The sequence below is a fragment of the Azospirillum sp. P4_B5 genome, from assembly GCF_056402275.1.
Genome location: NZ_JBFUHT010000009.1, coordinates 1 through 56,325, shown reverse-complemented (window position 1 = coordinate 56,325; position 56,325 = coordinate 1). Strand labels below are relative to the sequence as shown.

Sequence of the window (56,325 nt, the reverse complement as noted above, 5' to 3'; positions counted from 1 at the left end):
GAGGCCGTTCACCACGTAGCGGTCGCCCGTGAGGTCGTAGGTGATCTCCAGCGCCGGGGCGAAGACGGGCAGCTGGGGATAGGCGATCCCGTGCGCCTCCGCGTAGCGGACCAGATTGCCCTTGGCGTCGTAATGGTCGGCCATGACGATCTGCCAGGAATCCTCGTCCAGATAATAGGTGCGCTCCGGAAGGGCGTGGCGGAAGCCGGACTTCAGCCGCGCCTCGACGATCCACACCCGGTGCATCTCGTAGCGCAGGAACTGCGGGTTGGGATGGCCCAGCCACAGGAAATCCACCGGCGCCAGATTGGCCGTGTTCATCCGGCTGGCGTTGTAGGGCACATACATCTCCCGCCGCGTCACCAGCGCGAAGTCGAAACGGTCGAGCGGGCCGCCGAACATGTCCAGCATGTCGGCGGTGCGGATGCCGCCGCTGGCCGGGTCCGGCGTGTCGTAGACGAAGTCGGGCGCGCGGACGGGCTTGCCGGTCTCCCCCTGGCGGAACCAGGCGGCGAAACCGGACTGGATCGGGTTCAGCGTGCCGTGCAGCAGCAGGGTGGTCCCGGCTTCCGCCTTGGGCATCAGGGTGGTGCGCCGGTAGTGGAAGGGACGCCCGCCGTCGATCCCGGCGGCGTAGCTGGATTGCCAGTCCTCGCGGTAGACCGCCGCGGTGTGGATGCCGCCGGCCTCCGGCAGGACGGTGGCGCCGGTGCGGCTGAAGGACGTGCCGCGCCAGCGCAGGATGTGGTTCCACATCGCCTGCACGCCATTGGCCGGAATGGGGAAGGGCACGCCCACCCGCGCTCCGCTCAACGCCAGACCGTTCTCGCCCAGCTTGGCGCGTTTGGCGTTCTCGATCGATTCGTCGTAGACGCGCTGGGGGGCGGCGGCGCTGCGGTTGCTGGGAAAGACCGGGATCTCGAAGGACGGGTACTTGGTCAGCATCGCCTGGAGGCCGGCGGACAGGCGGACCTTGTAGCGGTCCAGATCCCCCGGGCCCACGGTGAACCAGCGCCCATCCTCGTCGTAGGGGTCGGGCAGATGGGTGCCCGGTTTCCAGCCGCCGGGGACAGCGGTCAACCCTCCCTTCCAGGGCGGGATGGCCCGCGTCCGGCTGGCGCCCCGCACCGCGCCGAAGGGGGTCAGCTCCTCTCCCAGGGCGGGAACCTTCTCCTGCGCGGCGATCGGGGCGGCGTAGGGGAGCACCGGCAGGGAGAGCAGCAGGCTTGAGAACTGGCGGCGGTTCATGCGCGTCTCGCGGCGTGGCGGGTCGCGGGGACGATACCCCAATCGCGCGCCGGTTCGAACGGACAAAGGGTGTTCAGGGGGCGTTCAAGGATCCGATGCCGTAGCGATGAAGCGTTCGACCTCCCGCATCGCCTGCTCCAGCGCCGCGGCCAGCGCGGTCACCCGCTCCCAGGGGGCGTCCTGCATCACCGCCTGCTCCAGCGCCTGCGCCGCGTCGCCGAGCGGCGTCGCCCCGGCGTTGCGGGCGCAACCCTTCAGATTGTGGGCGCCGGCGCGGATCGCCGTTCCGTTCCGCGCAGCGACGGCGTCGCCGACCTCGTCCGCGATGTGGCGGCCGATCCCGACGAAGTCGTTCAGCAGTTCGTCCATCAGCGCCCGGTCGTCGCCGCAGAGCTGGCGCAGGACATCGAGGTTGATCGGGGACAGGTCGATCGGCGGGTTCGTCGAGGATGGGGAGGAAAGGGAGGAAAGGGAGGGTGCCACTGGTTCGGCCACCGGTTCGGCCACTGGGGGCGGCAGGAAGCGGGACAGCGCGGCGTCGAGCTTCGCCAGATCCAGCGGCTTGCTCAGCGCCTCGTCCATGCCGGCCGCGCGGTAGCTCTCGATGTCCGCCGAGGCGGCGTTGGCGGTCAGGGCGACGATCGGCAGATGGGCGCCGGTGACGCGCTCCGCCGCGCGGATGCGCCGGGTCAGCTCGAACCCGTCCACCTCGGGCATCTGGATGTCGGTCAGCAGCAGGCCGTAGCGCCGCCGCCCCAGCGCGGCCAGGGCCTCCGCCCCGCCGTTGGTCAGTTCCGCCGTGTGGCCCAGCGAGGTGAGTTGCATCTGCAGGACCTTGCGGTTGATGGCGTTGTCCTCCGCCACCAGGATCAGCCGCCCGCGGGCCTCCGCCTCGGCGATGGCGCGCTCCGGACTCAGCACGGCCGGGGCGCAGGGGGCTGCGGGCGGTCGACCTTCGCAGGACGTGGCGTCCGTCAGGGTGCGCCCGGCGGCCACCGCCACGGCGCGCACCAGGGACGTGCGGCGGACAGGTCGGCTCACCGGGACCGACCCGTCGGCGAGGCGGCCGCCGACGGCGGTGGGATCCTGCAGCAGCACCGTCGGCACCTGCGCTTCCCCGATGCGGCGGCCCAGCAATTGCGGCGCCTGGGCGGCGGCGGGGGTGTGCAGCGCCTCGTCCACCACCACGACGTTCAGGGCGCCCCGTTCCGTTTGGGCCATGCGGGCCTGTTCGGCCAGCGCGTCCGGTTGTCCGGCGGCCAGCACGCGCGCTCCGGCGGCTTCCAGATAACGGGCGACGATCCGGCGCTCCTCCGTGTTCGGCAGGCCGACCAGGACGGTCAGGTCGGAGAGGTCCGGTTCGTCCACCGTCGAGGGACCGGGCGGGGGGACGGGCGGGGCGGGGTCGGCCGCGGCGCTCAGCGTCAGCTCGACCCAGAAGGTGGAACCCGCCTCCGGCGCGCTGTCCACCCCGATCGTCCCGCCCATCAGCGCGACCAGCCGCCGGCTGATCGACAGGCCCAGCCCGGTGCCGCCGAAGCGACGGGCGGTCGAGCTTTCCGCCTGGGTGAAGGGCTGGAAGAGCTGGCGGCGCGCCGTCTCGGAAATGCCGATGCCGGTGTCCGCCACCTCGATGCGCAGCCGGGTGCCGCCTTGCGTATCGTCGCCCGTCCGCGCCGCCAGGGTGGCCTGGACGATGATCCGCCCGCGCTCGGTGAACTTGATGGCGTTGCCGCACAGGTTGAAGAGGATCTGGCGCAACCGCACCGGATCGCCGATCAGGGCTGGTGGAATCGCCGGTTCCACATAGGTCAGCAGATCCAGCCCCTTGGCCCGCGCCGCCGGGGCCAGCGTGTCGGCCACACCTTCGACCAGGGCGGGGATGGAGACGGGCACCTGCTCCAGGTCCATCTTGCCGGCCTCGATCTTCGAAAAGTCGAGGATGTCGTCGATGATCCGCAGCAGCGAGGTCGCCGACTCCCGCATGGTCGCCACGGTGTCGCGCTGTCCGCCGTCCAGCGGCGTGCGCTCCAGCAGCTCCAGCATGCCCAGCACGCCGTTCATGGGCGTGCGGATCTCGTGGCTCATGGTGGCGAGGAAGGCGGATTTGGCGGTGGTCGTCTGCTCCGCCTGCTCCTTGGCGCGTTCCATCTGGCGCTCGGCCAGCTTGCGCCGCGTGATGTCGTAGACCCAGGCGAGATGGACCGGGCGGCCGTCGAGCAGCGTCGGGTCCACCGACACCAGCGCCCAGAAGGTGGAGCCGTCGGCCCGCCGCACCCGCACCTCGGCGTCGCGCAGCGAGCGGCGGAAGAAGGTCCAATGCGTCTCGTGCGCCTCGGTGTTGTCCGGCTCGATGAACAGGTCGGCGATGGAGACGCCGACCAGCCGCTCTTTCGGCACGCCCAGCAGATGGACCAGCCGGTCGTTGCACGTCACGAGCACGCCGTCGTGGGTGTAGGCGCAGACGCCGACCGGGCTCGACTCCAGGATGGCGCGCATCTGCTCGCGGCTCTGCCGCAGCTCGTGCGTGCGTTCGGCCACCTTGGTCTCGATGAAGCGGATGTGGTCGTAGGCGCGCAGCGCCGCGATCACCGCGGTGAACAGCCCCTCCGCCGACAGGTCGGCCTTCGACTTGTAGTCGTTGATGTCGCAGCCGACGATCACGTCGCGCTGCGGCGCCTGCCCGGGCTGGCCGGTGCGCAGGATGATGCGGACGTCGAGATTGCCGAGCGTGCCGCGGATCCAGCGGACCAGCGTCAGCCCGGCGTCGTCGTCCTCCATCACCACGTCCAGCAGGATGACGGCGATGTCCCGGCGGGCGCGCAGGACGGCGCGCGCCTCGGCGGCGGAGCGGCAGCCGATCAGCTCCAGCCGGCGGCCCTGGAACTCCACGTCGTCCAGCAGGAGGGCGGTCATGGAATGGACGTCGTCCTCGTCGTCCACCACCAGGATGGGCCAGGGCGGAGTCTCGTCCCTGTCCTCGCCCTCCTCGTCGGCGAACAGGATCTCGTCGTCGGTGTCGGGATCGGTGTCGGGCACGATCAGCTCGTCGGTCATGCGTCCTCCTCCGGGGCGTCGGCCATCCGGGGCGCCGTCGCGGGAATCCGCAGGAGGAAGCTGGTGCCCCTGCCTGTGGGGTGGTCGCGGGCGGAGTCGCTCGGGGCCGGGCTGTCCACCGAGATCCGGCCGCCCAGCGATTGCGTCACCAGATTGAAGACGATGTGGAGGCCGAGCCCGCTGCCTCCGGTGCCGCGCTTGGTCGTGAAGAAGGGTTCGAACACCTTGGGCAGATTGTCCGGGGCGATGCCGACCCCGTCGTCGGAGAAGCGGATGTCCAACTCGCCGTCCGGCAACTCCTCCACGCTCAGCGCCATCGTGCCCTCGCGGCCGTCGGGGAAGGCGTGGGTCAGCGCGTTGATGACCAGATTGGTGATGACCTGGCTGAGCGCGCCGGGATAGCCGTCCATGGTGATGCCGTCCGCGCAGGCGACGGTCATCTTGTGCGGGCTCTTGCGCAGGCGCGGACCCAGCGAGGTGATGATCTCGTCCAGATAGGAGCGCAGGTCGAAGCGGCGGCGCTCCTGGCTGGTCTGGTCGACGGCGACGCGCTTGAAGCTCTGGATCAGTTCCGCCGCGCGGGTCAGGTTCTGTTCGATCAGGCGCGAGGATTCGCCCGCCGCCGCCACATAGGCGGTCAGGTCGGACTTCTTCATGGTGCCCTTCGCGAAGGCCTCGGTCAGCGTCCGCGTCTTCGACGCCAGATGGGTGGAGCAGCTGTAGGCGATGCCCACCGGCGTGTTGATCTCGTGCGCGACGCCGGCCACCAGCAGGGCGAGCGAGGCCATTTTCTCCGCCTGGACAAGGCTGTTCTGGGTCTCCTTGAGGTCGGCGTAGGCGGTCTCCAGCGCCTCCATGGCGTGGAACACCTCCTCGGCGGAGCGCGCCTCCACCGTCACGTCGGTGAAGGTGCGGACGAAACCGCCTTCCGGCAGGGGGTTGGACCGCACCTCGATGATCGTGCCGTCGGGCCGCCGCCGCTTGAAGGCGAAGGGCTGGTCGGGAACCACGGCGGTCTCGTCCAACTCCAGGTCGGGGTCGATGCTGAAATCCTCGAAGGCGCCCTGGGCGCGCTGGAATTGGATGATCTCGGGAAACAGCGGGTTGCGGGCGAGGAAGGCCGCCGGCACGTCGAGAAGCTCCGCCGCGCGGCGGTTGGACATGACGACGCGCAGGTTGCGGTCCACCATGATGATGCCCTGGTCGGTGTTGTCGAGCGTGATCTGAAGGATGTTGCGCTCGCGCGCCAGATCCCGTTCGGCCTGCATGCGCTCCGTCACGTCGGACATGGTGCCGGTCAGGCGGACCGCGGTTCCCGCGCCGTCGCGCAGGGCCGTCGCCCGGTCCTCGATCCAGCTCCAGCCGCTATCCCGCCGCCGCATGCGGTAGACGATGGAATGGGCGCTGTCCTTGTCGCGCACGCGGCTGCGGGACTCCGCGATGACCCGCCGCCGCTCCTCCGGATGGATCAGCGATTCCCAGGTCCGCGCGGTCATCGCCAGTTCGGCCGGGCCGTAGCCGAGCAGGGCGGGGAACTCGTTCGACCACCAGTACTGGCCGGTCCGCAGATCGTAATCCCAGACGGAGGACCGCGTGGCGGCGATGGCCAGCCCCAGCCGTTCCTCGCTCTGCCGCAGGGCGGCCTCCTCTTCGTCGAGCCGGGTCAGCATGCCGTTGTAGGCGGCGATCACCCGCCCCAGCTCGTCGGCCGACGACCAGTGCACGGGCTGGCGCAGATGCTCCTGCTCCGCGGTGCGGATGGACGCGATCAGCCGGCCCAGCGGCACGCCGATGGTCAGCCGGTGGGCGGTCAGCGCGGTGACCAGCGTGCCGACCAGCATCAGCAGCAGGAGCCACAGCGTGTTGACCATCTCCTGACGGATCTGCTCGTCCACCGGGGCGTAGCTGAAATGGAGCGTCAGCGTGCCGAGCCGGCGGTTCTGCACCTGGATCGGACGGCGCACCGTCTCGCGCCCGGCGACGGGACGGCAATCGGCTTCCGGCCATGCGAAACGGCCGTCGGCCAGCTCGTCCGCCACCTCGATGCACAGAAGCTCGCGGTTGACGGAAATCGCCTGGATGATGTTGCGGATGGCCGGAACGTCCACGGCCCACAGGCTGGAGGACAGGGCGACGGCGTTGATCTCCGCCACCGCCTCGATCCGGTCGCGCAGGGCGCCGCGCAGGTCCTTGTACTTGCCGTAGAAGAAGATCGAGGAGAAGCCGAGCGTGGTCAGCATCAGGATGGGAATCAGGATCAGCAGGAACTTCGCCGACACCGTCGGCACCGTCTTCCACGCCTGCTCGATCACCGTCATGAAGGGGTATCCCGCTGCGGGGTCGCAAGACCGGAGCGGGGCGGCGGCACGGCTCCGCCTTCACCGGTTATGCGGTTGTACTATCAACCGGCGCCATCCGTCCACCGCGTGTGGAGCGTGAAATTTCTTCCTGTGGTCGATAAAATTGACGAAATCTATGCTTGAAGCTTGAGGGGGGATCGGCCTTGCACTACTGTTCGGGGGAGCCGCTTGCGCGGTGCAACACAAGAGGATGTCATGAATTTCCAGGTGCGCCGGTCCTCTGAAACCATCGAGGTGCTGTTGAGCGGCCGGTTGGAGTTCACCGACCATGACAGCCTTCCCGACATCGTGGAGCTGCTCGACGGCGAGGGCACGCGCCGCTTCATCCTGGACATGGACGGGCTGACCTTCATCGATTCCGCGGGGATCGGCATGCTGCTGATCCTTCAGGACGAGTCGGAGCAGCGCAACATCAAGCTGATCCTCCGCAAGCTGCAGGGCGATGTGCTGCGATCCATCGACCTCGCGCGGATCGGCGAAGTCGTCGCCATCGAGCGGTGAGCGGACGATGGACGGTTCCTCCGCCTGTCTTCCCCCCGGTCCGGCTGGCGCCGTGCGACCTTTCAGCGTGGTGCGGGACCGCGTGCCGGCGGACATCGCCGCGCGGGTCGCGGCGCGCTTCGGCCTGGGCGAGGCCGCGGGGGGCGCCGCAGACGCGGTGGATGGCCGGGCCGCGGCCGCGGTGCTGCTGGCCCAGGCCGACCGCGACATCCTGCGCGGCGCCTTCGGGCTCAACCGCTTCCTGACGGTGGAGCTGACGGAGCGGGAGGAGGGGACCGGCGCCATCGAGGCCGACTGGCTGGGCGCCCCGCCGGTGGAGCGGGGGTTCTACCTGTCGCTGACCACCGGCACGGCCTATGGCCTGCAATGCGCGGTTCTGGTCTGCGACGAACTGACCCGGCGCGGCGTGCTGACGCCGGAGCGGCGCGGCAACGTCGAGCTGTGCCTGCACGAGGCCATCGCCAACGCCATCGTCCACGGCAATCTGGGCATTCCCAGCGCGACCAAGGAGCAGCCGGAGGGCTACCGCCTGTTCAGCCGGCTGCTGCGCGAACGGCTGGGCGACGGCGCCGTGCGGCAGCGGCGGATCGACATCTTCGCGCGCTGGACCGCCGACAGCCTGTCCATCGCGGTGGTCGACCAGGGCAGCGGGTTCGACGCCGCGGCTCTGCCGCAGAACACCGACAGCGGTGCCCATTCGGGCCGCGGCTTCGTCTTCATGCGGGCGCTGGCCCGGCGCATCCACGTGACCGACGGCGGGCGCTGCACCCTGCTGCAATTCGACCTGTGACGGACGGGCGGGTCCGCGCATGCCCATTTCCCTCGCCGCCAGCCGTGTCCTGATCGTCGACGACAACGAGTTCAACAGGAAGTCGCTGGCCCTGATGATCCGCCGCGCCGGGCTGACCCAGATCGAGGTCGCCGAGAACGGCGTGGAGGGGCTGCGCAAGGTGGAGAGCTTCCGCCCCGATCTGGTGCTGCTCGACGTCAGCATGCCGGTGATGGACGGGCTGGAGATGTGCCGGCGCCTGCGCGAGCGGCTGACCCACGAGGAGCTGCCGATCCTGTTCCAGACGGCGCTGGACAGCGACGAGGAGCAGGTTCGCTGCTTCGAGGCCGGGGGCAGCGACTTCATCTCCAAGCCGATCAAGCCCGGCGAGTGCGTCGCCCGCGTCCGCCACCAGCTCGAAAAGCGCAAGCTGTTCACCGACCTCGCCAACTTCCGCGAGCGGGTCGAGCGGGAGCTGAAGCACGCCAAGGCGATGCAGCTCTCCCTGCTGCCCGAGCCGAAGGAGCTGGAGGCCGTCGCCGAGCGGTATGAGCTGGTGCTGGACGCCCATTTCGAAACCTCGTCGGAGCTGGGCGGCGATTTCTGGAACGTCTACCCGCTGGACAGCCACCGCGTCGCCTTCCTGCTGGTCGATTTCGCCGGGCACGGCATCACCGCCGCCATCAACACCTTCCGTCTGCACACGCTGATCGACCGCTTTCCCATGCAGCATGTGCCGCCCTCGGAATGGCTGGCCGGGCTGAACCGGGCGCTGAAGGAGGTGCTGCCGGTCGGGCAGTTCGCCACCGCTTTCTTCGGCATCCTCGACTTGCACACCGACACGTTGACCTACGCCTCGGCCGGGGCGCCGAATCCGGTGGTGGGGATCGCGGGGGAGCTTCGGCTGCTCGACTCGGCGGGGCTGGTGCTGGGGGCGTCGCGCCGCGCCGTCTATGCCGACCGCAGCCTGCGCCTGCCGCGTGGAAGCTGCCTGTTCCTCTACAGCGACGCGCTGATCGAATGCAGCGGTCCGGACAACGAGCCGATCGGCCAGGACGGGGTCCCCGGTCTGCTGCGCGGGGCCATGGCCGCCAACCGCGCCCGCCCGCTGGGGCCGCTTCTGGAGCGCTTCTACGCCCGCACCAGCCTGCCGCTGCGCGACGACCTGACCGCCGTGTGGATCGCCCGCCGGGCGTGAGGGCGTCCTTGAAAAGGAGAAAGGCCGCCGCGGTTGTCCGCAGCGGCCCTTTGCCTTAGTGTCGGGGGAGGGGCGCCGTTACGCCTGCGTCTCGGAGGCGGCGTAGCGGCGGCGGACCCACATCACGCTCTTCACCGCGAAGATGGTGACGCCGATGCCCAGCGCGATGAGCAGGAGGATCTTCGGGCCGTTCTCGCCGATGGCGGCGGCGGCTTCGCCGAACAGGTAGCCGGCCCCGGCGAAGCTCCAGGCCCAGATGCCGGCGGCGATGAAGTTCCAGAACAGGAACTTTCGCCAGGGCATGCGGGACGTGCCGACGGCGACCGAGGCGATGTTGCGCACCCCGTAGAGGAAGCGGAAGGCCAGGATGAAGCCGACGCCGTAGGTTTCCAGCCAATACAGCACGCGCGTCGCGCGGGCCTCCGCCGCCGGGAAGCGGGCCAGGGCCTTGCCGCCCCATTTGCGGCCGATCCAGAAATAGCACTGGTCGCCCATGAAGCTGCCGATCCAGACAGCGGCAACCAACCAGTAAAGGTTGATGATCCCCAGATGCGCGCCCATCCCGCCGAAAATCACGAAGGTCTCGCCTTCGAAAAAGGCCCATATGAAGGCCAGGGGATAGAAGGCATCGCCCCAATCCTGGAGCCAGGTCATCCAGTCCAAATCACCCTCCCCGCGGGTCGTTCCTTTTCGGCTCGGACCGCCGGCGAGGCGCCACGGAAACGCAGGCGCGGCCATTGGTCAGGCTACGGACACATCATTGCACATAAGTGCGTGTCTTGTCGCGCAATCATTCCCGAATCGGGGGGAGGCAACCGTACAAAGTTGGGGTACGAAACGATCTATTGCCGCGGGATTATTTTGTGTCGGGACACGTATTCTGTGAATCGGTCAGAGTTCGTGACTTGGTCAGCCGTCCTCGCCCGACAATTCGCCGACCGCCTGCCGGGCGGCGCGCAGCAGCAGGGGATTCGGTTCGGACGGGCCGTCCTCTCCCTCTTCCTCCTCCCAGGCCCCCGGAGCGGCGCGGCGCTTCAGCTCGCGCGCGGCTTCGATCAGCAGATGGGCCAGCTTCTGGTCGGGCAGGGCCTGGGCCAGCGCCCGCAGCTCGGCGTTGGTCAGGGCCGCCGGGTCGAAGTCGGCGCGCGGCGCCATCGGGACGGGCGGCGGCGGGACGAGGGCTAGGGTCATCGGCGGCGGCGCCGATGGTGACGGAACGTCTTCCCGCACCACGTCCACGGCCACCGGCGCCGCCACGGTGGTGGCGCGGGACCGGCGCGCCGGTTTGCGCGCCCGCTCCGTCTCGGGCAGGCTGTCGAACAGGAGAGGTTGCGTGCTCATCCGGTCACCCGCGATCCGTTCACCGCTAGTTTGCGAAGTGTTCTCTTTTCATTCTAGAGAACGAAGAACGGATGTCGAGTGGAAACTTTTTGGGCGGACCTGTGAAACGCGGAGTCAGGCGATCGCGTCCAGGAACCGTTCGGGGCGCAGGATGCGGGTGCGGCCCACTTGGCGCACCGACAGAAGCTGCCGGTCCACCGTCACCAGCCAGTCGGCGTCGGCGGCCAGCGCCACCGCCAGGAACATGTCGTCGTCGGGGTCGCGGCACAGCCGCCCCACCGGGGCGGGCTCAACCCGCCGGGCCTCCGCGGCGAAGGCGGCCAGGAAGGCGGCGCGCTCCCCCGCCGGGCGGTAGCGGTCGAAGTCCGGGCGCATCAGCACCTCCCGCAGCTCCGCCAGCGTGGCGTCGGAGACGAAGGCGGCTCCTTGCGCCCGCACCGCCTCGACGCTGCGCTGGATGGCCAGGCTGCGGCGGGGCACCTCGGCGCCCAACAGGGCGTAGCCGACGAGGATGTTGGTGTCCAGAACGGCCCGGAAAGATTGGGCGGCGTGGTGGGGGCTGGCGGTCATGCGCCCGTCGATTTCATGCCCCGCTCAGCCCTTGCGGGTCAGCAGCAGAGCGGTCAGGTCGTCGTCGATCGGGCCGACAGCGCGCAGGCGGTCCAGCAACCCGTCCAGGAAACGGCCGCCGTCGGTCTCGCCCATCCGCTCGGCGACCAGGGCGGCGAGGCCCGGCTCGTCCAGAACGTCGCTCCCGACCGGGATCTCGATGGCGCCGTCCGAATAGAGGAACAGGCGCCCGCCGGGGGGCAGGGGGAGGGAGCGCTCCTCATACTCCGCCGAGGCCAGCAGGCCGAGCGGCAGGCCGGCGCTGTCGCCCAGCAGCGGCGCCGCATCGCCGGGCGCCCAGACCATCGGGCGCGTGGACCCGGCCGAGGCGTAGACGAAGCGGTTCTCCGCCGGCTCGACCACCCCGGCCAGCATGGTGGCGAACTGCCCGTTGGGAAGCAGCGCGCACAGCCGCCGGTTGACGGTGGACAGGAACTCGGCCGGGGTCAGGCCGGACATGTCCATCTGCTGGCAGATCGCGTGCAGGCGGAAGGTGTTCAGCGCCGCCCCGACGCCATGGCCGGAGAAATCGACCATGTAGAGCATGGTCCGGCCCTGTCCCTGCACCTGTCCCTGTCCCGGCGCAATAGCGTCGTGCCGCAGGTCCCAGAAATCGCCCCCCAGCTCCGACGAGGGGGCGAAATGGGCGGCAATACCCACCCCCGCCGCGGCCTCCACCTCGGCCAGCCGCTCCGGCGACGGCATCAGCCGTTCCTGCATCTTGCGGGCGAGCGACAGTTCGCTCTCCGTCCGCTCGTGGAAGCGCTGGAGATCGTGCAGGAGGGCGCGGTTCTGCAGATGGATGCGCACGCGGGCCAGCAACTCGACCGCGTTGATCGGCTTGGTCACGTAATCGGTGGCCCCGGCGGCGAAGGCCTTGGCGCGATCCTCCGCCCGGTTCAGGCTGGACTGCACGAGAACCGGCAGGTCCTTCCAGGCGGGAATCGCGCGCAAGCGCCGGCACATCTCGAACCCGTCCAGGTTCGGCATCATCAGGTCGAGCAGGATCAGGTCGGGCCGAAAGGCGTCCAGCCGGGCCAGCGCGTCGTTGCCGTCCTCCGCCATGTCGATGCGGGTGACGCCGCCGCGTTCCAGCAGGGCCTGGAGCAGGTGGCGGTTCACCCGGTTGTCGTCCACCACCAGGACGCGGGCCGTTTCCAGCCCCGGAACCTCCGGCAGGCTGTTCATCGCGCACCCCCGTGCCCGATCCAGACCAGCGTGTGGTCATCGAGCGGCACGTCGCCCTGGGCGGCGGCGAGCGCCGCGGTGACCGCCGTGAAGGCGTCGCCGCCGCTGCCGTCGGCCATGGCGTTCCGGACGGCGGCGCTCTGCAGCAGGGCGGCGAGGCCGCCGTTGCGCCCGCCCAGCGTCTCCAGCACCGCGGTGGAGTGCAGGACCAGCACGGACTTCGGCGGGAAGGGCAGGCTGCGCTCCTCGTAGTGCGCGCCGGTGGCGATCCCCACCGGCTGGCCGTCCCCCTCGCCGAAGACCAGCGGCGAGGGGTTCGGCGGTATCAAGACCGGCGGGGCTGCCGCCGCCGCCGCGTAGGTGAAGCGTTCCGCCGCGCCGTCCACCACCCCATAGATCACCGTGGCGTGCTGCCCAAGCTCCAGCAGGCAGACGGCCCGCTCGTTCAGTTCGGTCAGGAAGGCGCCGGGCCGCTCGCCGAGATGGGGGGCCAGCTCGTGGATCAGCGTGTGCATGCGGAAGGCGTTCAGCGCCGCTGACACGCCGCGCCCGGCCATGTCCAGCAGGAACAGCCCGAACCGCCCGCCGGCCAGCGGCAGCACCCCCCAGAGGTCACCGCCGAGGTCGGAGGACAGCGCCGTGTGCGACCGCAGCGTCACCCCCGCGCTGTCCGTCAGCGTGGCGCACAGCGCCGGGGAAGGCAGCAGATGGTCGTACATGGAGCGGGCCATCGCCAGCTCCCCCTCGACCCGTGCCCGGTAGGTCTGAAGGTTGCGGATCAGCACCCGGTTCTGCAGGTGGATGCGCACGCGGGCGACCAGCTCCGTCCGGTCCAGCGGCTTGGAGATCAGGTCGGTGGTGCCGGCGGCGAAGGCGCGGTTGCGGTCGTCGCTGGACGACAGGGCGGTCTGCACCAGCACCGGCAGGTCGGCGTAGGCGTGGTCGGCGCGCAGGCGGCGGCACACCTCGAACCCGTCCATCCCCGGCATCATGATGTCGAGGATCAGCAGGTCGGGCGCCTCCGCGGCGATCTGGGCCAGCGCGTCGAAGCCGTCCTTGGCGTAGACGATGTTCTGGAAGCCGGCTTCGCTGAGCAGCGCGCCGATCAGTGTGCGGTTGAAGTCGGTGTCATCCACCACCAGGATGCGGCAGGCGGCGATGGCGTCGTCCATCAGAGGGGGAACCTCATGCGGATGCGGCGCCCGCCATCGAGAAGCTGAAGCTCCTCGACGATGGCGGCGATCAGGTCCAGCCCGCGGCCCGAGGCGCCGTAGTCGATGCGCTCCGGCCGGGCGAAGCCGGTTCCCTCGTCGGCAACCTCAACCACCGCGCAAGCGCTCTCCAGCCAGGCGGCGACCTCGATCCGGCGGTCGGCGAAGGTGGGATCGGCCATGCGCGCGGCCAGATCGTGGGAGAAGCGCTCCAGCGCCTCCACGCTCAGCCCCTTCATGCCTTCGACCTGGAGGTTGCCGTGCACCACCGCGTTGCTGATCGCTTCGTGCAGCGCCAGCTCCATGTCGTCGCGCTGGGCCTCCGGCATGGGATGCAGGGCGGCCAGCCCGTTCAGGACGCGCCCGGCGAGATGCAGGCGGTTGGCGGTCACCGTCGTCACGCAGGCGAACAGGTCGGCGCGGGCGGCGCGGTGCGCGGCCTCGACGATCTGGGCGTCGGACAGGCCGGCGATCTCGATCCAGGCCCCGAAGGGCCGCTGCCAGAACTCCGGCGCCTCCACGGCGCCGGCATCGCCCACCAGAAGCAGCACGGAGGCGCCGAACGCCTCCCCCGCCGGGGAGCCGGGCCGCCGGTGCGGAAGCCGAAGCGCCGCCGACAGCCGGTCCAGCCGGTCGGTCGGCACGCCCAGGCCTTGCAGGGCGGCGACGTGGGTGGGGGAGGGGACCAAGGGGATCAGTCCTCGATCGTGACGATCTTGTTGAGCTGGGCCACCGTCAGCACGCGCTTGACCTGCCCGGCGGCGGAGCGCAGGACGAGCTGCTTGTCCGCGTTCGCCATCTCCTCCCGCGCGATCAGAAGCATGCCGATTCCCGCCGAATCGACGAACTCCAGCGTGGAGAGGTCGAGCACCTGACGCTTGGCCTTGTTCTGCAGCATCTCCCGGATCAGGGCGCGCAGCTTGGCGTGGTCGTTGAAGGTCAGGCGACCGCGCAACCGAACCAGAGTCTCCTGCTCCTTGTCCTCAATTCCGTAGTCCATCGGTCCGGTGTTCCTGAAGGGTGTTCCTGAAGGGGCATTGGGGCGGGTGGCCTTGTGCGGACCACGCCAGAATGGGGCAAGTCAGGCCGGGGATTCCACAGAATCCCTCGGCTTCAGAAAAGTTCGATGTCGCCGCCGGAACTGTCGTCCTGGCCGGCATCGACGTCAAGGACGCCATGCTCGTCCAGCGCCGTCCCTTCCAGCAGCAGACGGCGCACGAAGCGCTGGCGCATCTCGCTCAGCTTGAAGCGGCCCAGCAGCTCGTCGAGCCATTCCTGCGGAACCTGTGGCCCCAAGGAAGCGGGCATTTCGACGCGGGTGCGGTTTTCCAGCTCGTTCAGCCCTTCCGCCATGATGGCGAGGCTGTCGTTGATGGCCTCCAGCCGCTGCTTGGTCAGGTCCTGGAACTGCATCCCGGTGACCATGCGGCTGATGGTGGCGGACATGTCCGACGACACGGTCGCCGCCGTCTCCAGCACCGCCTGGAAGTGGTTGGTCTGGTCGACCAAGCTGTCCATGGTCTTGTCCACCCGCTCCTTGGCGAGCATCTGGGGGGACATGTCGGTGTCGGCGATCTGGCGCAGGATGTCGTGGCCGTTGCGCACGCCCTTGACCACCGCGGTGACCTTGGAGCGCATGCGGTCGGCCAGCGCCCCGGTGGAGCGGGAGAGGTGGCGCACCTCCTGCGCGACCACCGCGAAGGTCCGCCCGGCCTCGCCGGCGCGGCTCGCCTCGATGGTGGCGTTCAACGCCAGGAAGTTGGTCTGGCGGTTGATGGCGTCGATGTCGCCGATCGACTTCTCCAGCTCCGCCACGTCCTTCTGCACGTCGTCCAGCAGATAGACCATGCTCATGGCGTGGCGGGACAGAATGACGATGTTGGAGATCATGTCCGCGATCATCTGCTGCATGCCGGTGACCAGCTGGTCCATCGGCACCCGCTCCCCGTCGATGGAGACGGAGCCGGCCATGCCGACGATCTCCTCCACCCGCTCCGACTGCTGCATGGCCTTCTCGGCCAGCTCGCGGAAGCGGGAGGAGAGGTCCAGCGTGGCGTCCTCGACCGTCGAGGAGGTGCGCGTCAGCTCGTTCTGCACCGCCTCCAGCGTGCGGCGCTGGATGTCGGCGTAGCCCATCCAGGTCGCCAGAAGCTCGCCGGTGACCGCGATCTTCTCGCCGATCTCGGGCAGGCTATGCACGGGAGCGCCATCGTCGGGAAGGTCCGGCTTCTCCGGTTCCGGTCCGGCTTCCAGGCGGGGCGCGCGGCCGTAGAAAGACATGGTGCTGCTCCTCAGTTCGCGCGCGTGCGGTGTTCGCCGATGGCGTCGAACGCGCGCAGCATCTCGGCCGGTATCTGCGCCAGCGGCAGTTCGACGGCGACCGCCCCGGCGTCCCGGGCGGCGCGCGGCATGCCGTAGACGACGCAGCTCGATTCCTGTTCGCCGATGGTATAGGCCCCCGCGTCGCGCATCGCCAGCATGCCCGACGCCCCGTCGCGGCCCATGCCGGACAGGATCACCCCCACCGCGTTCGCCCCCGCCGCCTTGGCGACGGAGGAGAACAGCACATCCACCGACGGGCGGTGGCCGCTGACCGCCGGGCCGTCCTGGATGTGGCAGGAATAGCCCTGGGCGTCGCGGATGATCACCAGATGCCGGTCGCCGGGGGCGATGTAGACCTTGCCCTGGACCAGCCGGGCGCCCTGGGTGGCGACCTCCACCGACGGCGGCGAGATGCGGTCGAGCCGGGCGGCGAAGCTGGGGACGTAGCTCGGTCCCATATGCTGGGTGATGACGATGGGCGGGCAGTCGGCGGGCATGACCGCCAGCACGTCGCGGATGCGCTCCACCCCGCCGGTCGAGGCGCCGATGGCGATGAAGCGGGTGCCCGACCCGGCGCGGCGCGGCGTCTGGAGGGGCGAGGCCGCGGGCTTGGGCCGCCGCATCGACAGGCGGGCGGTGGCGGCGATGCGGATCTTGCCGACCAGCTCGTGGGCCATCGCCTCGAAGCCGTGGCCCTCCGAGCCGTCGGGCTTGGCCACGCAGTCCACCGCGCCGATCTCCAGCGCGCGGATCGTCGCCTCCGATCCCTCCTGGGTCAGGGAGGAGACCATGACGACCGGCGTCGGGCGCAGCGTCATGATCTTCTCCAGGAAGGACAGCCCGTCCATCCGCGGCATCTCGACGTCCAGCGTGACAACGTCCGGGTTGGTCCGCTTGATGACGTCCCGCGCCTCGTAGGGGTCGCGGGCGACGCCGACCACCTCGATGCCGGGCTCGTCCGAGATGACGGCCTTCAGCATCTCCCGCATCAGGCTGCTGTCGTCCACGATCACGACGCGGATGGAGCGTGTCATGGCTCAGTCCTCCCCGAACAGTTCCACGTCGCCCTCGATCGGCTGGTGCCGCAGGCTGGAGCGGAAATGCAGTTCCTGGTTCGCCGTCTCCGACAGGGCTTCCGGCCGCAGCATCTTGCGCATGGCCTTGCCGGTGTGGGGAAAATAGTGGATGCGCCGGGCCGAGGCGCCGCCGAGATCCTGGCCCATCAGCTTCAGCCCCTCCCGCCGCACGTAGTCGAGCGCGAAGGCGGCGTTGCGCTGGCCGACGTCGAAGCTGGAATCGATGACGCGGGCGCCGCCGAACAGCTTGACCTCCAGCCGCCCGCGCTGGGCGCCGCGTGCCAGCAGGTCGTTGATCAGCCGTTCCATGGCGACCGAGCCGTAGCGCGCCGCCGCCCCGGTGCCGGCGTCCTCGGACTCCGGCACCTCGGGCAGCAGGAAATGGTTCATGCCGCCGATCGCCGTCGCCGGGTCGTGGACGCAGGCGGCCACGCAGGAGCCCAGCGTCGTCACCATCATCACGTCCGAGCGGTTGCTGACCAGATGATGGCCGAGAAAGACCTTCATCGTGTGGGCGCGGAACTGCGGGTGGAAGTAGCCGCCGGTCTGCCGGGCCTCCGCCGCGCGGCGGCTTGCGAATGCGGTCATGCGTCACAGCCTCCGGTAGATGGTGGGGCCGGTCTGGCGGAAGCGGTCCGACACGCCGTACAGGCTTTCCGAATGGCCGAGGAACAGGTAGCCGCCGGGTTCCAGCATGCGGGCGAAGTTGCCGATGACCTGGGTCCGCCCGACCCGGTCGAAATAGATCAGCACGTTGCGGCAGAAGATCGCGTCGAACGGCCCCTTCATGGGCCAGTGCTCCAGCAGGTTCAGCGGCTTGAAGGTGATCAGCCGCTTCAGCTCCTCCTCCATCGCCACCATCGGCTCGCCGGCCTCGCGCTGGCGCCGGGTGAAGCGGTCGCGCAGGGGGGCCGGGATGCTGTTCGCCAGATCGGCGGGATAGACGCCGCGCCGGGCGGTGTCGACCATGTGGGTGTCGATGTCGGTCGCCAGGATGCGGGCGTCCCAGCGCCGCAGCTCCGGCCCGAAGCTGGAGGCCAGGACCATGGCGATGCTGTAGGGCTCCTGCCCGGAGGAGCAGCCGGCGGACCAGATGCGCAGCCGCGGGTGGGAGGACTCCCCGGCGTGGCGGGCGCGCATCTCCGGCACCGCGGTCTTCGCCAGGAAGTCGAAATGATGCGATTCGCGGAAGAAGCTGGTCAGGTTGGTGGTCAGGGCGTTGACCAGGAAGCCGACCTCGTTCGCCCCCTCCTCGCTCTCCAGCAGGGCGCAGTAGCTGTCGAAGTCGCCCAGGCGCAGGTCGCGCAGCCGCCGGGCGAGACGGGAATAGACCATCTCGATCTTGTGCGGAGCCAGCGCGATCCCGGCGAGCTGGTAGAGCATCCGGGCAATGAAGTCGAAGTGCCGCCGCTCGAACGGGAACTCCCGCCGGCCGGAGGTCGCCGCGGGGACGGCGCCGCGGTCAGCCGCCTCTAAGGCCGCATCTGGGGAAGGGCTGGGGGCCGCGGTCATGCCGCCCGCCCGCGGGCCTGGGCCCGCGCTTCGCCGGCGAGTTTGTCCAGCAGGCCGAGCACGATGCCCGACAGCCGGTCGAGATCGGCCAGGGCCTGCGCCTCGGCGGCGGCGTCTCCCTGCTCATGGGCGCGCAGGGCGCGCTTGCCGGCCTCGTGGAAGCGGGCGTGCGGCTCGGCGATGCGGTCGAAGGACGGGCAGGAGCGCACGGCGGCGTCGGTCACCGTGTCGTACCACTTGCCCAGGCGGCAGCCGTGATGGTCGGCCAGCCGGTCCGCGGTGGCCTCCCCGTGGCCCTGGACGGTCTTCAGCACGGTGTCGCGGAAGGTCATATGGTCGATCTTGGTGTTCTCGATCAACTGGATGTGGCGGGCCAGCTCGGACGTGCCCCGGGCCCGGCCGGCGTCCAGCGAGAAGAAGGCCATCTGCTGGCGGAGCTGCCCGGCCTGCTCCTCCAGCGAGCGGGCGGCGGCGGTGCTTTCCTCCACCAGCGCGGCGTTCTTCTGGGTCATCTCGTCCATCTGGGCGACGGCGGTGTTGACCTCGTCCAGGCCGGACGCCTGCTCGGCGGTGGCGCGGGCGATCTCCGACACGAGGTCGGCGACCCGCGCGATGCCCGCCACGATGTCGGTCAGCGAGGAGCCGGCGGAGCGGACCAGCTCCACCCCGTCCTTGACCTGCGCCCCGCTGTCCAGAATCAGCGTCTTGATCTCCTTGGACGCCTGGGCGGAGCGCTGGGCGAGGTTGCGCACCTCCTGCGCCACCACGGCGAAGCCGCGCCCGGCGTCGCCGGCCCGCGCCGCCTCCACCGCCGCGTTCAGCGCCAGCAGGTTGGTCTGGAAGGCGATCTCGTCGATCACCCCGATGATGTCGGAAATCTTCTGCGACGAGCGCTCGATCCCGCGCATCGCCTCGACGGCGCTGGCGGCGACCTGACCGCCCTTCTCGGCGGCGCGCCGGGCGTCGTTGGCGAAAGCGTTGACCTGTTGGGCGTTGTCGGCGTTGGAGCGGACGGTGGCCGCCAGCTCCTCCATGCTCGCCGCCGTCTCCTCCAGCGAGGAGGCCTGCTGCTCGGTGCGCTCGGACAGGTCGAGGCTGCCGTCGGCGATCTCGCGGCTGGCCGCGGCGATGGATTCGGCGGCGCCGTTGATGCGGCGGACGATCTCCGACAGCTTTTCCGCCGTGCCGTTGAAATCGTCCTTCAGGCGCAGGAACACGCCCTCGTACGGCTTGTCGATGCGCCGCGACAGGTCGCCCTGCGACAGCGATTCCAGCATGGCGGCCAGATCCTCGGTCACGCCGGAGACGTTGGCGGCCAGCCGGTTCATGCCCTCGCTGACCAGCCGGAAGAAGCCGGTCTTGCCGTCCAGCGCGATCCGCTGGGTGAAGTCGCCGCGCACGGCGCTGTCCACCATGCCGGCGATCTCCGCCTCGATGGACAGCTCGGCGGTCAGGTCGCGCCATTCGACGACGAGGCCCAGCTTCTCGCCGTGGCGCCCGGCGACCGGGCTGGCGGTGATCTCGAAGCTGCGGCGGCCCGCCTTGACCATGCCCTTGTAGGGGCTGGCGAGGCCGGTCAGGCTGCTGCGCAGGCGCGGGGCCTCGGTGTCCAGCGCGTCGAGGGTCTGTCCGATCAGCCCGGCGGCGTCGAAGGCGGGCAGGGCCTTGCGCAGGTCGCCCTCGGCGGCCTTGAACATTGCGAGCGCGGCGGCGTTGCAATCGGTGACGGTCCCGTCCTCGCCCACCGTCATGATGCAGGACGACACGCGGTCGAGGGCGATCCCCGCCCGCACGGCGGTCACCGCGTCATCCTTGAAGGCGGCGACGGCGCGGGCCATCGCGCCCAGCTCGTCGCGCCCGTCGGTGTGGGGGACGGTCACCGACAGATGGCCGTCGCTGAGGTCGGTCATCACCTTGCGGATGCCCTGGACCGGGCCGGTGATCGAACGGGCGATGACCTGGGCGGCGCCGATGCCCAGCAGCAGCGACAGGCCGCCCAGCACCAGGGCCAGCAGGACGCTGTTCTCCACCTCCGTCTCGGCGCGGGTCTCGATCCCCTTCTGCTCGGCGTGGATGGCGGTGGCGATCGAGTCCAGCGTCGCGTTCAGGGCGGTGACGACCTTGACGACGACTTCGGCGCGCAGGCGGTCGATCTCCTTGTCGGCGGCGACGGCGTCGCGGAAGGCGGTGCGGTAGCCCGGCGCCCGCTCCGCCACCTCGCGCAGCATCGCCGCCACGCCGGGTTCGGTCAGCAGGGCCTGCGCCTCGCGCACATGCTCCAGCATTCCGTCCAGGTTCTTTTCCATCGGCCCCGCGGCGGCGGCGTCGCGCATGCCGAGCGCGCGGTTGGCGAAGAGGCGGCTCAGCACCCAGTGCTTCTCCATCTCCTCCCCGACCAGGGCGGCGTCCTTGTCGCCGGTGGCCTGGGCGCCTTCGACGATGCGCTCCAGCGTCGCGGTGATCTGGGTGCCCAGCGGGTCCATGGTCTGGCGGATGGCCGCGTCGTAGCGGTCGCGGACGACACGGATCGCCTCGAACTGGGTGTGGTATTCGGTGTGCAGCCGCGCCAGCTCGGCGAAGGCCGCCGCCTGGCTGGAGCGCTGGATGGCCGCGCCGTAGGCGGCCAGCGCCTGATCGAATTCAGTGCGCAACGCCCGCTGGCGGTTGAGCGCGGCGGGATCGCCGGAGACCAGATAGTCGCGCCCGTGGATGCGCTGGTTGGCGAGGCGGGCCGAGAGGTCCTTGGCGAAGGTGGCGAGTTCGCCGCTGGTGAGCACCGCATCGACGCTGCCGTTCAGGCTGCGGATGCTCAGCAGGCTGGCGGCGACCTGGGCGGCCAGCAGGGCGAGCAGGAGCGCGAAGGCCAGCCACAGCCGCTTCGAGATGCCCATCGACCCAACGAACGAACCGACGCCTTTCGCCATGCCATCCCCCTTGCCCGCCGTGTCGTACCGGCGTTAGCCCTTATTTGAAACAAACCCGTGTGAAAAGCCGCGACATGACGCACCCCCGTCGGCGCCTGTGCGGGCACCTCCGTGGGGCGCTGTTCAGGACGCCCGCTCCAGCGCCGGCAGGGCCCTGGTCGCCGAGTCCAGCTCGCTGTTCTCGACGGAGAACAGCTTCTCGACGCTCAGCAGCGTGACCATGCGGTCGTCGGCGGTGTAGAGGCCGCTGAGATACTCGGCGTCGACCATGCCGCCGTCCACATCGGGCGGCGGCTTGATGGCGTCGTGGCCGATCGTCAGGATGTCGGAGATGGCGTCCACCAGGATGCCGCGGGTCCGTTCGCCCACCTGGATCACCACCACGACGTGGCGCTTGGTGACCGACGTGGCGCCGCCGCCGAAGCGGGCGCGCAGGTCGAAGATGGGGATGATGATGCCGCGCAGGTTGATGACCCCGCGCACATAATCCGGCAGGTTCGGCAGGCGGCTTTCCGGCGTCCAGCCGCGGATCTCGCGGACCGACAGGATGTTGACGCCGTATTCCTCGCTGCCGACGGTGAAGGTGACGTACTGCTCCTCGGCGGCGTTGACCGCCATGACGTCGTTTCGGGCGTCGGTGCGGTTACCGCCGACGGTGGCGAGCGCGGTGGAACTGCTCATCGCTGTGGCCTCAGACCGGTTCGAGTGCGGGGGCGGGCAACGCGGCCACCGGCGGAGACGGCGGACGCGGCGCCCTGGAATCCATGTGCCGGCTCATCTCGCGCAGGCCGGCGACGTCCAGGATCAGGGCGACGCGCCCGTCGCCCAGGATGGTCGCGGCGGCCACGCCGTCGAGGCGGCGGAAGTTCGCTTCCAGGCTCTTGATGACGACCTGCTGCTGGCCCAGCACCTCGTCCACGACGAGGCCGAGGCGGGAGCCGTCCTCCGTCTCCACCAGCACGACCAGCGCGCGGGTGGGGTCGGCGACGGCGCCGGGGATGCCGAACAGCTGGTGCAGGTAGACCAGCCGCACATACTCGCCGCGGGCCATCATCACGTCGCACTTGCCGACCAGCCCGTGCAGGTCCGCCGCCTTGGGGCGCAGGCTCTCCACGATGTTGGTCAGCGGCAGGACGAAGCGCTCCTCGCCGACCGAGATCACCATGCCGTCGAGCACCGCCAGGGTCAGCGGCAGCGACAGCACGAAGCGCGAGCCCTCGCCCGGCGTGGAGTAGACGCCGATGCGCCCGCCGAGCGAGGTGATGTTCCGCCGCACCACGTCCATGCCGACGCCGCGGCCCGACAGGTTGGACACCTGATCGGCGGTGGAGAAGCCGGGCAGGAAGATCAGGTTGTCGATCTCCTCGTCCGACAGGGTGGCGCCCGGCTGGACGAGGCCCTTCTCGATGGCCTTGGACAGCACCTTGGGCCGGTTGATGCCGCGCCCGTCGTCGGTGATCTCGATGACGATGCGGCCGGAGCGGTGCTGTGCCGACAAATGCACGGTGCCGGCGCGCGGCTTGCCGACGCGCTCCCGCTCCTCCGGCCCTTCCAGCCCGTGGTCGATGGAGTTGCGGATCATGTGGGTCAGCGGATCGACGAGGTTCTCCACCACCGTCTTGTCCACCTCGGTCGTCTCGCCGCTGGTGACGAGCTGGACCTCCTTGGCTGTCGTGGCGGCGCATTCGCGGACCAGCCGCGGCATGCGGGAGAAGACGCTCGACACCGGCTGGGCGCGGATCGACATCACGCTCTCGCGCAGCTCGCGGGTGTGCTGGGCCAGCTGCTCCAGCCCTTCCAGAAGCTCCTGGAACTCGCCGGGGGGCAGCTCGCGCACATGCTCGGCGATCATCGCCTGGGTGATGACCATCTCGCCGACCATGTTGACCAGCCGGTCGATCTTGTCGAGATCGACGCGGATGGTGTGGCTGGTCAGCCCGGCGTGCTCCGCCCCGCCGCCGTTGGGGCGCGGGCGGGCGGTTTCTGCTTTCGGGGCGTCGGCCCCAGGGGCTTTGGGAGGCGGCTCGGGGACCGCGGCGACCACCGCCGGCGGGGCGGCCGTGGCGACGGGCACCGGATCGGCGGCGGCGGGCGGCGGGGCCTCCGCGGTGATGCGGATGTCGCAGTCGTCGGCCACGAACTCGAAAACGTCGTTGATCTTGTCCAGATCGACGTCCGCATCGGCGATCAGCGTGATCGTCCAGGAGAGGTGGAGAAGCTCCGCCTCCAGGTTCTGGAGGTTGGGCAGGGCGTCGGTGTGGCACTCGACGGTGGCGTCGCCCAGCCGGCGCAGCGCGCGCAGCATGAAGGCCGGCTCGTTGCCCGACATCAGCAGGTCGGACCGCGGCCGGAAGACGATGGTCCAGCGCAGCTTGCCGGGGGGAACCGGGTCCTCCTCCGCGCGGGCGGCGGCGATGGCGGCCATGGCGTCGCCGAACAGCCCGGCCTCGTCGTCCTCGTCGTCGGCGTAGGTGGGGGCGTAGACCGGCGCTGGCGCCGCAGCGGCGGAAGCGGCCGCCGGAGCCTGGACTTGCGGATTGCCGCCCGACAGATGGCGGCGCAGGGCGGCCACGGTGCCGTCGGTGGTCCCCGCCGGGGCGGGGTCGCCCTCGCGCGCGTAGGCCAGCATCTGGCCCAGCAGGTCGTTGGCGCGGATCAGCGTGTCCACCAGCTCGGTCGTGACTGGGACGGTGTTGTTGCGCACCCCGTCCATCACCGTCTCGAACTCGTGCGCGAAGGCTACCAGTTCGGTGAAGCCGAAGGCGCCGCCGCCGCCCTTGATGGAATGGACGGCGCGGAAGATGGCGTTGACCTCGTCGGAATCGACCTCGCCCGGGGTCAGCCGCAGCAGGCCGGCCTCGGCGACCTCCAGCAGCTCCGCGCTTTCGTCGAAATAGGTTTGCTTGAACCGGCTCAGGTCTTCCACGGGCGCCCCCTCACAAGCCAGGATGCGGCGTCAGCCGCACACCTTCTGCACGACGGAGATCAGCTTCTCCGGATTGAAGGGCTTCACGATCCAGCCGGTCGCCCCCACCGCACGGCCTTCGGACTTCTTCTTCTCGTCGGCCTCGGTGGTCAGCATCAGGATGGGCAGCGTGCGGTGCGCCGGGGTGGCGCGCAGGCGGCGGATCAGGGTCAGCCCGTCCATCACCGGCATGTTCAGGTCGGTGATGACGAGGTCCACCTTGTTGGCGCCGATGACGCCCAGCGCCTGCTGGCCGTCGGCGGCCTCGACCACGTCGTAGCCGGCGCCCTTCAACGTGAAGGAGACCATGTCCCGCATGGTCCGCGAATCGTCGACGGTGAGTACCTTCTTCTTCACGCTTGGCTCCATTTCTTCAACCAGCCGTCCAGCCCCAGATCCTCGCAGGCTTCCGCCAGGACCTCGGACGGCTGGGCGATGGCGAATGTGCGGTTCTGTTCGGCGGCGTGCCGGGAGGCGACGAGGAGCGCCTGGACGCAGGCGGTGCTGACCCGCTCCACCGCCGCGGCCTCGGCGATGACCGTCTCGGAGGCGGCGAAGCCGGCGCGCAGGCTGTCCAGAAGGGGCTGCGCCATGGCGAGGTCGAGATCGCTGGGCAGGCCCAGGCGCACCGTCCCCCCCTCGTCGCTCCATTTGATCAAGGTCACCGTTCGTCTCCTTGCAACCCGACCGGGCAACGCCCCGTCCGGGAGACCGATCATGTCCGGCATTTGGTAAAAAACCTGCCTGAAACACGTATAAGGATTCGTTAAGGCAACTGGACTGACCTGTGTCAACCAGGGGTGTCATCGGGCGGGGCGTCCCGATCGTTTCGTCTTCCGATTGATTCAGGGCGCCGCTTCCACTCGCGCTTCCGCCAACGGCACGGTGAAGGCGAAGGTGGAGCCGGCGCCGGGGACGCTCTCCACCCAGATGCGCCCGCCGAGATGCTCGACGATGCGCTTGCTGATGGCCAGCCCCAGCCCGGTGCCCTGCGGCTTGTCGGTCATGGTGTCGCCGACCTGCCGGAAGCGGTCGAAGACGATGGCCTGATGCTCCGCGGCGATGCCGGGGCCGCTGTCGGTGACGGACACGCGCAGATGGTCGTCCTCCGCCGCGATGGACAGCGAGGCCCGTCCGCCCGCCGGGGTGAATTTGGCGGCGTTGGACAGCAGGTTCACCGCCACCTGCACCAGCCGGTCGTGGTCGCCGCGCACCGGCGGCAAGCCTTGCGGGATGGTGACGGCCAGAGCGATGCCGCGCTCGTGGAACAGCCGGGCGGTGGCCGCCGCCGCCTGCTCCAGCGCGGCGCCGAGGTCCATCGGGCGGACCTGCCAGTCGATCTCCCCGGCCTCGATCTTCGCCATGTCGAGGACCTGGTTGATCAGGCGGGTCAGCCGCTCGCTCTCGGTGATGACGAGGCCGAGGAACTCCTGCCGCTGCTCCAGCTCGATGTCGGGGTTGTCGTGCAGCACCTCGGTCAGGGCGCGGATGGAGGTCAGCGGCGTGCGCAGCTCATGCGTCACGGTGGACAGGAACTCGTCCTTCAGCCGGTCCAGCTCCTTCAGCCGCTCGTTGGCGGCGCGGAGCGCGGCGGAGGCGCGCTGCAGCTCCGCCGTCTTGTGTTCGAGCTGGCGGCTGTACTCGATGACGTGGCTGGTCTCGTCCAGCATCCGCATCAGCTCGGGGTAGCTGACCTCGCCGCCCTCCACCGCGGAGGCCAGCGCCACCCGCGCGGAGGCGGCGCCGATCGCCCCGGCGAGCAGCCGCTCGGCGAAGCGCACCAGCTCCGCCCCGGCCCGGCGGTCCGGCTCCAGCGGCCCGTTGCGGCGGACATGCTGGGCGAAGGCGGCCTCCGCCCGCTGTGGACCGAGGAAGCGCGCGACGATGCGCTGCAGATCGCCGACCGTGGCGGTGCCGCGCCAGACGCCGGTGGGCAGGGGGGTGTCGCGGTGCTGGAACACCTCCACGAAGGCGGTGGCCTGCGCCCGCTCGCCCAGGCCGGGCCGGTCGAGCAGGGAGACCACCACGTAGAGGCCGATGTTCAGCAGCATGCTCCAGAACAGCGTGTGGGTCAGCGGGTCCATCCCGTCGAGCCCGAACAGCGCGTAGGGCCGCAGCAGGGCGACGCCCCACGGCCCCTGGTCGATGAAGGCGGCGGGCAGCCAGCCGGAGCGAGCGAAGCTGGGCAGCAGCAGCGTGTAGGCCCAGGTCAGGATGCCGGTGCCGAGGCCGGCCAGCGCGCCGCGCCGGGTCGCCCCCGCCCAATAGACTCCGCCGATCAGCGCCGGGGCGAACTGCGCCACCGCCGTGAAGGAGATCAGCCCAATGGCGCTCAGCGCGTAGGCCGAGCCGGCGATGCGGAAATACAGGTAGCCGAGCAGCAGGATCGCCACGATGGCGGCGCGCCGGATGGTCAGCAGCAGTGGCGACAGGTCGTGCAGCCGTTCCAGACGGGCGCTGCGGGCGCGCAGCAGCAGCGGCATCACGATGTCGTTGCACACCATGGTGGACAAGGCGATGGCCTCGACCACGATCATGCCGGTGGCCGCCGACAGGCCGCCGATGAAGGCGAGCAGGGCCAGCCACTCGTTCCCGGCGGCCAGGGGCAGCGCCACCACGAACATGTCCGGGTCCACCGCCCGGTCGGGGAAGCGCATCAGCCCGGCCACCGCCACCGGCAGGACGAACAGGTTGATCAGCAGCATGTAGAGCGGGAACAGCCACAAGGCGCGGGTCAGGTGCCGCTCGTCCACATTCTCGATCACCGTCACCTGGAACTGGCGGGGCAGGCACAGCACCGCCGCCATCGACAGCAGCGTCATGGTCAGCCACGAGCCGTCCGCCAGCGCCGGGGCGGAGGTGAAGAGGCCGCGGATCTCCGGATGCTCGGCGGCCGTGGCGAACAGGTCGGTGGGGCCGCCGTGCAGCCCCCAGACCACCGCCGCGCCGACTGCCAGGAAGGCGACCAGCTTGACCACCGATTCGAAGGCGATGGCCGCCACCATGCCCTCGTGATGCTCCGCCGCGTCGATGTGGCGCGTGCCGAAGATGATGGCGAAGGCCGCCATGACGACCGCCACGTAGAAGGCGTTGTCCAGGACGACGGGCAGGGACAGGCCGCCGGTGGCGCCGGACGGGTCGGTGCCCCACAGCACGTCGAAGCTGACCGCAACGGCCTTGAGCTGCAGGGCGATGTAGGGCGTCACCCCGATCACCGCGGTCAGCGCCACCAGCCCGCCCAGCCCCTGGCTGCGCCCGTAGCGCGACGCGATGAAGTCGGCGATGGAGGTGATGCGCTGCGCCTTGGCGATGCGCAGGATCTTGCGCAGCACCAGCGGCCCCAGCAGCATCAGCAGGGTGGGTCCGAGATAGATCGGCAGGAAGCCGATGCCCAGCGACGCCGCCCGCCCGACCGAGCCATAGAAGGTCCAGGTGGTGCAGTAGACCGCCAGGGAGAGCGCGTACACGTACGGCGAGGCGATGACGCTGCGCCCGGCGTCCGCCCGTCGGTCCGCCCACCAGGCGATGGCGAAGAGGAGGAGCAGGTAGGCGAAGCTGGCAGCGACGATGGCGGGCCAGGGCATGTCAACGCCCCCCGCGTTCCAGAAGCACCGCCGACAGCGCGATCACCCCGCCCCACACCCCCAAGGCGTACACGTACAGCAGCGGCAGGCCGAACAGCGTGTCCCCGGCGCCGAAGACGCGCAGCAGCGGCGGGTTGAAGGCGACCACGCCGAACAGGAACAGCGCGATCAGGCGGTCGGCGCCCGCCCGTCGCGGTGGAGGGGTTGCGGGTTGCGGGGCGGGACCCCCGGTCAAAAGGCGCGCTCCCGCGCCGCCAGCTCGACGATGATGTTGGCGCCGCGGATGGCGTCGTCGAGCGTGCGGACGTCGCGTTCCTTGAGCATCTCGACCATGCGCAGGAAGACCGCGGCGGTGACGAGGCTGTCGCCCAGCGCCGTGTGGCGGTCCACCACCTCGATCCCCAGCCGCTCGGCGATGCCGTCCAGCGTGTGGTCGCCGCCTTCGCCGAGCAGCATCCGCGACAGCAGCATGGTGTCGAGCACCGGGCTGTCGAAGCGCACGCCCGACGCCCGCTCCTTCATCTTCAGGAATTTCAGGTCGAAGGCGGCGTTGTGGGCGATCAGCACCGCGCCCGACACGAAGCCGCGGAACTGCGGCAGCACCTTGTCGATGGTCGGCTTGTCGGCCACCATCGCGTCGGTGATGCCGTGGAAGGGGATCGATTCCGGCGGGATGGTCCGCTTCGGGTTGACCAGCGTGTTGAAGGTCTCGCCGGTCAGGATGCGCCCGCCGACGACGCGCACGGCGGCGATCTGGATGATCTCGTCGCCGGTGCTGGGCGACAGGCCCGTCGTCTCGGTGTCGAAGACCACGTAATGGAGCTGGTCGAGCGGCGTGCGGCCAAGCTCGCTGGTGGCCAGCGGCTGGTGCAGCAGGTTGAAGTCGAAGAACTCCGGCCGCGCCCCGCCGCGCGCCGTCGTGTGGGCGGAGGGCGGCTTCAGCGCGGGCGGCAGCGGCACGCGCAGGCGCGACAGCAGCTCGCTCTCCGATCCCGGCCCCTTCACCGGCTCGCTCCACATCGTGCTCTTGTGGTGCTGAAGCACGTCGCCGACCGTCAGGCCGCCCAGCGCGTCGGGCAGCGGGTGGTCGAGCCAGCTGTCCACGATGCCGCTGGGCACCGACGGGCCGCGCCAGGTGATGTCCAGATAGACCCAGCTGTCCCCCGGCTCCGCCGACAGGTCGTAGGCGGGAACCCCGGTCAGCGCGTAGACGTATTCGATCAGATAGCCGAACAGGATCACGAGGCTGTAGCTGTCGCCGTGCACCCATTGCGGCAGGCCGGTCAGCGTCACGCCGTACTGCGCCTCCGGCCCGACCCGGTGGCGGATCAGGTTGATGAGGTTGGTGGAGTGGATGTCGCTCATCGGCCAGGAGCCGGTGACGACGCTGCGGTACGCGTTGGTGACGCGGGCCAGCCGCTCCGACAGGGTGTTGGACGACTCCATCAGCGCGGCCTGGAAGGCGGCGCGCTCCTCCGGCCCCAGCTCCGGCGTGTCCTCCAGCGTCTCCAGCACGGCGCGCAGGTTGGCGATGGGGGCGCAGAAGCCCTCCGTCGCCTCGCGCAGCAGGGCGTCGCGCTGGCCGAGCGCGGCCAGTTCGCTGGTCGCGTCGGACAGGGTGATGACGTAGCCCGTGATCGTCGGTGGCTCGTCCGAGCCCTCCGGCGGGTCCTGCAGAATGGCGCTCATCCGCCCGGCCAGCAGGATGCGCCCGTCGTTGGTGGCGCCGACGAACTGGGCGGTGGTGCCGTGCTCGTGGTTGACGTGCCGCCCCTCGCGCACGCGCAGGGTCAGCCGCTCCAGCGTGTGGATCACCGGCTCCGCCACCACGAAATGCAGCAGGGAGCGGCCCAGCCCGAGGTCGCCGGCCAGATGCAGGATGTCGAGCGCCGTCTGGTTGTAGAGCAGGATTTGGTGCTTGAGGTTGCAGACCAGGACGCCTTCGTGCAGGTCGCGCAGGACGGCGGCCAGCCGGGTCTTCTGCTCCTCCGCCTTGGCGGTCGACTCCGCGACGGTGCGGGCGGTGTCGCGGCGGGCGGCGGACAGCTTGTCTGACAGCTCGTTGACCGCCTTGGCCACCGGGGCGAGATCGCCGTAGCGCGCCAGCGGGATGCGGGCGCCGGTCTTGCCGTCCGCCGTGCCATGGGCGATCAGCCCGGCCTCGCGGCTCAGCGTTTCCGAGGCGCGCAGCAGCCGCCGGTCGACCAGCCCCCACAGGCCCCAGACCGCGGCGGTGACGGCGGCGGTCATGGTGACGGCGTAGGTGACGAAGGCGTTGGGGTCGCCGTTCGCGCCGAAGCCGACCGCAGCCCCCACCGACAGCAGGGGCAGGCCGACGCCGGCGGCGCGGAAGGCCAGGGGGATGATCCGGCGCGGCTCCGCCGGGGCGGTTGCCGGAGCGGCGGTTCCGGCACTTCCGGTGGTCGCCGGGGCGCTCATGGCTGAGGCTCCGCGGTTCCGCCCGGCGCGCTGTCCTGGTTGCTTTCGGGGTTCAGGTACTTGCGGACGGTGGTGACGAGGTCGCGGGTCGAGAAGGGCTTGGTGATGTAGTCGGTGGCGCCCAGCGCCATGCCCTTTTGCCGCTCCACGTCGCGGCTCTTGGCCGTCAGCATGATGATGGGCAGCGACTGGTAGGCGGGGTCGGCGCGCAGCGACTGGCAGACGTCGAACCCGTCGCGCCGCGGCATCATGGCGTCCAGCAGAATCAGGTCGGGCGTGCTTTCTGCAACCGATTCAAGGGCTTCCTCGCCATTGCGGGCGATGCGCACGGCAAAGCCCGCCTTCTGCAAGAGGACCTGCAGGGAGAGGACGATGCTGGGCTCATCGTCGGCGACCAGGATCGTCGGCTTCATACCAGGGTTTCCTCCGGTTCGCCGGTCTGATGCGCCGGCTTCTTGCGGCTGCGCTTGTTCTAATATGCGTGCCTGTTCAATCCCATGTTAGCGGCAAGGATAAGCACAGATCAAGACGAAGCCCGCCCGCAATACCGAAATTGCGGGCGGGCATTCCGAAAGGAAAGAAGCGGAATAGAGGGAAGCGACAGTTTGTCGCGGCGCCGCCGTTGCCTGCGGTCAGCGCGTCGAGACGACGATGGGCTGCGCTTCCACCTTGCCCTTCAGCGACGCGGCGGCCTGGCGGGCGGCGGCGGTGTCGGCATAGCCGCCGACGCGGACGACGTGCCAGGACCGCTGCTCGGCGTCGGTCCAGTCCAGCGCGTAGGCGTTGAAGCCGAGACCGCGCAGGCGGCGGACCAGCCCTTCCGCGTTGTCGGCCTGCTGGAAGGACCCGACCTGCACGGCGTAGCGCCCGTCCGGAGGAGCAGCGGCGGCGGTCGGCGGCGTCAGCACGCCGGACGATGGAGCCGTGGCGGGCGGCGTGGAGGCGGTCTTGGGCGCCGGCTTGATAGGCTGCGGCGCCGGGCGCGTTGCGGTGGCCGGGCGCTGGGCCGACAGCATGGCCTGAAGTTCCGCCGTTTCCGTAGCCTTGGCGGGCGCCGGTGCCTTGATGGGTTCGGCCGGGGGCGCCGTCAGGGTCGAAGCCGGCGGATGCGTCTGGGCTTTCGCGCTCTCCGCCGTTTCCACGGGGTGCGGCGCGGGGACGGGGTCGGCCGGCTTGGTGACGGCGGGAGCGGGCGACGGCGGAGCCGGTGGCTCCGGCACCTTCAGCGCCGGCGGCGGGATCTGCGGCAGCGCCATGGGCGGCGTGGCCACGGTGGGCGGCGCGACGATGGTCTGTGTCTGCATCGGCGCCTGCTGGGGCGGTGCAGGAGCGGGCGCTGCGCGGGTGATCAGCGGTTCCGGCTTTGCCGGAGTCACGGTGCCGGGCGAAGCGCCGCCGGGAGCCGGTGCGCTTGGGACGGCGGTGATGAGCGGTGSGGGGGGCGCGGACGGCGCCTCCCCGCCCTGGTCCAGCATCACGACGACCGCGCCGATGCCGATGGCGGCGGCGAGCGCCGCGGCGATCTTGCCGATGGGCAGATGCCGCTCCGCCTTCCGCCCGGCGTCCGGGGACAGGAGATCGTCCTCCTCCGCCGGGTCGGCCTTGAGGTCGTCGTTGAGGGCGCGCAGAAGGCGGGCGATGTCGTCCCGGGCCTCTCCCCCATCGTCGGCGGGGGCATCCGCCATGGGGCGCGCCTTGTGATCCGCCGTCCGACCGGCGGCCTTCATCTCATCCTTGAACGTCACGGCGGCGTGCGCACCCAGTTGAAGATCGCAAGAAGTCGGCAGTCACGGGAACGCGGCTTCGAAGGGCCGCGCCACGATCCAAAGACCTTCTACTGTATTTCGACGTTGGTTCAAACGCCGATGCGACGAATTGGCGTGAGAAAGTTGGGCCGGGAGCGCGCCCGGGACGCCCTTTCCCGGCTCAGGCCGCCGGTCGGTAGGGGTGCTCGGCCATCCAATGGCGGGCGATGTCCAGCCGGGTGGCGACCCACGCCTTGTCGTGACCCCGCACATAATCGAGGAAGCGGGCCAGCGCCGCGGCGCGCCCCGGGCGCCCGACCAGACGGCAATGCAGCCCGACCGACATCATCTTCGGCTGGTCTTCGCCTTCGGCGTAGAGCACGTCGAAGCTGTCTTTCAGATAGGTGAAGAACTGCTCGCCGGTGTTGAATCCCTGGTTGGTCGCGAAGCGCATGTCGTTGGCGTCGAGCGTGTAGGGCACGATCAGCTGCGGCCGGCCGAAGCGGTCGTCCCAATAGGGCAGGTCGTCGGCGTAGCTGTCGGCGTTGTAGAGGAAGCCCCCCTCCTCCGACACCAGCTTCCAGGTGTTGGGGCTGCACCGCCCAAGATACCAGCCGAGCGGGCGGGAGCCGGTGACGCGGGTGTGGATCTCGATGGCGCGCAGCATGTGCTCGCGCTCCACCGCCTCGGGCAGATGCTGGTAGTCGATCCATCGATAGCCGTGGGTGGCGATCTCCCACCCGGCGTCCTGCATGGCGCGGACGGCGTCGGGGTTGCGCTCCAGCGCCATGGCGACGCCGTAGACGGTCACCGGCAGGCCGCGCTCCGTGAACATCCGGTGCAGCCGCCAGAAGCCGGCGCGGGACCCGTACTCGTAGATCGACTCCATGTTCATGTGCCGCATGCCGACGATGGGCTGGGCGCCGACGATCTCCGACAGGAAGGCCTCCGACGCGGCGTCGCCGTGCAGGACGCAGTTCTCCCCGCCCTCCTCGTAGTTGATGACGAACTGCACCGCCACCCGCGCCCCGCCCGGCCAGTAGGGGTGCGGCGGACGGGACCCGTAGCCGATCAGGTCGCGCGGGTAGTCGTGTGACATGGTGGGGGCGCTCCGTCAGGGAAGAGGGGGGACGGTCAGGAGGCGGAGGTGGAGGACTTCTCGACCGGCGGCTCCTCCGGCACCTGATGGCGCAGGATCAGCGGGGCCTGGAGGGCGCTGAACAGCAGGGTCAGCGGCATGATGCCGAACACCTTGAAGTTCACCCAGGCGTCGGTGGTCATGGTGCGCCACACCACCTCGTTCAGCACGGCCAGCAGCAGGAAGAACCACGCCCAGCGGATCGCCAGCGTGCGCCAGCCGGCGTCGGACAGGTTCAGCACCGACCCCAGGACATGCTTCAGCACGTTGCGCCGCGTCAGATGCGCCGCGAACAGGACCGCGGCGAACAGCAGGTTGACCAGCGTCGGCTTGATCTTGATGAACAGATCGTCCTGAAGCCACAGGGTCAGCCCGCCGAACAGCAGGACGAAGCCCGCCCCGACCACCGGCATCACCGGGACCTTGCGTTCGAACCTCCAGGAGACCAGCACGGAGATGCTGATCGCCACCATGAAGACGGCGGTGCCGATCATGATGCCGGCCTGGGAATTGGCGATGAAGAAGGCCGCCAGCGGGCCGGCTTCGATCAGCAGTCGGGCGTATTGGTTCATGACCCTCACATAGACCGAACCGGGCTTGGGATAAAGAGGGAAGCGGGATGATCGCAGGCGAGGCGGTCAGAACCGGTAGGAGGCGCGGATCGAGCCGTAGTTGGTGTAGGATTTCTGCCCCTCGAACTCCGGCGACAGGAAATTCTGGGCGTAGGAGATGCCGAACCGGTCGTAGCGCAGCGTCACGCCGAGCTGGAAGGCGGCGATGAAGTTGTTTTTGTCCACCGACCGGCTGTCGCGGAAGCTGTTGCCATCGAGGAAGATGTTGCGGGCGACGGCGCGCCCCTCCGCCCCGGCATAGACGTACCAGGAGAAGGGCGGGCGCGGCGCCCCCGCGGCCACACTGTCCTGATAGGGGATGCTGGCGGTCGGGCGCAGGATCAGCGCGCCGACCGGCGGCGCCATGTTGCCGCCCAGCCGCATCGTGACGCCGGCCCCGCCGAAGGTCAGGACGTTGCCGACGCTGCCGGCGACGTGGGGGCTGATGTCCGCCTCGAAGGGGCCGATGCGCGTCGGGCGCTCGGCGCGCCAGACATGCTCGTAGCTGAGGATGATGCCCGGCTCGTTCTTGAGCTGGTAGTCCCAGCCCTCCGGCCAGCGGGCGCCGGGCACGATGCGGTGCACCGTCTTCTGGGTCTGCTCCGCCAGCGACGCCGGGCCGACCATGCCGAGGTCCAGGTCGATGCGGTCCACCTGCCGCGTTTCTTCCGAAATCACCGACAGGCGGCCGTACAGCCAGCCGGCGTAGGGGCGGTCGGTGGCGTCGGGGATCGGCTTGGTGATGTCGCTGGGGGTGTACATGTTCTGGCCGAAGGCGATGCCGTAGCGCCGCACCCCATGCTCCCCGATCCAGGGGACGAGGTTGGCCAGCCAGTCGATGTTGCCGTAGGTCGGGCGGTCGCCGGAGACGTAGTAGAACTGGACTCCGTTCGTGTAGTAACGGTCGGTGCCGCCGCCGAACAGGTCGTTGTCAACCCAGAAGCCGATGGACGGGCCGGACCGGGGCGTGGTTTCCGCTGGCGGTGTGGTGTCCGTGTTCGGAACGCTGTCGGTTTTCGGAACATTGTCCTGGGCCAGCACCGGTCCCGCCGCCAGCCCGAATGAAAGGGCGGCGATGACGCTCCAACCTGCACGCACGGCCATAATGGTCCAATTCCCTTCCTTGCCGAGCACCCTAAGATAAGACGCGGGCGCCCTTTGGCGCCTGCGCTTTCGGGTGAGGCAAAACGTTCTATCTTACTGGAAGGCGGCTTCGGCGAAGCTGCGCAGCTTGCGGGAATGCAGGGTTTCCATGCCGTGCTCGCGCAGAAGCTCCATGGCGAGCACGCCGATCTTCAGATGCTGGTCCACCCGCTCGCGGTAGAAGCGGTCGGCCATGCCCGGCAGCTTCAATTGCCCGTGCATCGGCTTGTCGGACACGCAGAGCAGCGTGCCGTAGGGAACGCGGAAGCGGAAGCCGTTGGCGGCGATGGTGGCGCTTTCCATGTCCAGCGCGATGGCGCGGCTCTGGCTGAAGCGCATCAGCGGCTCGCGGTGGTCGCGCAGTTCCCAGTTGCGGTTGTCGATGGTCGCCACGGTGCCGGTGCGCATGATGCTCTTCAGCGCGTAGCCGGACAGGCCGGTCACTCGCTCCACCGCCGTCTCCAGGGCGCGCTGCACCTCGGCGAGCGCCGGGACGGGCACCCAGGTCGGCAGGTCGGCGTCCAGCACATGGTCGTCGCGGACGTAACCGTGGGCCAGCACATAGTCGCCCAGCCGCTGCGTGCTGCGCAGCCCGGCGCAGTGGCCCAGCATGATCCAGGCGTGCGGGCGCAGCACGGCGATGTGGTCGGTGATGGTCTTGGCGTTGGACGGGCCGACGCCGATGTTGACCAGCGTGATGCCGTTGCCGTCCGGGCGGGTCAGGTGGTAGGCGGGCATTTGCGGCAGGCGGAGCAGCCGCGCGCCGTTCGTCGGCGCCTCGCCGGGGCCGCCACCCAGATTGGCGTTCTGAACGATGATGCCGCCGGGCTCCACGAAGCGGTCGTACTGGCTGCGGTAGGCGGCCAGTTCGGGATCGGCGGTCGGCTCCATGATCTCGCGGGCCATGCGGATGAACTCGTCCACATAGAACTGGTAGTTCGTGAACAGGACGAAGTTCTGGAAATCCTCCGGCGCCGTCGCCGTGTAGTGGCGCAGCCGGTGCAGCGAGAAATCCACCCGCGGCGCGGTGAACAGGGCCAGCGGCTTCACCGCGTCCAGTGACTCCTCGTAGGTGCCGTTGACGATGGTGTCGTCCATGCGGGCGAGGTCGGGCAGGTCGAACAGGTCGGGCAGGCCGGACAGCCGCTCCGGCGTCAGGTCGCCCTCCACATGCATGCCCTGGGGGAAGGCGAAGTGGATCGGGATGGCCTCGTCGCTGACCCCGACCTCCAGCGGAACATGGTGGTTGCGCAGCAGGAGCGAGAGCTGTTCGCGGTAATAGCGGTCGAACAGGTCGGGGCGGGTCAGCGTCGTGGAGTAGGTGCCCGGCCCCTCGACGAAGCCGTAGGCCAGCCGCGTGTCCACCGTGGCCGCCGAGGCGGTGGAGAGGCGGACATAGGGGTAATGGGCCTGCTCCCGCCGTCCGCCGTCCCCACCGCGGGTGAAGGCGGCGAAGCGGTCGCGCAGATAGGCGGTGTTGCGGTCGTAGAGGTCCTTGACGAGGGCCAGGGCGGCGTCCGCGTCGCTGAAGCGCTCGACAGGACCGGGAGGAACGGGGGAGGGGGAGGTCTTGGCAGCCGTCATGGTCTTCAGATAGGGCTTGGGCGAAGCGGCCGGAAGTCCCTTTCTCGCTCCGCCCGCCCGCCTGCCCGTGCTGGGCGTGCCGTTATTGGGACGGCAGCCCCATCAGCGACTTGGCGAACTGGTCGGCGTCGAAGGGGCGCAGGTCGTAGACGCCCTCGCCGATGCCGATGGCGTGCACCGGCAGCTTGAACCGCTCGGCCAGCGAGACCAGCACGCCGCCGCGCGCCGATCCGTCCAGCTTGGTCAGGATCAGGCCGGAGACGTTCACCATGTCGCGGAAAACCTCCACCTGATTGTGCGCGTTCTGGCCGGTGGTGGCGTCCAGCGTCAGCAGGGTGGTGTGCGGGGCGCTCTCGTCCACCTTCTTGATGACGCGGACGATCTTGCGCAGCTCCTCCATCAGGCCGGCCTTGTTCTGCAGGCGGCCCGCGGTGTCGATCAGCAGGATGTCCACGCCCTGACGCCGCGCCTCCTCCAGCGCGTCGAAGGCGAGGCCGGCGGCGTCGGCCCCGGTGTCGCGGGCGATCACCGGGCAGCCGGTGCGCTCGCCCCAGATCTTCAGCTGGCTGACCGCGGCGGCGCGGAAGGTGTCGCCGGCGGCGAGCATGACCGTCTTGCCCTCGGCGCGGAACTGGCGGGCCAACTTGCCGATGGTCGTCGTCTTGCCGGTGCCGTTGACGCCGACCACCAGGATGACGTGGGGCTTCAGCGAAGCGTCGATGACCAGCGGCTTGGCGACCGGGCCGACGATCTTCGCCACCTCGGCGGCCAGCGTGGCCTTGACCTCCTCGGGGCTGACCTCCTTGCCGAAGCGGGTGCGGGCCAGTTCCGCCGTCACCTTGGCCGCCGTGGTTGGGCCGAGATCGGCGGTGATGAGCAGCTCCTCCAACTCCTCCAGCGCTTCGTCGTCGAGCTTGCGCTTGGTGAAGATGCCGGAAATGCCCTCGGTCAGCTTGGACGAGGACTTGGACAGGCCGTCCTTCAGCCGGGCGAACCAGCCCTTCTTGGGCTTCTCCTCCTCGGCGGTCAGGGCCGCGGGGAGGTCGTCGCGGACGATCTCCGGCGCGTCCTCGCGCTCCTCCGGCTCGGACGGCGGGGCGATGGGCGGCGGGGGCGGGGTCTCGACCGCGGGCGGCGGTGGGAGTTCGGGTTCCGGCACCACCTCGGGCACCGGGGGCGGCTCCTCGGCGACCGGTTCCGGAACAGGCGGCTCCTGGACCAGCTCTTCGGCGACCGGCTCCGCGAGCGCAGGCTCGGCGGGGACCGCTTCCGGAAGCGGGGGGGTCGTCTCGTCCTTGCGGGCTTGCTCTTCGGGCTTCTTGCGGCCGAACCAACGCAGGATCATGGCGTGTCCACTGTTCTCAAAGGGGGGTGCCGGTCAGCGCGCCGCCGGCCACGCCGGTGACCGTCGCGCGCAGGACGGAGCCGGGGGGGCGGGGCGTGCCCAGGCGGATTTCGGCGAAATGCTGGGTGCGGCCGAGATCGTCCTTCTCGACCAGCACGGACACCTCGCGCCCGACCAGCGAGGCCAGGGTGCGGGCCTCCGCCTCGGCGCCGCGCGCGCGCAGACGGGCCGCGCGCTCCTTGCGGAGGCCGCCGTCGACCTGCGGCATGCGGGCGGCCGGGGTGCCGGGGCGCGGGCTGTAGGGGAAGACGTGCAGCCACGTCAGGCCGCACTCCTCGACCAGCCGCAGCGTGTTCTCGAACATCTCGTCGGTTTCCGTGGGGAAGCCGGCGATGAAATCGGCGCCGAACACCATGTCGGGGCGCAGGGAGCGCACGCGCTCGCAGAAGGCGATGGCGTCGGCGCGGCTGTGCCGGCGCTTCATGCGCTTCAGGATCATGTCGTCGCCGGCCTGGAGCGACAGGTGGAGGTGCGGCATCAGCCGCGGCTCCGTCTCGATCAGGCGCCACAGGTCGTCGTCGATCTCGATGCAGTCGAGCGAGGACAGGCGCAGCCGCGGCAGCTCCGGCACCAGCGCCAGCAGGCGGCGCACCATCTGCCCCAGCGTCGGCGTGCCCGGCAGGTCGGGGCCGAAGCTGGTGATGTCGACGCCGGACAGCACGACCTCGTTGTAGCCGGCCTTCACCAGCGCCTGCACCTGCTCCACGATCGCGCCGATGGGGACGGAGCGCGACGGGCCGCGGCCGTAGGGAATGATGCAGAAGGTGCAGCGGTGGTCGCAGCCCTGCTGGACCTGGACGAAGGCGCGCGCCCGGTCCTCGAAACCGCCGATCAGGTGGCCGGCGGTCTCCTTGACCGACATGATGTCGTTGACCAGCACCTTCTCCGCCGGGGCCAGACCCCAGCTTTCCGGCTGCAGCTTCTCCTGGTTGCCGAGCACCTGATCGACCTCCGGCATGGCGCCGTAGCGCTGCGGGTCGATCTGGGCGGCGCAGCCGGTCACCACGATGCGGGCGTTCGGGCGCTCGCGGCGCAGCTTGCGGATGGTCTGGCGGGCCTGCCGTTCCGCCTCCGAGGTCACCGCGCAGGTGTTGACGATGACGACGTCCTCCAGCCCGGCGTTGCGGGCGTGGGTGCGCATCACCTCGGATTCGTAGGTGTTCAGGCGGCAGCCGAAGGTGACGATCTCCGGCTCGTTGGTCACAGTGTCGCTCATGCTCTTTCAGCCTAACGGCGGCTATTCGTTCAGGTGGCCGCCAACTCCGCGGACAGCCGCCCGGTGTAGCTGAGGGCGACCGGGCCGGTCATCAGGACTCGGCCGTCCTCACGCCATTCGATGGTCAGGGTGCCACCGTCCAGGATCACGTCGACCTTGCGGTTGGTCAGCCCACGGCGGATCGCGGCGACCGCGGTGGCGCAGGCGCCAGTCCCGCAGGCCTGGGTGACGCCGGCCCCGCGCTCCCACACGCGCATGCGGACGCTGCCGGGGGAGAGCACCTGGACGAACTCGACGTTGGTGCGCTCGGGGAAGGCCGGGTGAGTCTCGAACACCGGGCCGACCTCGGCCAGCGGCACCGCCTCGGCGTCGTCCACGAAGAAGACGGCGTGCGGGTTGCCCATGCTGACCGCGGTGGGACCGGCGAAGCCGCCGTGCGACACCGCGTCGAGGCGCAGCGTGTCGGCCGGTTCGGCCAGCGGGATCTGCGCCCAGTCCAGATTGGCCGGCCCCATGTCCACGGTGATGCGCCCGTTGTCGGCGCGGCTTGCCCGCAGGATGCCGGCGTTGGTCTCGAAGGCGACGCGCTCCGCCCCCGCTTCCTCCATCAGCAGCCAGCCGACGCAGCGCGAGGCGTTGCCGCAAGCCGACACCTCGCCGCCGTCGGCGTTGCGGATGCGCATGAAGCCCGCCGTGCCGTCCGTTTTCGCCGGCTCGATCACGATGAACTGGTCGCAGCCCACCCCGGTCTTGCGGTCGGCGATGGCACGCACCTCGGCCTCGGCCGGCGTGTACGGCGTTTTGCGGGCGTCGATCACGACAAAGTCGTTGCCGAGCCCGTGCATCTTCAGGAATTCGCGCGTCATGACCGCCGTTATATGGCGACCGGGCCTGCGGAGTCCATGGCCGCACGGGGTGGTCGTGGCAAACAGTTCACGGGGTCACTGGGTTTCGGCCCCGCCGGTGTCTGCTGTGTCGCCATCGGGCAGGGCGGCGCCCGACGTCGGCGGGATGCCTTCCAGCAGGTCGAGCATCCGGGCGAGGGTATCGTCCGACTCGGGCCGCGGCGGCGTTCCGCCGGTCCGCTCCCACGCCTCGTAGTCCCAACCCGCGCCGCCCATCGCCATTTCCGGCAGGGTGAAATGCCCGTCCGTGGCGTGGGTCGGCGGTCCGTGCGCGCGGGACAGCCCGACCAGCAGGGCTGCGGACACGGTGACTCCAGCCACCCAGGCCCACAGCACGTCGCTGTTGTTCATGGCTCCCTCCCGGCTCCTTGCCAAGGCAGGTCGGTGTCGGGGCCATTCCCGTTGGATGCGCCCCATTCCATGGACTTCGGGTGTTTGCGGCGGCGCACAATGGGACTTCCGGCGCTATCCGGAAGGAGAGGGGTGCCTTAGGAACCCAAGGATCAGGCGTCCTTGAAGACCAGATGCTTGGAGGCGGCGAAGTTCAGCACCATGCCGGACAGCGAACCGGCGGCGACGGCCAGCACCGGATGGGCCTCGGCCAGCGGCAGGGCGGCCTCCAGCCCGACCGAGACGCCGTAGTTCACCACCCCGCCGAAGGCGTTGGCGGCCAGGAACGTCGCCCATTGACGGTAGAGCGGCGCGTCGGCGGCCCCGCGGAAGGTGAAGGCGCGGTTCAGCGCGAAGGTCGTGGTGGCGGCGGCCAGATAGGCCGGGATGCGGGCGGCGAAGAACTCCAGCCCGGCGCCGAACACCAGCGCGTAGACCACCGCCGTGTCCACCACCAGACCGACCACGCCGACGAGGCCGAACTTGCCGAACTGCACGGCCAGCCGTCCCAGCCGGCTGTCGGGAAGGGCATCGATGGGGTTGCCCATGGTCAGGATCCGGCGGCCTTGCGGACCGGATGGACGCCCGGTGCCGGGATGGACAGGTAGCGCATGCGCTTGGCCTCGCGGCGGCCCAGCGTGACCGTGTCGAGGATCAGCCCGCAGGTCAGGCTGAGGAAGCCCAGCAGCATCAGCCCGGTGGACAGCACGGCGGTCGGCAGGCGCGGCACCAGCCCGGTCTGCAGATAGGTCGTCACCACCGGCCAGGCGAGGATCATCGACGCCGCGGCCAGCGCCGCGAAGATGGCGAAAAAGAAGGGCAGCGGCCGCTCCTCCTTCACCAGATTGACGATGGTGCGCAGGATGCGGACGCCGTCGCGGATGGTGTTCAGCTTGCTGTGCGAGCCGGGCGGGCGGTCCTTGTAGGGTGCCTTGATCTCGGCGATGGGCATGTTCAGCTCCAGCGCGTGGACGGTCAGTTCCGTCTCCGTCTCGAAGCCGCTGGCCAGCGCCGGGAAGGACTTGATGAAGCGCCGCGAGAAGACGCGGTAGCCGGACAGCATGTCGCCGATGCGGTTGCCGAAGATCAGCGCGACCATGCCGGTCAACAGCATGTTGCCGAAGCGGTGGCCGGGCCGGTAGGCCTTGACGATCTCGGTGACGCGGGCGCCGTTGACCATGTCGAGCTGGTCGTCCCACAGCCGCTTGACCATCAGCGGCGCGGAGGGGGCGTGGTAGGTGTCGTCGCCGTCCACCAGCACATAGACGTCCGCCTCGATGTCGGAGAACATGCGGCGCATGACGTTGCCCTTGCCCTGCAACGGCTCGTGCCGGACCACGGCGCCGGCGGCCTTCGCCACATCCACCGTGCGGTCGGACGAGTTGTTGTCGTAGACATAGACCGTCGCGTCGGGCAGGGCCTTGCGGAAATCCTGCACGACGGCGGCGATGGCCGCCTCCTCGTTGTAGCAGGGGATGAGCACCGCCACCACCGGGGTCATTGCGGGCGCCGTGTCCGGTTCCGGCTCCGTGGTTGGGGCTGTGGACGCTGCAGGGCGGTCGATGGCGGAGACGGTCATGGCGATGCGCTTCGAAACGGTGCCGATGCAGGGTTAAACAGCACAATCGCCTGATTTAATCCACTGACCTTTCATGGTCCGCCATGCGCGTCACGGCGCAAAGGTTCAGCGGCTCGCCCAGGTTGTTGGGGATGACGCGGCAGTTGTCCTGCGCCACCCGCAGCCCCAGAAGGGCGGCGGCCTTCGCCGCGCCGGGCGTGTCGGGGATCGTGCTGAGCATCAGGAAGGGACCGCGGTGCGCCCCCACCTTGTCCTGCATCAGGGCGAGATAGCCGTTGCCGACCGAGTCCGGCTGGAGGAAGTTGGACTGGATGCGCACGAAGGGGATGCGCGGCGGGAAGGCCGGGATGACGTGGGAGATCGCCCAGTAGCCGGCCATCAGCACCATCGTGTCGTCCGGGGCCTCGATGGTCGGCACGGCGGCCTCCACCCAGCGGTCGCTCCACGGCGCGCGGCCCCAGTCGGCGGGCCGGGCGGTGGCCTGGACCAGCAGCAGGAGCGCCGCCGCCAGGACGAGCGCCGCCCGGCGCGGCACCGGCAGCAGGCCCGCCGCCATGACGATGGCCAGCGGGGCCAGCATCTCCAGCGGCACCAGATAGCGGTAGATGCAGAACATCCCGACCCACAGCGCGTAGGTCACCGCCATGGCGGTCAGCAGGTAGCGGGTGGCGGCGGTGTCGGTCAGTTCCGCCGACGGTCGGCGGAGCGCCCGCCCGAGCAGCGCCAGCGCGGCGGCCACGGGCACAAGGACGAACAGCACCAGGACGCGCAGGTCGAAGAAGGGCACCTCGCCGACCTTCAGCGGTGCGAAGGGGAAGGAGAACGGAAAGAACAGGCGCTCCAGCCGCGAGTCCGGGAAGAAGCTGACGTTGACGTAACCGGACAGCGCGGCGAAGGGCGACTTGAAGATCTGGTTCATGTGCGGGAAGACGGGATTCCCGTACTCCACCCACAAATGGGCCATCCAGAAGCCGCCGCACAGCGCCAGCCCGCCCAGCACCCCGACGCCGAAGAAGAAGGACAGCCACAGCCGCCGCCAGGGCCGCGCCGGTACAGCCAGGAAGGCGAGGCAGAGCCCGACCGCGTAGATCACCGTGGGGTTCTTCATCCCCATCGCCGCACCGGCCATCAGCCCCGCCGCGGCCACCCGCGCGAAGGCGCCGGGCGCCGGCCCGTCGATCAGTTGCGGCAGCGACCCCGCCACCACGACCAGCGCGCCGAGCACGCCCAGGCTGACCATGTTGTCGTGGAAGGTGGTGCCGAGCAGTCCCAGCGTGCCGCCCCCGAAGCCGGCCATCACCGCCAGCAGGGCGGCCAGGGCCACCCGCCGCCCCGCACCGCCGACGCGCAACGTGGCGTGGGCCAGCAGGAAGGCCAGCGCGAGGTTCAGCCCGTGCAGCGTCCCCCAGACGAAGCCCGCCGCGCGCGCCGGCAGATGGCTGGCGAGCAGATAGAAGGGCACGTCCAGCAGGGGGTTGTAGAAGCTGGGCATCTGCGCCGCCAGCATGTCCATGCCCAGCCGCCCGGTCAGCAGGGCGTAGGCGTTGTACCAATGGTAGTTCCGCAGATCCCAGTTGGCGTCCATGCCGAGCGACAGCCCGAACAGGCCGTACAGCGGCGGGGCCAGCAGCAGGAAGGAGAGCGCCGCGGTGCGCGGGCGGCGGGCGGCGGGGAGCAATGTCATGGAGATCGCGGAACCCAGGGGAGCGTCGGCCCCTTGGTAGGCGAGGGAAGGCTCCGCAGCAAGGACCGGATGCCAAGGCCGGGCATGGCGGAGGGAATTCGGGAGCAATTTCGTTGCGTCCGGCTGTGTTCCGGGATACGGAATCGCGCGCCGCGGGCGGCATTTGCGGCAAGCTTCCTCTGGCAATGGCGGGACGGGTCTGCTATTCACCGAACTCCGCATGCACACGCTTGCGCCTCTTTTGCGCGACAGGATTCTGGCGATGGAAAAGTTTACGGTTCTCACCGGTGTTGCGGCGCCGCTGCCGATGATCAACGTCGACACCGACATGATCATTCCCAAGCAATTCCTGAAGACCATCAAGCGGACCGGGCTGGGCAAGCATCTTTTCGACGAGATGCGCTACACCCCCGAGGGTGCCGAGGTCGCGGAATTCGTCCTCAACAAGCCGGCCTACCGCAGCGCCAAGATCCTCGTGTCGGGCGACAATTTCGGCTGCGGCTCCTCGCGTGAGCATGCGCCGTGGGCGCTGGCCGATTTCGGCATCCGCTGCATCATCGCGCCGAGCTTCGCGGACATCTTCTTCAACAACTGCTTCAAGAACGGCATCCTGCCGATCAAGCTGCCGAAGGAGCAGGTTGACCTGCTGCTCGACGACGCGTCGCGCGGGTCGAACGCCATCGTCTCGGTGGATCTGGAGAAACAGGAGATCACCGGGCCGGACGGCGGCAAGATCAGCTTCGAGGTCGATCCCTTCCGCAAGCATTGCCTGCTGAACGGGCTGGACGACATCGGGCTGACCATGCAGCAGGCCGCCTTCATCGACCAGTATGAAGGCAAGCAGCGCGGCGGCCAGCCCTGGCTCTGGGGCTGATCCGGGTCAACGGTATCGGGCCAATCGATACAGGCCATGACGGCCTTGCGGACCGGCGGGATGGGACCCACCTTCCGGCCTGTCGGTCCGCAGATTAGACAACACTGATAAAGTCTCCAATGGGGAGTGCGTGCGCCATGCCCGCCAACAAGAAGCTTCTGTTTTTGCCCGGCGACGGGATCGGTCCGGAGGTCATGCGCCAGGTGCGCCGGGTCATCGACTGGCTCGACCGCAAGCGCAACGTCACCTTCGACGTCACCGAGGGGCTGGTCGGCGGTGCGGCGATCGATGCCTACGGCGTTCCCCTGAAGGATGAGACGCTGGCCGACGCGCTGGCGGCGGACGCGGTGATGCTGGGCGCCGTCGGCGGCCCGAAGTGGGACAACCCCACCGACTACACCAAGCGTCCGGAAGCCGGTCTGCTGACGCTCCGCAAGGAGCTGAACCTGTTCGCCAACCTGCGCCCGGCGGTGGTGTTCGACGCCCTGGTCGACGCCTCGACCCTGAAGGCCGACGTCATCAGGGGCCTGGACATCCTGATCGTCCGCGAGCTGACCGGCGGCGTCTATTTCGGTGAGCCGCGCGGCATCACCGACATCGGCAACGGCGAGCGCCGCGGCGTCAACACCCAGGTCTACACGACCAGCGAGATCCGCCGCGTCGCCCGCGTCGCCTTCGAGCTGGCGCGCAAGCGCGGCAACAAGCTCCACTCGATGGAGAAGGCCAACGTGATGGAATCGGGCCTCCTGTGGCGCCAGGAAGTCACGAAGCTCCATCAGGAGGAATTCTCCGACGTCACGCTGGAGCATATGTACGCCGACAACGGCGCCATGCAGCTGCTGAAGAACCCGAAGCAGTTCGACGTGATCGTCACCGACAACCTGTTCGGCGACATCCTGTCGGACGAGGCGGCGATGATGACCGGCTCGCTCGGCATGCTGCCGTCGGCCTCGCTCGGCGCTCCGGACGCCAACGGCCAGCGCAAGGCGCTCTACGAGCCGGTGCACGGCTCCGCCCCGGACATCGCCGGCCGCGACCTCGCCAATCCCTGCGCGACGCTGCTGTCCTTCGCCATGTGCCTGCGCTACTCGTTCGACATGGACGCGGAGGCGAAGATGCTGGAGAAGGCCGTGCAGAACGTGCTGTCGGGCGGCATGCGCACGGCGGACATCATGGCGCCGGGCATGGCCCGCTGCTCCACGACCGTCATGGGCGACTCGATCCTGCGCGAGCTGGACAAGCTGGCCTCCTAACCGGTCGCGGGCCCCGGCCCGGCGGGCCGGAGGACGCCGACCAGAGGACGCCGAAAAGAAAGCCCCTCTCCAACGCGGAGAGGGGCTTTTTTCGTCGGTGCCGTCAGTCGCCTTCGCCCGGACGCAGGGCGGCGCCGCGTCCGCCATGGCTCGCCTGCCCGCCCTTCCGCCCGGCTTCGGCGGCCAGGGACGGGTTCTTGGAGAAGCTGCGGGAGGATGCCGGTACACTCCGGCCCCCCTTCCGCCCCGCCTCCGCGGCGAGTTCCGGGTTCTTGGAGAAGCTGCGCTTGTCGGCTGGCACGCTTTCCCCGCCCTTGCTGGCGATCTGGCGCTGCCGGTCACGATCCATCGACGCGAAGCCGCGGTTCGATGTGCGACCGTTCCCGGACTGGACTTCGCCTTGGCCGTTGTCTTTCGAGGCCATCTTCAACCTCCACCTCTGCCACATGTCGGAAAACCGATGGGGGACGACTTGGTTCCGGTGAGGTCGTGATTCCGCTTCCCTCGGCACCCGTAAGTGGCAGCGGAACGCATCGGACAGTACCGGGGGAACGCTTCGCGTCCCGATCGGTTGACCGGACGGGGGTAAGCCGAAGCGGGACCACGAAGCAGAGAGGTTCAACGATGGGAGTCGAACTCACGGGCGAACGACGGCTGTTGTCCGAGAAGGAATTCGAGCAGGTCCGCCGCAGCCATTACCCGGATCTGGAGTCCCTGCCGCCCGACGAGACCCTGACGCTCGCCCGCTGGCTGCGCGGTGAGCGCGACCGGGCGCGCGACATCATCGCCTCGCGCCGCCGCGGACGGCGGGGCAAGGCCAGCGGCACCGGCCAGCAATCGGCCGACGCCAGCGAGCGCGGCCTGTCCGCCAAGAAGCAGGTCTACGCGCGGGCGCTGAAGCGGGTGAACGGGCGGCTGGAACGGTTCCGCGCCGAGCGGCGGCGGGAGATCATCCAAGCCAACCTTCAGGACGCCCTGAAGCGCAGGGAGAACGCGGAGCCCCAGCACCCGTCCCCTGGACGCACCCCTCGCAAAGGCATGCGCCCGATCCCCAGCGGGCGCCGGACGGTCGACACCGATCCACGCGAGATCGGGCGGGTGTCGCAGTTCGTGAAGGACGCCCAGGCACGCCGCGATTCCTGAGCGTTTCCCGGTGAGCGGAGCTGCGGGCCTCAGCCCGCCGTCGCCAGCGCCCGGATCGCCTCGGCCAGCGCGACGAGGCGCCGGGCGTTCTCGACGTGCAGGTTCTCCACCAGCCGCCCATCCACCAGAACCACACCCTTCCCCTGGGCGACGGCCTCGGCGTGGGCCTGGATGATTCGGTGGGCCTGGGCGACCTCCTCCTCGCCGGGGGCGAAGGCGGCGTTGCAGGCGGCGATGGTCTTGGGGTGGATCAGCGTCTTGCCGTCGAAGCCAAGCTCCCGCCCCTGGACGCAGGACTCCGCGAAACCCGCGTCGTCGTTCAGGTCGAGATGAACCCCGTCCAGGATGGCGAGGCCGTAGGCCCGCGCCGCCAGCAGGCAAAGGCCGAGGCTGGTCAGCATCGGCAGCCGGTCGCGCGTGTGGGCCGCGTGGAGATCCTTGGCGAGGTCGGAGGTGCCCATCACCAGCCCGCCCAGCTTCGGGCTGGCCCCGGCGATTTCCTTCGCGTTCAGCATGCCGAGCGGCGTCTCCATCATGCACCAGATGGTCTGCCCGTCCGGCGAGCCGTTGGCGCGCAGCACCGCCTCCGCCTGGCGGACCATGGCGGCGCTTTCCACCTTCGGCAGAAGCACCGCGTCGGCCCCGCTGGAGGCCGCCATCACGAGGTCGTCGTAGCCCCAGGGGGTGTTCAGCCCGTTGCTGCGGACCACCAGCTCCCGCCCGCCATAGCCGCCGGCGGCGATGGACGCCTTGATGGTGGCGCGGGCCTCCGCCTTGGCGTCGGGGGCGACGGCGTCCTCCAGGTCGAGGATCAGCCCGTCGGCGGGCAGGCTGCGCCCCTTCTCCAGGGCGCGGGCGTTGGAGCCGGGCATGTAGAGCACGCTGCGGCGCGGGCGGGCGGTGGCGGCCATGGCATTCCCTCAAGCGGTCTTGTGTCGTTGCCGCAGGATTAGCCGCAGGAGCGCGGACTGTCCATGCGGTGCGTAGGGCTGGTCTGCATGGAAACATCCCCAGCGTGTGGCGCGGACGGTTTAGGATGCGCCCCCAACCTTTCGGATCGTCCGCCCATGAAGACCGTCATTTCGATCCAGTCCCACGTCGCGTACGGCTATGTCGGCAACCGGGCCGCGGTGTTCCCGCTGCAACGGCTGGGCTGCGACGCCATCGCGGTGAACACGGTGCAGTTCTCCAACCACACCGGCTACGGCGAATGGACCGGACAGGTCTTCACGGCGGAGCATGTGGCCGACCTGATGGACGGCGTCGCCGCGCGCGGCGTCCTGCCCACCTGCGACGCGCTGCTCTCCGGCTACATGGGCGACGTCGGGCTGGGACAGGTGATCGTCGAGACGGCGGCCCGGCTGAAGGCCGCCAACCCGCGCGCCGTCTACGCCTGCGACCCGGTGATGGGCGACGTCGGGCGTGGCTTCTTCGTGCGCCCCGGCCTGCCGGAGTTCATCCGCGACCACGCCGTGCCCGCCGCCGACCTGATGACGCCCAACCAGTTCGAGCTGGAGTATCTGACCGGCCGGACGGTGGAGACGCTGGACGACGCGCTGGCCGCCACCGCCGCCCTGCGGGAGCGCGGTCCGCGTCTGGTCCTGGTGACCAGCCTGACCCGCAAGGACGCCGACCCCGGCCACATCGAGATGTTGGCCGACGACCGGGACGGCGCGTGGCTGGTCTCCACCCCGCGCCTGCCGCTGGACCCGCCGCCCAACGGGTCGGGCGACGCGGTGGCCGCCCTGTTCCTGGCCCATTATCTGAAGGCCTTCGATCCGGCCGAGGCGCTGGAGCAGGCGGCGGCGGCCATCTACGCCATCTTCCAGACCACCCGCCGGATGGGCACGCGGGAGCTGCAACTGATCGCGGCGCAGGACGAGTTCGTGAACCCCAGCCAGCGCTTCACGGTCACCCGCGTCCGGTAAGCCACCTGTTACGACACGCGTCCGAGAGAGGGCGCGCACAGAGGAACGACATGCGGATTTGCGTCTATGCCGGGTCCAACCCCGGCACCAACCCGGCCTATGGCGAGGCCGCGGAACAGCTTGGCCACCAGATGGCGGAGCGTGGCATCGGCCTCGTCTACGGCGGCGGGCGGACCGGCCTGATGGGCCGGATCGCCGACTCGGTCCTGGCCGCGGGCGGCACGGTCACCGGCATCATCCCGCAATTCCTGATGGACAAGGAGGTCGGCCATCAGGGCCTTCAGGAGCTGCGGATCGTCGCCACCATGCACGAGCGCAAGGCCCTGATGGCCGAGCTGTCGGACGGCTTCATCGCGCTGCCCGGCGGAATCGGCACGCTGGAGGAGCTGTTCGAGGTGTGGACCTGGGCGCAGCTCGGCCGCCACGACAAGCCCTGCGGCCTGCTCAACGCCTCCGGCTTCTACGATGGGCTGGCCGGCTTCCTCGACCATGTGGCGGGGGAGCGTTTCATGCAGCCCAAGCACCGCGACATGCTGATCGTCCGCGACACGGCGGCGGGCATCCTGGACGCCTTCGCGGCCTACGAGCCGCCCGCGGTGAGGAAATGGCTGGACGAAGCCCGCACCTGAGGGTCTCAAGGCTCAAGCAGCTTCTTCATCAGGGCGTTCCAGTCGCGCTTGAACTGGGTGCCGAAATCCACCTCGGCGACCGCTCCGCTCCGGCCCGCGGGCCGGACGATGGCCGCCGCCCGGGAGTCCGGCTGCGCCTTCGCCTTGCGCTGGACGGTGACGACCCGCTTCTTCGGGGGCGGGTCGGGCTTGCGGGTCGGCAGTGGAGCCGCGGTGACCGGGACGACCGGCGCCGCCCCGGTCTGCGAATTGCGGGAAAAGGCGTCCTTGCACAAGCCGCCCTCGCGCGCCTGGGTCAGCGCCTCCCCGTCGAGCAGCCAGCAATCGACGCTGCCCGCCCCGGCGGCGGGGGCGGACTGGATCGGTGCCGTCAGTAATAGCGCCAGCGTCAGTGCACCGCACCGGGACCGCCAAGGCATGCCTCGCCCTCTCCCTCGCCGTTGGACCGACGTTCAGCAATACAACGTCGGACGCCCCTTTATCTGCGGCGCGAAACGGGAGTAGGACGGCATCCCTGTGGTAACACGGGCGGAAGCGCGGGACCGCGACCCCTCAGGTCAGGTGCTGCTGGCGCAGGTAGTCCTCGGACTGCATCTCCATCAGGCGGCTGACCGTGCGTTCGAATTCGAAGGCGTGGGTGCCCTCGGGATACAGCCGCTCCGGCGGGCCTTCGGCGGCGACCACGAGGTTGACCTTGTGCTCGTAGAGCGCGTCGATCAGCGTCATGAAGCGCTTGGCCTCGTTGCGCAGCTCGTCCTTCATCGTCGGCACGCCGTGGATCAGCACGGTGTGGAAGTGCGTCGCGATGGCGATGTAGTCGGCAGCGCCCAGCGGCTTGCCGCACAGGCTCCAGAAATCCACCAGGGCGACGCATTTGGCGGCGCAGGCGATCTCCACCCGCCGGCCCTGGACCGACAGATGGGCCGGTTCGCCCCGGGCGCCATCGGTCAGCGTCTCGAAGGTCCGGCGAATCTTGGCGTCGCTCTCCGCACCGAGCGGCCAGAAATAGACGGGCTTGCCCTGGAGCCGGTCCAGCCGGTAGTCGGTCGGGCCCTCCAGCGCCAGGACGTCGAGCTTTTCCTTGAGCAGGGCGATGAAGGGCAGGAACAGCTCGCGCTGCAGCCCGTCCTTGTAGAGCATGTCCGGCGGCCAGTTGGACGTCGCGACCACCACCACGCCGAGGTCAAACAGGCTGGTGAACAGCCGGCCGAGGATCATCGCATCCACGACGTTGGTGACGTGGAACTCGTCGAAGCAGAGCAGCCACGCCTCGTCGGCCAGCGCGCGGGCCAGTTCGGGCAGAGCGTCGTCGGCGTCCTTGCCTTTGCTCTTGCCCGACTGGCGGTGCTGGTGGATGCGCTCGTGCACCTCCAGCATGAACTCGTGGAAATGGACGCGGCGCTTCTTCTCCACCGGGGCGGTGTCGAAGAACAGGTCCATCAGCATCGACTTGCCGCGTCCGACGCCGCCGTACATGTAGAGGCCCTGCGGCGCCTCCGCCGGTTCGGAGCGCGGGCGGCCCAACCCGAACCGCTCCAGCCAGCCGGCCTTCGCGCCGCCGGCCTTCCCGGCGGGCTGCGGGCTGTAGCCCTTCAGCGCCTTGTGGAGGCTCTGGAGCTTCTCGGCGGCCAGCTCCTGATCGGGGTCGGGGCGCAGCGTCCCGGTGCCGCGGCGGGCCCGGTAGAGCGAAAGCGGTCCGTCAGACATGGAATTCGCAGGTCTCGGCAGGGAAAGGTCTTACGTAGCCGATGCGTCACCGCAGGGCAACGCCCGATGCCGGGACGCAGCCGCGCTCAGGCGATCACCATTCAGGCAATCACCACGCGGTTGCGGCCCTGGCGCTTGGCCTCGTAGAGCGCGGCGTCGGCGCGGCGGACGGTGTGTTCGTAATCCGGGTGCCCCTCGTGCAGGGCCGCCCCGATGGAGGCGGTGACCCGCAGCCCGTTGCCGGCGCCCCCGGTGCCATGGAAACAATGCTCCTCGACCGTCTGACGCAGCCATTCGGCCTTCACGCGCAGCGCCGCCTCGTCCATTTCGGTCAGCAGGATGAGGAATTCCTCCCCACCGTAGCGGAAGACGAAATCGCCGGCCCGGACGTGGGTGTGCAGCAGTTCGGCCATGTCCGACAGGACGGAATCGCCAGCCTGATGGCCCAGCGTGTCGTTGATCGTCTTGAAATGGTCGGCGTCCATCAGCAGCACGGCGAAGGGCTTGCCGTGACGCAGGCTGATGGCCACCTCCCGCTGGAAGATCGCCGGCATGAAGCGCCGCGTCAGCAGGCGGGTCAGCGGGTCGCGCCCGCTTTCGATCTCCATCGCCTTCCCGATGATGGTGCCGAGGACGTAGGCGATCTCCGTGACGTCGTTGTTCAGCTCCTTCACGAAGGCGGGGGTGATCAAGCCGCCCTCCACCGCGGCGGTCACCTTGGCGCTGATGCGGGTGGTGCGCTCGCGGATGAGGTCCAATTCGGTCACGCGGCCGAAGGTCAGCTCCGCCTTGTGGTTCAGCCACAGGCCGAAATCGGAGGATTCGATGGGCGGCGGGCTCGCGTGATTGCTGTCCTCGTGCGCGTAGAAGGACACAACCGTGTTGCGCAGCCAATCGAACAGCGATGATTTCAGCCGCTCGCCCTCCAGCGCCAGGTTGGGGCCGCTCATGAACATCTTCAGGGATTGCTGATGGCGGACGTTGCCCAACAGGTCGCCCAGATAGGCCTCGTGCATGTTGTCCAGCACGGTGTCCAGCAACTCGCCGACGAACAGGATGGCGGACGCGGTCTGCGCGCGGCTGAGGTCGGCGGCCAGCAGGCGGGCGGACAGCTCCTTCTTGACGATCCGCATTCCGGCGTTGACCAGCGTCAGCGGGATGTTGATGCGGGCGTGGATCAGCCCGACTTGGTAATTCTGCTCCAGCACCGCCGCAATGGCCTCGTCGGTGGAGGCGGTGAAGAGCGCAGAGATCCAGCGCGCCAGCGACGGGCGCAGCCGTTCCTGGACCAGCGTGTGGCTGAGGAAGGCGTTGCTGTCCGGGCGGTCCAGCAGGATTGCGTAGAAGATGTCCGAGATCGCGTCGGCGTCAGCGAGCGCGATGGCGGTCACGCGCTCGCGCACGGCGGGTTCGGTGTCCGTCCACAGCGACGACAGCGTGGCGGCGAGGATCGCGGCCTTGCGGTCTTTCTGGCTGTTCATCGTCCCTGTTCCTTTGCGCAACGATCCCCGACCCCCGCGAATTCTTAACGCTCGGCGGGCGTCAGGCAAAGCGCCAATCGACCGTCCGGCGGGTCGGGTTCATTGATGCATTAAGGTTAAACTTCCATTATGGTTTTCGCGCGAGATTGGCGGTGGCCGAGGGCGGTACCGTCTTGCGTTGGGTAATGCCACGCGGTCGGTCCCTTAACGGCCCCGTTTGGACTGCGTGCGGAGATTTGTTCACAGCCATGGCCAGCCGCAATCCGGTTCGCGATGAGAACTTGCCACCCTCCGGACTGGGGGAGCGGCTGTTCGAGGTTCTGGGGTCGGTGCGCTTCCTGATGAGGGCGTCCGGGGTGGCCTTCATCGTCGTGGTGAACGCGATGATCGCCTACGGCGTCTGGCAGCGCCACGCCGAGGCCGTCCATGGGGCCGAGCGCTCGACCCGCAACCTCGCCCGCATCCTGGAGGAGCAGGCCGTCCGGACGGTGTTCAGCGTGGACCTGCTGCTGTCCGATCTGGTCACCATCCTGGACACCCATCCGCAGGCCCGCACCGCGGCGGCGCCGTCGGTGAACGCCCTTCTGCGCAACCGGCGCGACGCCATCGGCCCGATTTCCGGCCTGATCGTGGTGGACGAGCAGGGGCGCATCCTGCACCACTCCGCCGACAGCAGCCCCCCGGCCTTCGATCTGACCAACCGGCCCTATTTCGCGGCCCACCGGGACGAGAACGCCTCGGACGGCGGGCTTCACATCGGCGCGCCGGTCCCCAGCATGGCCTTCCCCGGCACCTACGTCATTCCGATGAGCCGCCGTTGGTCCCACCCGGACGGCAGCTTCGCCGGGGTGGTGGTCGCCATGATCAATCCTTTGCGGCTGGGGGCCGGCTTCGAGGGGTTGCGGCTGGGGCTGGAGGGCACGGTCACCCTGGCGCTGGCCGACGGCACGGTGCTGATCCACCGCCCCTGGGACGAGGGCCGCCGGCGCCTCGCCACGCTGGCCGATTGGCCGGAGGTCGACGCGGCGCTGCGCACGCGGGACGCGGCGACGCTGGACACCGTGCTGCCCACCGACGGGCGCCCCAGCATCGCCAGCGTCCGCCGCGTCGCCGATTATCCCTTCACCGTCGCCGCCACCCTGCCGAAGGCCGAGGCGCTGGGCGAATGGAAGCGCGACAGCGCGGTGTGGATCGCCATGGGCCTCGCCATGTCCGTGGTGATCGCCCTGCTGACCTGGTACGTGGAGCGGCAGCAGTCCCGGCGGGAGCAGGACCAGAACCGGCTGGAGCGCGCCTCCCGCCGCATCCGCGGAATCCTCGAATCCATGGTGGACGCGGTGGTCACCATCGACTCGCGCGGCATCATCGAGACCTTCAACCCCGCGGCGGAGCGCATGTTCGGCTATGCCGAGGCGGAGGTGGTGGGGCAGAGCGTCAACATCCTGCTGCCGGAAGGCTTCCGCGCCGGCCACGACCGTTCGATGGCCGGCTACCGCCCGAACGCCGGCTCGCGCATCATCGGCAACGATCGCGAGGTCCTGGCGCTGCGCCGCGACGGCAGCACCTTCCCGATCAATCTGGCGGTCAGCGCGCTGCGGCTGGGTGGACCGGATGGGGAGAGCGGACCGGAGGAGAGTGGGCCGGAGGAGAAGGGGGCGGCGCGGCGCGTCTTCGTCGGCGTCATCCGCGACGTCACCAAGCGCCGGCAGCAGGAGGCCGAACTGCTCGCCTCCAAGAGCCAGGCGGAAATGGCCAACCGCGCCAAGTCCGAATTCCTGGCCAATATGAGCCATGAGCTGCGGACGCCGCTGAACGCCATCATCGGCTTCTCGGAGATCCTCGACAGCGAGTTCTTCGGCAAGCTCAACGACCGCCAGAAATCCTGCGCCAAGGACATCCACGACAGCGGCAAGCATCTGCTGGACATCGTGAACGCGGTGCTCGACATGTCGAAGATCGAGGCGGGCCGCTACGAGCTGTCCGAAGAGGTGATCGACCCCTGCGAGGCGGTGGCCCAATGCCTGACCATGGTCCGCGACCGCGCCGCCGACAGCGGGGTGGACCTGCGCAACGGCGTGTCCGGCGGCCTTCCCGCCATCTGGGTGGACCGACGCGCCTTCAAGCAGGTGCTGCTGAACCTGCTGTCCAACGCCGTGAAGTTCACGCCGGAGGGCGGCAGCGTCACCCTGGCCGCCCGCGTCGAGGAGGACGGCGCCCTGGCCCTGTCGGTGACCGACACCGGGATCGGCATCCCGAAGGACTTCATGGAGCATCTGTTCCAGCCCTTCCGACAGGCCGACAACTCGGCGAGTCGCCAGTTCGAGGGCACCGGGCTGGGACTGTCGATCTCCAAGAACTTCATGGAGTTGCACGGCGGCTCGCTGACCTGCGTCAGCACGCTGGGCTCCGGGACGACCATGACGCTGCGCCTGCCCGCCGAGCGGGTGGTGAAGCCGGAGGACACCGCTGCCCGGATCGCCGCCGTGCTGGTGTGATGGACGTTCGACGGTGTGACGGCAAAGAAAAAGGCGCCGCGCGGCGCCTTTTTTAAGTCCGGAGGCTTTCGTCCCCCGGTGGTCGGGTGCGGGAGGACGGTGCCTCCCGCAGTCCCTATGTGCATCTCAGACGTCCAGCAGCAGGCGCCGCGGGTCCTCGATGTTTTCCTTGATGCGGACGAGGAAGGTCACCGCCTCCTTGCCGTCGATGATGCGGTGGTCGTAGGACAGGGCCAGATACATCATCGGGCGGATCTCGATCTTCCCGTTCACGACGACCGGACGCTCCTGGGTCTTGTGCATGCCCAGGATGGCCGACTGCGGCGGGTTGATGATCGGGGTGGACATCAGCGAGCCGTAGACGCCGCCGTTGGAGATGGTGAAGGTGCCGCCGGTCAGCTCGTCCATCGACAGCTTGCCGTCGCGGCCCTTCTTGCCCAGCTCGCCGATCTTGCCCTCGATCTGGGCGAAGCCGAGCTTGTCGGCGTCGCGGACGATCGGAACCACCAGACCCTGCGGCGTGCCGACGGCGACGCCGATGTCGTAGTAGTTCTTGTAGACGAGGTCGGTGCCGTCGATCTCGGCGTTGACCGCCGGGATCTCCTTCAGCGCCTGGATCGCGGCCTTCACGAAGAAGGACATGAAGCCGAGACGCACCTTGTGGCGCTTCTCGAAGAAGTCCTTGTACTCGTTGCGCAGCGCCATGACGTTGGTCATGTCCACCTCGTTGAAGGTGGTCAGCATGGCGGCGCTGTTCTGGGCCTCCTTCAGACGCTCGGCGATGCGCTGGCGCAGACGGGTCATGCGGACCCGCTCCTCCTGCGCGGCGCGCGGACGGTCGCCCGCGGTGCCGGCGGTCCACTGGTACTTCTGCGGGGCGGCGGCCGGAGCGGCGGCCGGAGCGGCGGCGGGAGCGGCGGCCGGCTTGGCGGCGTGGTCGATCACGTCGCCCTTGGTGATGCGCCCGTCCTTGCCCGTGCCGGCGATCTGCGAGGCGTCGAGGCCCTTCTCGGCGACCAGCTTGCGGGCCGCCGGGCCGGCGTCGGCCAGAGCGGTGGCGCCCGCCGGAGCCGGAGCCGCCGCCGGGGCAGCGGCCGGAGCCGCGGCGGCG

At 69.6% G+C, this 56,325-nt stretch carries 50 protein-coding genes (1 of these 50 only partly in view); 9 read left to right on the top strand and 41 right to left on the bottom strand.

Features of this window, described 5'->3' with window-relative positions; translation table 11 throughout:
* The 3 genes from AC1DVI_RS09560 to AC1DVI_RS09550 all read right to left on the bottom strand — a co-directional run.
* Positions 1-1,248 carry the 5' portion of a DUF1329 domain-containing protein gene (locus AC1DVI_RS09560; RefSeq protein WP_476957763.1) on the bottom strand. It extends 93 nt beyond the left edge of the window, so 1,248 of the gene's 1,341 nt are visible here — the first part of the coding sequence; its start codon is at positions 1,246-1,248; its stop codon lies off the left edge, out of view.
* Between the two features lie 84 nt (positions 1,249-1,332).
* Positions 1,333-4,305, bottom strand: a complete 2,973-nt coding sequence (locus AC1DVI_RS09555) for a hybrid sensor histidine kinase/response regulator (protein WP_476957762.1) — start codon at positions 4,303-4,305, stop codon at positions 1,333-1,335.
* Positions 4,302-6,623, bottom strand: a complete 2,322-nt coding sequence (locus AC1DVI_RS09550) for a PAS-domain containing protein (protein ID WP_476957761.1) — start codon at positions 6,621-6,623, stop codon at positions 4,302-4,304. Before AC1DVI_RS09550 ends, AC1DVI_RS09555 begins: the two co-directional genes overlap by 4 nt.
* Before the next feature lie 237 nt (positions 6,624-6,860).
* On the opposite strand from AC1DVI_RS09550, the gene AC1DVI_RS09545 reads away from it, so the two are divergent.
* Genes AC1DVI_RS09545 through AC1DVI_RS09535 form a run of 3 tightly spaced genes read left to right on the top strand, consistent with a single transcriptional unit; the run spans position 6,861 to position 9,133 of the window.
* On the top strand, positions 6,861-7,166 hold the full coding sequence (locus AC1DVI_RS09545) for an STAS domain-containing protein (protein ID WP_149164388.1): 306 nt from the start codon (positions 6,861-6,863) through the stop codon (positions 7,164-7,166).
* Between the two features lie 7 nt (positions 7,167-7,173).
* Positions 7,174-7,956, top strand: a complete 783-nt coding sequence (locus AC1DVI_RS09540) for an ATP-binding protein (RefSeq protein ID WP_476957760.1) — start codon at positions 7,174-7,176, stop codon at positions 7,954-7,956.
* 19 nt (positions 7,957-7,975) lie between these two features.
* Positions 7,976-9,133 (top strand): PP2C family protein-serine/threonine phosphatase, encoded by a 1,158-nt coding sequence (locus AC1DVI_RS09535; protein ID WP_476957759.1) that lies wholly within the window; start codon positions 7,976-7,978, stop codon positions 9,131-9,133.
* Positions 9,134-9,211: 78 nt separating this feature from the next.
* On the opposite strand, the gene AC1DVI_RS09530 is transcribed toward AC1DVI_RS09535, so the two are convergent.
* The 32 genes from AC1DVI_RS09530 to AC1DVI_RS09375 form a co-directional block, all read right to left on the bottom strand.
* Complete coding sequence (locus AC1DVI_RS09530; RefSeq protein ID WP_237904919.1) at positions 9,212-9,787, bottom strand: DedA family protein; 576 nt, start codon at positions 9,785-9,787, stop codon at positions 9,212-9,214.
* 255 nt (positions 9,788-10,042) lie between these two features.
* Complete coding sequence (locus AC1DVI_RS09525) at positions 10,043-10,474, bottom strand: hypothetical protein (protein ID WP_476957758.1); 432 nt, start codon at positions 10,472-10,474, stop codon at positions 10,043-10,045.
* 114 nt (positions 10,475-10,588) lie between these two features.
* Positions 10,589-11,044, bottom strand: coding sequence for a putative toxin-antitoxin system toxin component, PIN family (locus tag AC1DVI_RS09520; protein WP_476957757.1), 456 nt, complete (start codon positions 11,042-11,044; stop codon positions 10,589-10,591).
* 24 nt (positions 11,045-11,068) lie between these two features.
* On the bottom strand, positions 11,069-12,271 hold the full coding sequence (locus tag AC1DVI_RS09515; RefSeq protein ID WP_476957756.1) for a PP2C family protein-serine/threonine phosphatase: 1,203 nt from the start codon (positions 12,269-12,271) through the stop codon (positions 11,069-11,071).
* Positions 12,268-13,443, bottom strand: coding sequence for a response regulator (locus tag AC1DVI_RS09510; protein WP_476957755.1), 1,176 nt, complete (start codon positions 13,441-13,443; stop codon positions 12,268-12,270). Before AC1DVI_RS09510 ends, AC1DVI_RS09515 begins: the two co-directional genes overlap by 4 nt.
* Positions 13,443-14,171 (bottom strand): ATP-binding protein, encoded by a 729-nt coding sequence (locus AC1DVI_RS09505; RefSeq protein ID WP_476957754.1) that lies wholly within the window; start codon positions 14,169-14,171, stop codon positions 13,443-13,445. The genes AC1DVI_RS09510 and AC1DVI_RS09505 overlap by 1 nt, the downstream gene beginning before the upstream one ends.
* 5 nt (positions 14,172-14,176) lie before the next feature.
* Positions 14,177-14,482, bottom strand: a complete 306-nt coding sequence (locus AC1DVI_RS09500; protein ID WP_014241675.1) for an STAS domain-containing protein — start codon at positions 14,480-14,482, stop codon at positions 14,177-14,179.
* A gap of 113 nt (positions 14,483-14,595) precedes the next feature.
* Entirely contained in the window at positions 14,596-15,762 is a 1,167-nt protein-coding gene (locus tag AC1DVI_RS09495; RefSeq protein WP_149164379.1) for a methyl-accepting chemotaxis protein, read from the bottom strand.
* A gap of 11 nt (positions 15,763-15,773) precedes the next feature.
* Entirely contained in the window at positions 15,774-16,838 is a 1,065-nt protein-coding gene (locus tag AC1DVI_RS09490; protein ID WP_476957753.1) for a protein-glutamate methylesterase/protein-glutamine glutaminase, read from the bottom strand.
* Positions 16,839-16,841: 3 nt separating this feature from the next.
* On the bottom strand, positions 16,842-17,468 hold the full coding sequence (locus AC1DVI_RS09485) for a chemotaxis protein (RefSeq protein ID WP_476957752.1): 627 nt from the start codon (positions 17,466-17,468) through the stop codon (positions 16,842-16,844).
* A 3-nt stretch (positions 17,469-17,471) separates the two neighbouring features.
* Positions 17,472-18,392, bottom strand: coding sequence for a CheR family methyltransferase (locus AC1DVI_RS09480; protein WP_476957751.1), 921 nt, complete (start codon positions 18,390-18,392; stop codon positions 17,472-17,474).
* Positions 18,389-21,316, bottom strand: a complete 2,928-nt coding sequence (locus AC1DVI_RS09475; protein ID WP_476957750.1) for a methyl-accepting chemotaxis protein — start codon at positions 21,314-21,316, stop codon at positions 18,389-18,391. Before AC1DVI_RS09475 ends, AC1DVI_RS09480 begins: the two co-directional genes overlap by 4 nt.
* A 123-nt stretch (positions 21,317-21,439) precedes the next feature.
* Entirely contained in the window at positions 21,440-21,997 is a 558-nt protein-coding gene (locus AC1DVI_RS09470) for a chemotaxis protein CheW (protein ID WP_476957749.1), read from the bottom strand.
* Between the two features lie 10 nt (positions 21,998-22,007).
* Positions 22,008-24,242, bottom strand: coding sequence for a chemotaxis protein CheA (locus tag AC1DVI_RS09465; protein WP_476957748.1), 2,235 nt, complete (start codon positions 24,240-24,242; stop codon positions 22,008-22,010).
* Positions 24,243-24,272: 30 nt separating this feature from the next.
* Positions 24,273-24,650, bottom strand: coding sequence for a response regulator (locus AC1DVI_RS09460; RefSeq protein ID WP_014241666.1), 378 nt, complete (start codon positions 24,648-24,650; stop codon positions 24,273-24,275).
* Positions 24,635-24,946, bottom strand: coding sequence for an STAS domain-containing protein (locus AC1DVI_RS09455; protein ID WP_476957747.1), 312 nt, complete (start codon positions 24,944-24,946; stop codon positions 24,635-24,637). Before AC1DVI_RS09455 ends, AC1DVI_RS09460 begins: the two co-directional genes overlap by 16 nt.
* Positions 24,947-25,126: 180 nt before the next feature.
* On the bottom strand, positions 25,127-27,865 hold the full coding sequence (locus tag AC1DVI_RS09450) for an ATP-binding protein (RefSeq protein ID WP_476957746.1): 2,739 nt from the start codon (positions 27,863-27,865) through the stop codon (positions 25,127-25,129).
* A 1-nt stretch (position 27,866) separates the two neighbouring features.
* The gene (locus AC1DVI_RS09445; RefSeq protein ID WP_145622857.1) at positions 27,867-28,100 is read right to left on the bottom strand and encodes a hypothetical protein; all 234 of its coding nucleotides are present in this window, start codon (positions 28,098-28,100) and stop codon (positions 27,867-27,869) included.
* Positions 28,097-30,304 carry a 3'-5' exonuclease gene (locus AC1DVI_RS09440; RefSeq protein WP_476957745.1) on the bottom strand — a complete coding sequence of 736 codons (2,208 nt, stop codon included), beginning with the start codon at positions 30,302-30,304 and terminating at the stop codon, positions 28,097-28,099. The genes AC1DVI_RS09445 and AC1DVI_RS09440 overlap by 4 nt, the downstream gene beginning before the upstream one ends.
* Positions 30,301-30,717, bottom strand: coding sequence for a response regulator transcription factor (locus AC1DVI_RS09435; RefSeq protein WP_476957744.1), 417 nt, complete (start codon positions 30,715-30,717; stop codon positions 30,301-30,303). Before AC1DVI_RS09435 ends, AC1DVI_RS09440 begins: the two co-directional genes overlap by 4 nt.
* A 219-nt stretch (positions 30,718-30,936) precedes the next feature.
* The gene (locus AC1DVI_RS09430) at positions 30,937-32,049 is read right to left on the bottom strand and encodes an SPOR domain-containing protein (protein WP_476957743.1); all 1,113 of its coding nucleotides are present in this window, start codon (positions 32,047-32,049) and stop codon (positions 30,937-30,939) included.
* Between the two features lie 181 nt (positions 32,050-32,230).
* Positions 32,231-33,148: an allantoinase PuuE gene (puuE, locus tag AC1DVI_RS09425; protein WP_476957742.1), complete on the bottom strand. Its 918-nt coding sequence runs from the start codon at positions 33,146-33,148 to the stop codon at positions 32,231-32,233.
* A gap of 35 nt (positions 33,149-33,183) precedes the next feature.
* The gene (locus AC1DVI_RS09420; protein WP_476957741.1) at positions 33,184-33,759 is read right to left on the bottom strand and encodes a septation protein A; all 576 of its coding nucleotides are present in this window, start codon (positions 33,757-33,759) and stop codon (positions 33,184-33,186) included.
* 66 nt (positions 33,760-33,825) lie between these two features.
* Entirely contained in the window at positions 33,826-34,902 is a 1,077-nt protein-coding gene (locus tag AC1DVI_RS09415; RefSeq protein ID WP_476957740.1) for a lipid A deacylase LpxR family protein, read from the bottom strand.
* A gap of 93 nt (positions 34,903-34,995) precedes the next feature.
* Entirely contained in the window at positions 34,996-36,525 is a 1,530-nt protein-coding gene (locus AC1DVI_RS09410) for an AMP nucleosidase (protein ID WP_476957739.1), read from the bottom strand.
* 82 nt (positions 36,526-36,607) lie between these two features.
* Complete coding sequence (gene ftsY, locus AC1DVI_RS09405) at positions 36,608-37,870, bottom strand: signal recognition particle-docking protein FtsY (RefSeq protein ID WP_476957738.1); 1,263 nt, start codon at positions 37,868-37,870, stop codon at positions 36,608-36,610.
* 16 nt (positions 37,871-37,886) lie between these two features.
* Positions 37,887-39,146 (bottom strand): tRNA (N(6)-L-threonylcarbamoyladenosine(37)-C(2))-methylthiotransferase MtaB, encoded by a 1,260-nt coding sequence (mtaB, locus tag AC1DVI_RS09400; RefSeq protein WP_476957737.1) that lies wholly within the window; start codon positions 39,144-39,146, stop codon positions 37,887-37,889.
* A 29-nt stretch (positions 39,147-39,175) separates the two neighbouring features.
* Entirely contained in the window at positions 39,176-40,012 is an 837-nt protein-coding gene (gene dapF / locus AC1DVI_RS09395; RefSeq protein WP_476957736.1) for a diaminopimelate epimerase, read from the bottom strand.
* A 75-nt stretch (positions 40,013-40,087) separates the two neighbouring features.
* On the bottom strand, positions 40,088-40,402 hold the full coding sequence (locus tag AC1DVI_RS09390; protein ID WP_476957735.1) for a hypothetical protein: 315 nt from the start codon (positions 40,400-40,402) through the stop codon (positions 40,088-40,090).
* Positions 40,403-40,554: 152 nt separating this feature from the next.
* A complete protein-coding gene (locus tag AC1DVI_RS09385) occupies positions 40,555-40,989 on the bottom strand; it encodes a GtrA family protein (protein WP_476957734.1) in 435 nt (144 codons plus the stop codon).
* A 2-nt stretch (positions 40,990-40,991) separates the two neighbouring features.
* Positions 40,992-42,020 (bottom strand): glycosyltransferase family 2 protein, encoded by a 1,029-nt coding sequence (locus tag AC1DVI_RS09380; protein WP_476957733.1) that lies wholly within the window; start codon positions 42,018-42,020, stop codon positions 40,992-40,994.
* 55 nt (positions 42,021-42,075) lie between these two features.
* Complete coding sequence (locus AC1DVI_RS09375) at positions 42,076-43,704, bottom strand: hypothetical protein (protein WP_476957732.1); 1,629 nt, start codon at positions 43,702-43,704, stop codon at positions 42,076-42,078.
* Positions 43,705-43,966: 262 nt separating this feature from the next.
* On the opposite strand from AC1DVI_RS09375, the gene leuD reads away from it, so the two are divergent.
* Together leuD and leuB are read left to right on the top strand one after the other, a co-directional pair.
* Positions 43,967-44,578 carry a 3-isopropylmalate dehydratase small subunit gene (gene leuD, locus AC1DVI_RS09370; protein WP_145677319.1) on the top strand — a complete coding sequence of 204 codons (612 nt, stop codon included), beginning with the start codon at positions 43,967-43,969 and terminating at the stop codon, positions 44,576-44,578.
* A gap of 137 nt (positions 44,579-44,715) precedes the next feature.
* Positions 44,716-45,831, top strand: coding sequence for a 3-isopropylmalate dehydrogenase (gene leuB, locus AC1DVI_RS09365; RefSeq protein ID WP_476957731.1), 1,116 nt, complete (start codon positions 44,716-44,718; stop codon positions 45,829-45,831).
* 103 nt (positions 45,832-45,934) lie between these two features.
* Here leuB and AC1DVI_RS09360 read toward each other — a convergent pair whose 3' ends face one another.
* Positions 45,935-46,255, bottom strand: coding sequence for a con-10 family general stress protein (locus tag AC1DVI_RS09360; RefSeq protein WP_476957730.1), 321 nt, complete (start codon positions 46,253-46,255; stop codon positions 45,935-45,937).
* A gap of 200 nt (positions 46,256-46,455) precedes the next feature.
* Between AC1DVI_RS09360 and AC1DVI_RS09355 the strand changes: the two genes are divergently transcribed.
* A complete protein-coding gene (locus AC1DVI_RS09355) occupies positions 46,456-46,974 on the top strand; it encodes a hypothetical protein (RefSeq protein WP_476957729.1) in 519 nt (172 codons plus the stop codon).
* A gap of 29 nt (positions 46,975-47,003) precedes the next feature.
* Here the strand turns inward: AC1DVI_RS09355 and AC1DVI_RS09350 are convergent, their stop codons facing one another.
* Positions 47,004-47,885: an HpcH/HpaI aldolase/citrate lyase family protein gene (locus tag AC1DVI_RS09350; RefSeq protein ID WP_476957728.1), complete on the bottom strand. Its 882-nt coding sequence runs from the start codon at positions 47,883-47,885 to the stop codon at positions 47,004-47,006.
* 156 nt (positions 47,886-48,041) lie between these two features.
* Between AC1DVI_RS09350 and pdxY the strand changes: the two genes are divergently transcribed.
* A complete protein-coding gene (gene pdxY / locus AC1DVI_RS09345) occupies positions 48,042-48,902 on the top strand; it encodes a pyridoxal kinase PdxY (protein WP_476957727.1) in 861 nt (286 codons plus the stop codon).
* A 50-nt stretch (positions 48,903-48,952) separates the two neighbouring features.
* Positions 48,953-49,531 (top strand): LOG family protein, encoded by a 579-nt coding sequence (locus AC1DVI_RS09340; protein ID WP_476957726.1) that lies wholly within the window; start codon positions 48,953-48,955, stop codon positions 49,529-49,531.
* A 5-nt stretch (positions 49,532-49,536) separates the two neighbouring features.
* Here AC1DVI_RS09340 and AC1DVI_RS09335 read toward each other — a convergent pair whose 3' ends face one another.
* From AC1DVI_RS09335 to AC1DVI_RS09325, 3 genes are all read right to left on the bottom strand, one after another.
* On the bottom strand, positions 49,537-49,950 hold the full coding sequence (locus AC1DVI_RS09335; RefSeq protein ID WP_476957725.1) for a hypothetical protein: 414 nt from the start codon (positions 49,948-49,950) through the stop codon (positions 49,537-49,539).
* 133 nt (positions 49,951-50,083) lie between these two features.
* The gene (gene zapE, locus AC1DVI_RS09330; protein WP_476957724.1) at positions 50,084-51,238 is read right to left on the bottom strand and encodes a cell division protein ZapE; all 1,155 of its coding nucleotides are present in this window, start codon (positions 51,236-51,238) and stop codon (positions 50,084-50,086) included.
* A gap of 101 nt (positions 51,239-51,339) precedes the next feature.
* Positions 51,340-52,719: a diguanylate cyclase gene (locus tag AC1DVI_RS09325; protein ID WP_476957723.1), complete on the bottom strand. Its 1,380-nt coding sequence runs from the start codon at positions 52,717-52,719 to the stop codon at positions 51,340-51,342.
* Between the two features lie 281 nt (positions 52,720-53,000).
* On the opposite strand from AC1DVI_RS09325, the gene AC1DVI_RS09320 reads away from it, so the two are divergent.
* Positions 53,001-55,214: an ATP-binding protein gene (locus AC1DVI_RS09320; protein ID WP_476957722.1), complete on the top strand. Its 2,214-nt coding sequence runs from the start codon at positions 53,001-53,003 to the stop codon at positions 55,212-55,214.
* Positions 55,215-55,340: 126 nt separating this feature from the next.
* Here AC1DVI_RS09320 and odhB read toward each other — a convergent pair.
* Positions 55,341-56,325, bottom strand: a 985-nt coding sequence (gene odhB / locus AC1DVI_RS09315) for a 2-oxoglutarate dehydrogenase complex dihydrolipoyllysine-residue succinyltransferase (RefSeq protein ID WP_476957721.1), incomplete at its 5' end; no start/stop codon positions are given.

Coding starts and splice junctions, on each gene's coding strand:
- AC1DVI_RS09555 (WP_476957762.1), bottom strand. CDS start 4,305: ATGACCGACGAGCTGATCGTGCCCGACACCGATCCCGACACCGACGAC.
- AC1DVI_RS09550 (WP_476957761.1), bottom strand. CDS start 6,623: ATGACGGTGATCGAGCAGGCGTGGAAGACGGTGCCGACGGTGTCGGCG.
- AC1DVI_RS09545 (WP_149164388.1), top strand. CDS start 6,861: ATGAATTTCCAGGTGCGCCGGTCCTCTGAAACCATCGAGGTGCTGTTG.
- AC1DVI_RS09540 (WP_476957760.1), top strand. CDS start 7,174: ATGGACGGTTCCTCCGCCTGTCTTCCCCCCGGTCCGGCTGGCGCCGTG.
- AC1DVI_RS09535 (WP_476957759.1), top strand. CDS start 7,976: ATGCCCATTTCCCTCGCCGCCAGCCGTGTCCTGATCGTCGACGACAAC.
- AC1DVI_RS09530 (WP_237904919.1), bottom strand. CDS start 9,787: ATGACCTGGCTCCAGGATTGGGGCGATGCCTTCTATCCCCTGGCCTTC.
- AC1DVI_RS09525 (WP_476957758.1), bottom strand. CDS start 10,474: ATGAGCACGCAACCTCTCCTGTTCGACAGCCTGCCCGAGACGGAGCGG.
- AC1DVI_RS09520 (WP_476957757.1), bottom strand. CDS start 11,044: ATGACCGCCAGCCCCCACCACGCCGCCCAATCTTTCCGGGCCGTTCTG.
- AC1DVI_RS09515 (WP_476957756.1), bottom strand. CDS start 12,271: ATGAACAGCCTGCCGGAGGTTCCGGGGCTGGAAACGGCCCGCGTCCTG.
- AC1DVI_RS09510 (WP_476957755.1), bottom strand. CDS start 13,443: ATGGACGACGCCATCGCCGCCTGCCGCATCCTGGTGGTGGATGACACC.
- AC1DVI_RS09500 (WP_014241675.1), bottom strand. CDS start 14,482: ATGGACTACGGAATTGAGGACAAGGAGCAGGAGACTCTGGTTCGGTTG.
- AC1DVI_RS09495 (WP_149164379.1), bottom strand. CDS start 15,762: ATGTCTTTCTACGGCCGCGCGCCCCGCCTGGAAGCCGGACCGGAACCG.
- AC1DVI_RS09490 (WP_476957753.1), bottom strand. CDS start 16,838: ATGACACGCTCCATCCGCGTCGTGATCGTGGACGACAGCAGCCTGATG.
- AC1DVI_RS09485 (WP_476957752.1), bottom strand. CDS start 17,468: ATGACCGCATTCGCAAGCCGCCGCGCGGCGGAGGCCCGGCAGACCGGC.
- AC1DVI_RS09480 (WP_476957751.1), bottom strand. CDS start 18,392: ATGACCGCGGCCCCCAGCCCTTCCCCAGATGCGGCCTTAGAGGCGGCT.
- AC1DVI_RS09475 (WP_476957750.1), bottom strand. CDS start 21,316: ATGGCGAAAGGCGTCGGTTCGTTCGTTGGGTCGATGGGCATCTCGAAG.
- AC1DVI_RS09470 (WP_476957749.1), bottom strand. CDS start 21,997: ATGAGCAGTTCCACCGCGCTCGCCACCGTCGGCGGTAACCGCACCGAC.
- AC1DVI_RS09460 (WP_014241666.1), bottom strand. CDS start 24,650: ATGGAGCCAAGCGTGAAGAAGAAGGTACTCACCGTCGACGATTCGCGG.
- AC1DVI_RS09450 (WP_476957746.1), bottom strand. CDS start 27,865: ATGCCCTGGCCCGCCATCGTCGCTGCCAGCTTCGCCTACCTGCTCCTC.
- AC1DVI_RS09440 (WP_476957745.1), bottom strand. CDS start 30,304: ATGAGCGCCCCGGCGACCACCGGAAGTGCCGGAACCGCCGCTCCGGCA.
- AC1DVI_RS09435 (WP_476957744.1), bottom strand. CDS start 30,717: ATGAAGCCGACGATCCTGGTCGCCGACGATGAGCCCAGCATCGTCCTC.
- puuE (WP_476957742.1), bottom strand. CDS start 33,148: ATGTCACACGACTACCCGCGCGACCTGATCGGCTACGGGTCCCGTCCG.
- AC1DVI_RS09420 (WP_476957741.1), bottom strand. CDS start 33,759: ATGAACCAATACGCCCGACTGCTGATCGAAGCCGGCCCGCTGGCGGCC.
- AC1DVI_RS09415 (WP_476957740.1), bottom strand. CDS start 34,902: ATGGCCGTGCGTGCAGGTTGGAGCGTCATCGCCGCCCTTTCATTCGGG.
- AC1DVI_RS09410 (WP_476957739.1), bottom strand. CDS start 36,525: ATGACGGCTGCCAAGACCTCCCCCTCCCCCGTTCCTCCCGGTCCTGTC.
- ftsY (WP_476957738.1), bottom strand. CDS start 37,870: ATGATCCTGCGTTGGTTCGGCCGCAAGAAGCCCGAAGAGCAAGCCCGC.
- mtaB (WP_476957737.1), bottom strand. CDS start 39,146: ATGAGCGACACTGTGACCAACGAGCCGGAGATCGTCACCTTCGGCTGC.
- dapF (WP_476957736.1), bottom strand. CDS start 40,012: ATGACGCGCGAATTCCTGAAGATGCACGGGCTCGGCAACGACTTTGTC.
- AC1DVI_RS09390 (WP_476957735.1), bottom strand. CDS start 40,402: ATGAACAACAGCGACGTGCTGTGGGCCTGGGTGGCTGGAGTCACCGTG.
- AC1DVI_RS09385 (WP_476957734.1), bottom strand. CDS start 40,989: ATGGGCAACCCCATCGATGCCCTTCCCGACAGCCGGCTGGGACGGCTG.
- AC1DVI_RS09380 (WP_476957733.1), bottom strand. CDS start 42,020: ATGACCGTCTCCGCCATCGACCGCCCTGCAGCGTCCACAGCCCCAACC.
- AC1DVI_RS09375 (WP_476957732.1), bottom strand. CDS start 43,704: ATGACATTGCTCCCCGCCGCCCGCCGCCCGCGCACCGCGGCGCTCTCC.
- leuD (WP_145677319.1), top strand. CDS start 43,967: ATGGAAAAGTTTACGGTTCTCACCGGTGTTGCGGCGCCGCTGCCGATG.
- leuB (WP_476957731.1), top strand. CDS start 44,716: ATGCCCGCCAACAAGAAGCTTCTGTTTTTGCCCGGCGACGGGATCGGT.
- AC1DVI_RS09360 (WP_476957730.1), bottom strand. CDS start 46,255: ATGGCCTCGAAAGACAACGGCCAAGGCGAAGTCCAGTCCGGGAACGGT.
- AC1DVI_RS09355 (WP_476957729.1), top strand. CDS start 46,456: ATGGGAGTCGAACTCACGGGCGAACGACGGCTGTTGTCCGAGAAGGAA.
- AC1DVI_RS09350 (WP_476957728.1), bottom strand. CDS start 47,885: ATGGCCGCCACCGCCCGCCCGCGCCGCAGCGTGCTCTACATGCCCGGC.
- pdxY (WP_476957727.1), top strand. CDS start 48,042: ATGAAGACCGTCATTTCGATCCAGTCCCACGTCGCGTACGGCTATGTC.
- AC1DVI_RS09340 (WP_476957726.1), top strand. CDS start 48,953: ATGCGGATTTGCGTCTATGCCGGGTCCAACCCCGGCACCAACCCGGCC.
- AC1DVI_RS09335 (WP_476957725.1), bottom strand. CDS start 49,950: ATGCCTTGGCGGTCCCGGTGCGGTGCACTGACGCTGGCGCTATTACTG.
- zapE (WP_476957724.1), bottom strand. CDS start 51,238: ATGTCTGACGGACCGCTTTCGCTCTACCGGGCCCGCCGCGGCACCGGG.
- AC1DVI_RS09325 (WP_476957723.1), bottom strand. CDS start 52,719: ATGAACAGCCAGAAAGACCGCAAGGCCGCGATCCTCGCCGCCACGCTG.